At 46.0% G+C, this 57,671-nt stretch carries 46 protein-coding genes and 1 other RNA gene (2 of these 47 running past the window's edge); 11 read left to right on the top strand and 36 right to left on the bottom strand.

Features of this window, described 5'->3' with window-relative positions:
- The 8 genes from M2277_RS09260 to M2277_RS09225 form a co-directional block, all read right to left on the bottom strand.
- On the bottom strand, nt 1–1,436 hold the 5' portion of the coding sequence (locus M2277_RS09260) for a hypothetical protein (RefSeq protein WP_280754645.1). Its footprint begins 742 nt before the window's first position; the window shows 1,436 of its 2,178 coding nt (coding positions 1–1,436); its start codon is at nt 1,434–1,436; its stop codon lies beyond the left edge, outside the window.
- Between the two features lie 400 nt (nt 1,437–1,836).
- On the bottom strand, nt 1,837–2,949 hold the full coding sequence (locus M2277_RS09255) for a site-specific integrase (RefSeq protein ID WP_280754644.1): 1,113 nt from the start codon (nt 2,947–2,949) through the stop codon (nt 1,837–1,839).
- 65 nt (nt 2,950–3,014) lie between these two features.
- Nucleotides 3,015–3,218, bottom strand: a complete 204-nt coding sequence (locus M2277_RS09250) for a helix-turn-helix domain-containing protein (RefSeq protein WP_280754643.1) — start codon at nt 3,216–3,218, stop codon at nt 3,015–3,017.
- Nucleotides 3,219–3,386: 168 nt separating this feature from the next.
- Nucleotides 3,387–5,141: a DNA primase family protein gene (locus M2277_RS09245; protein WP_280754642.1), complete on the bottom strand. Its 1,755-nt coding sequence runs from the start codon at nt 5,139–5,141 to the stop codon at nt 3,387–3,389.
- Entirely contained in the window at nt 5,138–5,680 is a 543-nt protein-coding gene (locus M2277_RS09240; protein ID WP_280754641.1) for a hypothetical protein, read from the bottom strand. Before M2277_RS09240 ends, M2277_RS09245 begins: the two co-directional genes overlap by 4 nt.
- A 171-nt stretch (nt 5,681–5,851) precedes the next feature.
- Nucleotides 5,852–7,138, bottom strand: coding sequence for a hypothetical protein (locus M2277_RS09235; protein ID WP_280754640.1), 1,287 nt, complete (start codon nt 7,136–7,138; stop codon nt 5,852–5,854).
- 162 nt (nt 7,139–7,300) lie between these two features.
- Nucleotides 7,301–7,753: a hypothetical protein gene (locus tag M2277_RS09230; protein ID WP_280754639.1), complete on the bottom strand. Its 453-nt coding sequence runs from the start codon at nt 7,751–7,753 to the stop codon at nt 7,301–7,303.
- A 16-nt stretch (nt 7,754–7,769) separates the two neighbouring features.
- Nucleotides 7,770–8,771: a stalk domain-containing protein gene (locus M2277_RS09225; RefSeq protein ID WP_280754638.1), complete on the bottom strand. Its 1,002-nt coding sequence runs from the start codon at nt 8,769–8,771 to the stop codon at nt 7,770–7,772.
- A gap of 194 nt (nt 8,772–8,965) precedes the next feature.
- On the opposite strand from M2277_RS09225, the gene M2277_RS09220 reads away from it, so the two are divergent.
- Nucleotides 8,966–9,316 (top strand): helix-turn-helix domain-containing protein, encoded by a 351-nt coding sequence (locus M2277_RS09220; protein WP_280754637.1) that lies wholly within the window; start codon nt 8,966–8,968, stop codon nt 9,314–9,316.
- 190 nt (nt 9,317–9,506) lie between these two features.
- On the opposite strand, the gene M2277_RS09215 is transcribed toward M2277_RS09220, so the two are convergent.
- The 19 genes from M2277_RS09215 to M2277_RS09125 form a co-directional block, all read right to left on the bottom strand.
- Entirely contained in the window at nt 9,507–9,689 is a 183-nt protein-coding gene (locus M2277_RS09215) for a hypothetical protein (protein WP_280754636.1), read from the bottom strand.
- A gap of 34 nt (nt 9,690–9,723) precedes the next feature.
- Entirely contained in the window at nt 9,724–10,320 is a 597-nt protein-coding gene (radC, locus tag M2277_RS09210; RefSeq protein WP_280754635.1) for a RadC family protein, read from the bottom strand.
- A gap of 201 nt (nt 10,321–10,521) precedes the next feature.
- Nucleotides 10,522–11,289 carry a DUF6615 family protein gene (locus tag M2277_RS09205; protein WP_280754634.1) on the bottom strand — a complete coding sequence of 256 codons (768 nt, stop codon included), beginning with the start codon at nt 11,287–11,289 and terminating at the stop codon, nt 10,522–10,524.
- 187 nt (nt 11,290–11,476) lie between these two features.
- Nucleotides 11,477–12,793, bottom strand: coding sequence for a hypothetical protein (locus M2277_RS09200; protein ID WP_280754633.1), 1,317 nt, complete (start codon nt 12,791–12,793; stop codon nt 11,477–11,479).
- A gap of 401 nt (nt 12,794–13,194) precedes the next feature.
- Nucleotides 13,195–18,030, bottom strand: a complete 4,836-nt coding sequence (locus tag M2277_RS09195; RefSeq protein ID WP_280754632.1) for a DEAD/DEAH box helicase — start codon at nt 18,028–18,030, stop codon at nt 13,195–13,197.
- A 1,167-nt stretch (nt 18,031–19,197) separates the two neighbouring features.
- Nucleotides 19,198–20,364 carry a DUF6575 domain-containing protein gene (locus M2277_RS09190; RefSeq protein ID WP_280754631.1) on the bottom strand — a complete coding sequence of 389 codons (1,167 nt, stop codon included), beginning with the start codon at nt 20,362–20,364 and terminating at the stop codon, nt 19,198–19,200.
- 16 nt (nt 20,365–20,380) lie between these two features.
- Nucleotides 20,381–20,773 carry a hypothetical protein gene (locus tag M2277_RS09185; RefSeq protein WP_280754630.1) on the bottom strand — a complete coding sequence of 131 codons (393 nt, stop codon included), beginning with the start codon at nt 20,771–20,773 and terminating at the stop codon, nt 20,381–20,383.
- Between the two features lie 763 nt (nt 20,774–21,536).
- Nucleotides 21,537–22,319, bottom strand: a complete 783-nt coding sequence (locus M2277_RS09180; RefSeq protein WP_280754629.1) for a hypothetical protein — start codon at nt 22,317–22,319, stop codon at nt 21,537–21,539.
- 945 nt (nt 22,320–23,264) lie between these two features.
- Nucleotides 23,265–23,629, bottom strand: a transfer-messenger RNA (tmRNA) gene (gene ssrA / locus M2277_RS09175).
- A 310-nt stretch (nt 23,630–23,939) separates the two neighbouring features.
- The gene (gene smpB / locus M2277_RS09170; RefSeq protein ID WP_009593386.1) at nt 23,940–24,419 is read right to left on the bottom strand and encodes an SsrA-binding protein SmpB; all 480 of its coding nucleotides are present in this window, start codon (nt 24,417–24,419) and stop codon (nt 23,940–23,942) included.
- 152 nt (nt 24,420–24,571) lie between these two features.
- On the bottom strand, nt 24,572–27,247 hold the full coding sequence (gene rnr / locus M2277_RS09165; protein WP_280754628.1) for a ribonuclease R: 2,676 nt from the start codon (nt 27,245–27,247) through the stop codon (nt 24,572–24,574).
- Between the two features lie 194 nt (nt 27,248–27,441).
- Nucleotides 27,442–27,672, bottom strand: coding sequence for a preprotein translocase subunit SecG (secG, locus tag M2277_RS09160; protein WP_006207643.1), 231 nt, complete (start codon nt 27,670–27,672; stop codon nt 27,442–27,444).
- A 318-nt stretch (nt 27,673–27,990) separates the two neighbouring features.
- Nucleotides 27,991–28,440 carry a PaaI family thioesterase gene (locus tag M2277_RS09155; RefSeq protein WP_006207642.1) on the bottom strand — a complete coding sequence of 150 codons (450 nt, stop codon included), beginning with the start codon at nt 28,438–28,440 and terminating at the stop codon, nt 27,991–27,993.
- Nucleotides 28,441–28,460: 20 nt separating this feature from the next.
- Entirely contained in the window at nt 28,461–28,646 is a 186-nt protein-coding gene (locus M2277_RS09150) for a hypothetical protein (RefSeq protein ID WP_006207641.1), read from the bottom strand.
- A gap of 3 nt (nt 28,647–28,649) precedes the next feature.
- Entirely contained in the window at nt 28,650–30,329 is a 1,680-nt protein-coding gene (locus tag M2277_RS09145) for a long-chain-fatty-acid--CoA ligase (protein WP_036644357.1), read from the bottom strand.
- Nucleotides 30,330–30,405: 76 nt separating this feature from the next.
- Nucleotides 30,406–32,196 (bottom strand): acyl-CoA dehydrogenase family protein, encoded by a 1,791-nt coding sequence (locus M2277_RS09140; RefSeq protein WP_148248445.1) that lies wholly within the window; start codon nt 32,194–32,196, stop codon nt 30,406–30,408.
- Nucleotides 32,197–32,911: 715 nt separating this feature from the next.
- The gene (locus tag M2277_RS09135) at nt 32,912–34,102 is read right to left on the bottom strand and encodes an acetyl-CoA C-acyltransferase (RefSeq protein ID WP_006207639.1); all 1,191 of its coding nucleotides are present in this window, start codon (nt 34,100–34,102) and stop codon (nt 32,912–32,914) included.
- Nucleotides 34,103–34,348: 246 nt separating this feature from the next.
- Nucleotides 34,349–36,790, bottom strand: a complete 2,442-nt coding sequence (locus tag M2277_RS09130) for a 3-hydroxyacyl-CoA dehydrogenase/enoyl-CoA hydratase family protein (RefSeq protein WP_280754627.1) — start codon at nt 36,788–36,790, stop codon at nt 34,349–34,351.
- Nucleotides 36,787–38,967 (bottom strand): (Fe-S)-binding protein, encoded by a 2,181-nt coding sequence (locus M2277_RS09125; protein WP_280754626.1) that lies wholly within the window; start codon nt 38,965–38,967, stop codon nt 36,787–36,789. The genes M2277_RS09130 and M2277_RS09125 overlap by 4 nt, the downstream gene beginning before the upstream one ends.
- A gap of 452 nt (nt 38,968–39,419) precedes the next feature.
- Between M2277_RS09125 and M2277_RS09120 the strand changes: the two genes are divergently transcribed.
- The 3 genes from M2277_RS09120 (at nt 39,420) to M2277_RS09110 (ending at nt 42,065) form a co-directional block, all read left to right on the top strand.
- Nucleotides 39,420–40,010 (top strand): TetR/AcrR family transcriptional regulator, encoded by a 591-nt coding sequence (locus M2277_RS09120; protein WP_036644349.1) that lies wholly within the window; start codon nt 39,420–39,422, stop codon nt 40,008–40,010.
- A gap of 38 nt (nt 40,011–40,048) precedes the next feature.
- Entirely contained in the window at nt 40,049–40,816 is a 768-nt protein-coding gene (locus M2277_RS09115; RefSeq protein WP_063478309.1) for an electron transfer flavoprotein subunit beta/FixA family protein, read from the top strand.
- Between the two features lie 271 nt (nt 40,817–41,087).
- The gene (locus M2277_RS09110; protein ID WP_063478308.1) at nt 41,088–42,065 is read left to right on the top strand and encodes an electron transfer flavoprotein subunit alpha/FixB family protein; all 978 of its coding nucleotides are present in this window, start codon (nt 41,088–41,090) and stop codon (nt 42,063–42,065) included.
- 184 nt (nt 42,066–42,249) lie between these two features.
- Here the strand turns inward: M2277_RS09110 and M2277_RS09105 are convergent, their stop codons facing one another.
- Entirely contained in the window at nt 42,250–42,567 is a 318-nt protein-coding gene (locus M2277_RS09105; RefSeq protein WP_006207632.1) for a MazG nucleotide pyrophosphohydrolase domain-containing protein, read from the bottom strand.
- 224 nt (nt 42,568–42,791) lie between these two features.
- Between M2277_RS09105 and M2277_RS09100 the strand changes: the two genes are divergently transcribed.
- Complete coding sequence (locus tag M2277_RS09100) at nt 42,792–43,370, top strand: LOG family protein (RefSeq protein ID WP_006207631.1); 579 nt, start codon at nt 42,792–42,794, stop codon at nt 43,368–43,370.
- A 173-nt stretch (nt 43,371–43,543) separates the two neighbouring features.
- Here the strand turns inward: M2277_RS09100 and M2277_RS09095 are convergent, their stop codons facing one another.
- Both M2277_RS09095 and M2277_RS09090 read right to left on the bottom strand, forming a co-directional pair.
- Nucleotides 43,544–44,287: an SDR family oxidoreductase gene (locus tag M2277_RS09095; protein WP_280754625.1), complete on the bottom strand. Its 744-nt coding sequence runs from the start codon at nt 44,285–44,287 to the stop codon at nt 43,544–43,546.
- 318 nt (nt 44,288–44,605) lie between these two features.
- Nucleotides 44,606–45,250 (bottom strand): TetR/AcrR family transcriptional regulator, encoded by a 645-nt coding sequence (locus M2277_RS09090; RefSeq protein WP_006207630.1) that lies wholly within the window; start codon nt 45,248–45,250, stop codon nt 44,606–44,608.
- A gap of 178 nt (nt 45,251–45,428) precedes the next feature.
- Here M2277_RS09090 and M2277_RS09085 point away from each other — a divergent pair, with 178 nt between their 5' ends.
- Both M2277_RS09085 and M2277_RS09080 read left to right on the top strand, forming a co-directional pair.
- Nucleotides 45,429–46,400: a helix-turn-helix transcriptional regulator gene (locus M2277_RS09085; protein ID WP_280754624.1), complete on the top strand. Its 972-nt coding sequence runs from the start codon at nt 45,429–45,431 to the stop codon at nt 46,398–46,400.
- An 86-nt stretch (nt 46,401–46,486) separates the two neighbouring features.
- Nucleotides 46,487–47,104, top strand: a complete 618-nt coding sequence (locus tag M2277_RS09080; RefSeq protein WP_280754623.1) for a GyrI-like domain-containing protein — start codon at nt 46,487–46,489, stop codon at nt 47,102–47,104.
- Nucleotides 47,105–47,199: 95 nt separating this feature from the next.
- On the opposite strand, the gene M2277_RS09075 is transcribed toward M2277_RS09080, so the two are convergent.
- On the bottom strand, nt 47,200–47,913 hold the full coding sequence (locus M2277_RS09075) for a methyltransferase domain-containing protein (protein ID WP_280754622.1): 714 nt from the start codon (nt 47,911–47,913) through the stop codon (nt 47,200–47,202).
- A 196-nt stretch (nt 47,914–48,109) separates the two neighbouring features.
- On the opposite strand from M2277_RS09075, the gene M2277_RS09070 reads away from it, so the two are divergent.
- On the top strand, nt 48,110–48,871 hold the full coding sequence (locus M2277_RS09070) for a kanamycin nucleotidyltransferase C-terminal domain-containing protein (protein ID WP_006207626.1): 762 nt from the start codon (nt 48,110–48,112) through the stop codon (nt 48,869–48,871).
- 59 nt (nt 48,872–48,930) lie between these two features.
- Nucleotides 48,931–50,679, top strand: coding sequence for a M28 family peptidase (locus M2277_RS09065; RefSeq protein ID WP_006207625.1), 1,749 nt, complete (start codon nt 48,931–48,933; stop codon nt 50,677–50,679).
- 137 nt (nt 50,680–50,816) lie between these two features.
- Here M2277_RS09065 and M2277_RS09060 read toward each other — a convergent pair whose 3' ends face one another.
- Nucleotides 50,817–51,260 carry a DUF3888 domain-containing protein gene (locus tag M2277_RS09060; protein ID WP_280754621.1) on the bottom strand — a complete coding sequence of 148 codons (444 nt, stop codon included), beginning with the start codon at nt 51,258–51,260 and terminating at the stop codon, nt 50,817–50,819.
- Between the two features lie 224 nt (nt 51,261–51,484).
- On the opposite strand from M2277_RS09060, the gene M2277_RS09055 reads away from it, so the two are divergent.
- Complete coding sequence (locus tag M2277_RS09055) at nt 51,485–52,432, top strand: alpha/beta hydrolase (protein WP_063478299.1); 948 nt, start codon at nt 51,485–51,487, stop codon at nt 52,430–52,432.
- A gap of 60 nt (nt 52,433–52,492) precedes the next feature.
- On the opposite strand, the gene M2277_RS09050 is transcribed toward M2277_RS09055, so the two are convergent.
- Nucleotides 52,493–53,941: a serine hydrolase gene (locus M2277_RS09050; protein ID WP_063478298.1), complete on the bottom strand. Its 1,449-nt coding sequence runs from the start codon at nt 53,939–53,941 to the stop codon at nt 52,493–52,495.
- A 241-nt stretch (nt 53,942–54,182) separates the two neighbouring features.
- Here M2277_RS09050 and M2277_RS09045 point away from each other — a divergent pair, with 241 nt between their 5' ends.
- A complete protein-coding gene (locus tag M2277_RS09045; RefSeq protein ID WP_280754620.1) occupies nt 54,183–54,851 on the top strand; it encodes a DUF2306 domain-containing protein in 669 nt (222 codons plus the stop codon).
- 67 nt (nt 54,852–54,918) lie between these two features.
- On the opposite strand, the gene phnX is transcribed toward M2277_RS09045, so the two are convergent.
- The 3 genes in view from phnX to M2277_RS09030 are tightly spaced (at most 21 nt apart) and all read right to left on the bottom strand, a layout consistent with a single transcriptional unit that may run on beyond the window.
- Nucleotides 54,919–55,737, bottom strand: a complete 819-nt coding sequence (phnX, locus tag M2277_RS09040; RefSeq protein WP_280754619.1) for a phosphonoacetaldehyde hydrolase — start codon at nt 55,735–55,737, stop codon at nt 54,919–54,921.
- A complete protein-coding gene (phnW, locus tag M2277_RS09035) occupies nt 55,734–56,828 on the bottom strand; it encodes a 2-aminoethylphosphonate--pyruvate transaminase (protein WP_036644332.1) in 1,095 nt (364 codons plus the stop codon). Before phnW ends, phnX begins: the two co-directional genes overlap by 4 nt.
- Before the next feature lie 21 nt (nt 56,829–56,849).
- Nucleotides 56,850–57,671, bottom strand: the 3' portion of a protein-coding gene (locus M2277_RS09030; RefSeq protein ID WP_036644328.1) for an extracellular solute-binding protein. Its footprint extends 174 nt past the window's final position; 822 of the gene's 996 nt are visible here — the last part of the coding sequence; its start codon lies beyond the right edge, outside the window; the stop codon is at nt 56,850–56,852.

Below are 57,671 nucleotides of genomic sequence, written 5' to 3'. Positions count from 1 at the left end.
AACGGTGAGTCCATTCCAGCAGGTAATATGTTGGTTTGAATATCATTTACTAGTTCATTAATAAATTGGTACATTCCTTCTGGTTGAAAAAGTTTTTTTGCGTCATTGTTATCTCTTAACGCAATTTGTATGGGATCCAAATCTTCATCACGATATCTCAAGGAAATCCACTTCGATGTGCACTCAGGGATGTTTCCAGAAATATTCCGAACTAAATCATCTACTTCTTTTATTGCAGAAAAGATCTGTTTGTTATAATCTTTTTGAGTTAGCTTCAATCCTTCTTTATTTAGATCGATCTTCGTTTCAATTAATTTATCTGCCTTTGTAAACAGAACGTGAACTGGCATCTGGAGTTTCCCGTTCTTCTCCATTTTTTCAGCAATTAAATTACAACTACTCATAAGTACATCATTACGTTCTTCCAGACTAAACAATATCAAGAGGCTGTCTGCTCGATAATTCAAGCCTATTTCTAATGCAGATCTAATGGACTCATCATCAGTACCAGTTTGGGTCAGCCCAACAGTATCGCGTATACAAAACCTAAAGGGCCGATCTTCTGGATAGAGTCGGACCAGTTCTTCTCGTGGCCTACACGCAATCGTCATTTCTTTAACAATCAAACTAAAAGGTGACAAGGGATCGTACAGTTTACTCAGAACATTCTTGTTACTTTCATCATCGAGATCAGCATTGTCTATTAACAATACATCCTTACTCATAGTTTCACTACAATGAAATAGTTCTGTCAGTTTAAACACTAAAAGCTGTCCTACCTTCTCGAGCCACTGATCTAGAAGTTCTCTTGTACCCTTATCTTGATTATCCCACAGGTCCTCAAATAAATCTGCACGTACATCTTTTATTTTTCTTCCCTGTGCAGAAGGATCCTTTTTTCTTTCTTTAACAATCTCAGCGAATGACTTTCCATCTACTTCTTCAATATTTTTGATGATCTGTAAGACCGCCTGCCTTAATATTTCTAAATTCAACTCTGCTTGCAGTGATCCAAGATGATATGATGCATCTTTGGGCTCCAACACACTTTGAAACCATTCATCATCCATAGCTTCAACTGTGTCATCCGCGTCATTACCATAAATACTAAAAGTGTCAAAAAGCTTTTCCCGTAATACAATCAGAACCTGTTTTGCCTCAAAGGGCTTAATGACCAATTTCAGTGCGAACTGCTTATCAGAAGATACTCGAGAATCCAACACATAATTGGTAGAAATCAAAGTCGTCTGGTTTTTCTCACCAACACCCATTAAAGTTAGTTTTGCCATAATTGCATTCATAAGAGCGTTTGTTAATGCAGATTTACCAGATCCTGATGGTCCAAACACGGCAGCTGATGGGTATTGATTTGAACGTTTTAGCGCATCTGTAGCTGTAATTGGGGCAAATGATCGGGGTATTGCTGGGATTACCATAAAGATTCCTCCTTGATATTGTCATAGATATGAGGCAAAATACAAGGAAAAATCAAAAACCGCACTGTATAAATATACAGTACGGCACAAATTCTAAATCCGCGCGTGCCCTACTGTTGTTCACAGATTTTATGAACAATATAACGGCTTGGCTTTACTCAATGCTTTCGTAGTGCATCTCTTGTAAGGCCTCATATCTAACTCTGATTATAGGGAAAAAATTGGCAGTGTCAAGCTTTATTTTCATGTAACAATGGGGGGGGCGAGTAGTGGCTATTATCAATCATAATTCTTAAAATATAAAAATAATTATACAAAACCGTGACAGGCCTTCACGTATAACGACAAAAACATCCATTTATTTATCTACTTTTTCGTCTAAAGAGCATTACTCTCTCAATTATTTATTAATAACTTTACTAATAACACTTACTGTATTCTTATGAGTCTTATCGAATGAATGTGTATATATTTTGCTAGTCGTTCCTATATCCGAATGTCCCATTGCTTCCGATATAGCTTTTAAAGAAACACCTTCATTATAAAGAATACTACACCATGTGTGGCGAAGATCATGTAACCTTATTATGTCAAATTTATTTTTTTTCAGAAAACAATTAAACTGCTCAGTAATTGAATTTACTCGATATGGTTTTCCGTTCTCCTTAGTATATACATATCCTGTGTCCTCATATTTATCACCAAGTTTGTGTTTCCAGTTCTGTTGTAATGACTGGTGAGCAAGAAGTAGTTCGAAAAGATCATCATCTACATATAAAGACCTTCTACTTTTTTCTGTCTTGGGCGCTTTAACGATAGTTTCTTTTCCTGCGCTGGTCCTAACCTCCTGTATTCGTATCTCTCTCTTTTCTAAATCTACATATTTCCACTTTAATCCGACGATCTCTTCTCTTCTCAAGCCTAATAATCCAGCTAAATAAATAGGTACTTCCAATTTCGAACCTTTAGCTGCCACTAATAGGGCTCTAAGCTGTTCTTTAGTGTATGATTGACCTTCAAACTTTACTTTTCTAGGTAAAATCACTGCATCAGCTATATTTCTATACACATACTGCTGCTTTAAAGCATAATCAAGTGCTTTTCGTATAATCGCATGGTGCTTGTGTACAGTGTTAGGCGAAAGCTCTTTGTCATCCATAAGATGTTTATAATATTGCTGAATGTGATCTGGACGAAGCTTTTCTAATTCAACTTTCCCCATATATAGAACAATATGCTTTATAATATTACGATATCCGTATTGGGTTGTAACCTCACAATTATATTTTACATAGTTATTCATCCAATGCTCGAGGAATTGCTCCATAGATATTTTCGGCGTGTGAACCAACAGATTACGTTGTTGATTGTAATTAAAATCGTTAAGTACTTTTTTTGCCTCCTTTTCAGTTGTAACAGTTTGATACTTTCTCATTCTCTTCCCGTTAGCATCAAATCCAAGCTCTAAAGTTACTCTATACTTCTTACCAACCTTTTGTATACTCCCAGCCATTAACATACCAACTCCCTTAGCAAGATGAACAAGTTCTCTTCTCTTGTTCATCTTGTTTAATAAATTTATTCAAGAATAATAGGCCTCTCTAAGTTCTCTTCTATAAATGACCAAAACTTTGCAGCGGGAACAATAATACGTCTACCAACAACAACTTTCGGGAAGTCTTCTTTATTGACCAACTTATATACCCCATTTCTCCCAATTGGTAAGATGTTACACAGATCCGATACCGTATAAAATGACTTCTCTTCATATGTTGCGCTCATATCTTTTCCCCCATTACTTAGATAATATATATTTATAAATTGTCGGTTGACGAAGATGAAAGTAGTCACACGTAGAATTTGATAATCTACGTTCTCACTACTCAGATCCCCCTAATAACGGCACGTTCAGCAAATGTAGCCAACGTAGCCAAAATATAAAGCTTATTTTTATTTGAGTTTAATTCCTCTAAATCCTTGAAGGGGAGTTGAACCATTAATTCTTAACTTAGTTGATTCCACACCAAGCTTTGTGAGTTCAGCAAAAAATTCTTTACTTTTTAAAATACGACACTGATTTTCCCTGGCATGTCTTAAGTAAGCTGAATAAATGTCTTTTCTATGAACCTTGTATTCTTGATTTCTCAGATTAAGTAGACACTCATCGTTAATAAAGTCAGTTATGCTCATGTCGGAAATATACTTGGCCTTAAACCTTAATGCATCATCACTCTCTGTAAAAATAAAGTTCTGCTCCTTTAGCCTGTGAAGACCTTCTATTGCCCAGGTAACAATTGATTCAGTTTCTAATAGCAGCTTGTTCAACAGATCTTTATCTCTTTTTTCTTCTGGAATCGACTGATTAAACAGCAAGAACATCATTCTATCTGTTAAGGCAGACATTGAATCAGGTTTATCCAATTCCGGCATGTGGTTACCTGCTGAAACTAGTTTAGTTTTCCCGTAGAAAAAGAACGGGTCCTTCCCCTTTTTTTCTGCTGATATCAGATCACCGCCGGTTAATGCTTTAATAACATCGATCCCTTTTAAACTTCCTTCTTCATTCATTTCAGGAGAAATATTCAGTCTGGAATTTGATAACTCAGCGGTCATAAATCTGTTGGTCCCCAGTTGCTTTAGCGTTATTGCGGTAGTGTGTTTAGCTCCTATTAACGATCTCCAAAGACCTAACCACAAGGATTTGCCTGTGTGAGCATGACCAATGAGAATGAAGAACTTTTTTGCATTGCAATAATTGCTGATGATATATCCTGTTAACTCTTGAAGAGACTTTATTTTCTTTAAATCTCCTTGCGTAGAGTCTTGGAGAAATTGATTAAATACTCCTCTTGTTCGGCTCACTCCACCTTTAGGGGGGATGACCTTTAGTCCTTGAGGATTGGGATTGTAGTCAGCATCTACATAGTGAGTAAATAAATACTTTGCTTTGTGCTCCAATATTTCTCTAGAATCAGTGTCATACACACAGTTCCTAAAATTAATGAGTCTATTGTGTCTGTTAAAATCTCCAAATTTAATCTGTAGATGGGGATCACTTTCAATTCTGTACGCTATTTCGAGCATCTTATTCTTATTTAACTTTCTATCCATTGAATCTGAGACATTACTACGAATAAAGACGTTCATATCCGATTCCGACAGTTCATTGTATGTCCCACTATGATGATCATAGAGAAATACCCTTTTGTTAGCGCATCTGATGATGTATCTATTTGAGATGTATTTTGAAATGTCATACTCAATATTCATTCTTCTTGATTCTCTTTCTTGTGCTGAAACTTGATTTGTGTCCATACAATCATTTAAACTTCTACAAATATTGGCTGTACTATCTACACGATCTGATAATAATTGCTCATTCTCAATAAATTCGGTCTGATCAATTACTACGCTGTTTTCAGTAAGATAAGTATTATCAGCTTGATCTGAGGCAAATTGATATGACTGATCGAGTCCGATGCAATTTTCCTCAACATAACTTTGGTCATTTGCGAACTCTTGCTCCTCAAAGCTACAAGTCTGATCAAGCTCAATCCTATTATTATCTAGATAAGTCTCTTCGACTTCATTAGATACACCTTTGCTTTCAAAGACATCCAATTGTACTGACTGTTTAGAACCATAAAGTTCATTAAAACCTTGCATATAATCGTCAAAAGAATGATTATTCCCATTCTCGATCATCTGAAGTCCTCCGTTTTGAGAGGCTCACTAATCTTCTGATAGAAACCCTTAAAATTTCTTTCTATGATGCTAAATGCTATTGATCTCATTAAATTTCTACTCTTCTCATCAATGACTAGTGCACAACATATCTTTTGATCTAATTTTCCATCGTAAAGTAAGAATTGAATGAAACCCTGAGTCTCCAAGAATAATATGAAGAGGCACCCATCGTCGCTACTATTAGACAGTTCTAAACATTCTCTTTCGCCTACAGTAACAAGTACCTTTATATCTTCTTTCTTTCTCATATCACACGTAACTCGCATAGAGTCTTCACTTCCGAATGACAAGTTGTGATCCAAGTGATCGACTTTAAGCTCATGTACATCTTCATTTGTTATTCCAATAAAAAGGTTCTTTTTCTGAATAAATCTACTATTAACAAATGCAATTGAGTTATTATTATCTAGCTTGTGGAATTGCAGATCATTAAGATCGATTTTTTTGTTGTTCATTAGTTCAAGTTCCTTTTCGCTCAGGATATTATTGTTAAACATTTTCATACACTCCTTTGAGATTTATTAGCTTACAAAATGAAGTGTAATGCATGTTTTTGTAGTGTATGATCTTAGTCGTCGATAAATAATACAGTAGATCCCTTATAAATAAAGGGACGCTTTACTTAACTAATTAGTTAAAGTAAAGTGTCCCTTTAATAATTTTTTTATTTAATCTAGATTAATCGAAGACAAGTATTTACTTGCGCCGTCTAAAACTAGCAGTTGAACTATATCTTTATCATTATAAGTGACCTTTTCGAAAGGAGACTCAAAGTCTGTTTCTGAAGCTTTTAACGATTTCTTTATCTTCTCTATACTACGTGTCACCTTTAGGAAATTATCACTATTCTCTATCTTTCTTCCTTCTAAAAATACTTTGTCTGCTACAGATAAAATCTTCTCATTTGTGGATCGATCCTCCAGCCCAAAGTATAATCTCCCGATTTTCTTTATTCTTTCGATTTTAATCTCAGTACTGTCCGCAGCTAGTTCACCTTCAGTAGAGTATCTTTTGTTATCGAGTTCAAAATTCATTTTAAGAAACTCAACTAAACAAGGTACGATAATGTATTTCCACTTAAAAAGAGTACTGATTGAAGACAATGAATGATCGAAGTACCAATCAAAATTCTCGATAAGATAAAATTTTAGTCCTAAATCGTCTAGTAACGAAAATGTAGAGATTGCTTTAAAAATCCTCTTTTCATTTTTACAATTTGCTTTATCAAGAAAAGACGCTGCCTGAAAGGTGAAAATCAAATTCGTCCTTTTCTCAAATTGAATACTATCTTGTACGATGTTCATCTCATCTTTAACTTTTCCTAATATATCAAAAAAAATCTCAGCGGTATTTAATAGAGGGAAGTAATCAGAATTATTCCTTCTTGATGAGATCTTAGTGGTAGGAATCTTGTATCTTTGAGTAATGATAAAAAATAATAGTGAGATAGATCCTTCCTTTTTCAAATACCCTGATTTTGATTCTTTATTAAATAGTTGAACAATATCTTTATCTATGCTTACATCTCTTTTGAAACTATCAGTAATTCTATCACCATATAACTGATTAAAGTCTTCTGCATTGGTTATGAATAAATCGTCAAGGAGATCTCCAAAAGTAAGTTCATCATCTGCATCTATGTATTCATCCTGATACCCTTGCAAAATATCAATATAATCCGACTGTAAAATTTCATTAATTATTTCTTGTCTCCATTGGTGAAGCGCTTGTTCTTTTAGTGCCTGGCTAACTTTTTTATCGTCTATCGGTATAGTTTCGGATTCCTGTTGTACTGCCTCATCAATATTAATAGCATTCAATAAAGACCCAAAATCCGGGCTGTTCTTTGTGTTCCAGTTTAGTTCAAAGCCCAATACATCATTTAACTTGGCCTTAAGTTGTTGAGATAAGTGCATCTGATTACCTACTTCTATTATTATTGTATAGTCAGTCAATAATGGGTTTGCCTAATGGCTAATTCTTCATTACCCTTTAAAGAGTATATCGGAAGGTCTTTGAGTATTAATAAACATGTATGTAAAAAAAACGTAATAGACCTTTGGTCCATTACGCTTCTTCAATTACTTGCTCAATTCTGATTTTGATTCCCACGTGTCTTACTCCGATGATTCGTAACTCTCAAATATCTCTGCTATCAATGAATTCGTCATCAAGATATTTTGAGGAACATCATTAAAAGAGAGTGCACCAACTTCAAAATAATCGTCCTCACTTAAAAGGAACTGCAATCTGGCTTTAACTGTTGCATTTTCATACATCATATATCCTGTAAATTCCACCACATTTTCACCTGTATCAGCCTTGAAATTCTTCCATGTAGGATCTCTAAAAAATTCTGTGAAAGCATCCCCGATAGTAGAATTAGGGTAATCTTGCAGTTCCCCCCCTTTAACAGCCAGAACATTTACATTGTCTTGGTCTCTTTTGTTGTTTAACTGGTCTTGTACACTTGTCGATATATCTTTCACTGCTTGCTCAGATTCAATACTACATGCAGTTAATAATAAGATTAGCATCAATAAAGTTAAATTCTTTCTAACCATCTTCATACCTCGTTCCCTCTCTCTATCCCACTGCAGAATCTAGATTGAATGTAGCTAAAAACAGTTCTATGAATGCTTCAATATCCTGGGTCTCTTTCGGAGAAATTTGTGAATCTATGGAAATTTCAAAGATTCCCACTTGGTCTTCCTTGAAAGTCACAATATAAAGGATGGCATTGACATCATCAATATTTGTAATAAGATATGCTGCGTCAGCAGACGGTATTGAAAGTTCACTTAATTCGGAGTTGCTTTTAATGATATCCTTTCTTTCCAAGAACCCTTCATAACTCTCATCTAGTATCATCCCGTACTCCTCATCATGTATGGATTGCATAAAATCAGAATAAGATGATATTCTAGCACTTTTCGATTCATAAAATACAGTTTCTATAGTGTTCTTCTTTTGAATGACGAGGGGAGTACCCCATTCTAAAAAGTAATTTACTGTATAACCAATGGTTTGATCTGTATACACTCCATATTCTGGTGATATTTTTTCAACATGATTCCCTTCATACCATCTATCCTCACCACCATGATACAAAGTAATTTCTTTATTAACTTGATCCCAATTTAGTTTTAGTTTCATGTTTTCTGACACAACACGTAGTGGGATCAATATTCTTCCTTTTTCATTTATAGGTGCAGCGTTAATTTTATTTGACACCCCATTAATTATGGCAATTCTACTTCCAACAGTGAGCTCTATAATTTCATTATCCAGTTTAATAATTGTTTTCTTCGTCTTAGAATTATATGCGATTGTCCCACCTAACTCCTTTATCAGAGATTTCAACGGTAAGTAAGTGATTCCATTCTTGCTAACAGGTGCAGTATTCGTTTCACTATCAACTTGTTTACGTTCACCGTTTACAAGCATGTACGGATTCCCTATCTGTAAAATTATTTGTTTACCACTGGGCGTATAAAGCTCACCATCCGCTAATACGATCCCACCACTTAACGAAAACAAATTAACACTTAGAAGTATCGCCGCTAAAGATTTTTTGACTCTTCTCATAAGTACACCTCTTCTATTATTATCATCAAGCATTATAGGTAGCATAACCTATATCTCATTCCAATTATAGGTAATAAGTAGTAAATTATCAATGCCTATAGTAATTACTTTTATTAGTGTCTATAGAATGTTGAGTGTGGCTATATAACCTAATATGTTTTTCTTACAGTTGAACTAAGAAAATAGGTGAGTGTATGAGTCACATTTCCATCATAGTTGGAGAAAACATTCGTGGAATAAGACAGAGTAGAGGATTAAGTCAGGAGAGGCTTGCTCTTCGGGCCGGTATTAATCCCTCATTTTTAGGGCAAATCGAACGTGCTGAGAAAAGTCCTACTATTGTCAGTCTTGAAAAGTTAGCTATTGCTCTTGGAGTGAAGGTAGAAGAGTTATTTCATTCCAATACAGATGAAATACAAAAAACCAATGCAACTTTCTTAGATAAGATCATTTTTGAGTTAAGTGAACGAACTAATGAAGAACAGGAGGACATTTATAAGATCATCATTCAACTTTTAGTTTTTAAAGACAAAAAAGAGAAGTGAGGATCTTGTTAAACATCCTTACTTCTCTGCAATATAATTCTTATTGTTCACTTTTCTTAGGATGACCATATTTCTTAGATAGTTCACAGGCTGTTTTATAGATATCAAATTTGTTTTCAATTGTTTTAATTATTGCATCTTTCATCGCGTTTTTCGCTATTTCCGTTTTATTACTATTCATGGGTCACCGTTACCTATCATTGAATTTTTGACTAGCAATTACCCCAATTCCAACTCCCATTAAGTATCCAATTACCGTACCCGGTCCAGGAAAGATTAAACTTCCTATTCCTGCACCTAGCCCACCTCCTCCAAGCATTCCGCATGCAGTAATGATAGTTGCATCAGTAACTTTATTATTCTCTTGATTCATTCTGTCTCACCTCCTTTCTCAAGTTTCAAGAACGTTAGATATACCCATGTTCTTTTAAACTGTAAAATTGGTTGTCACCGATAATAACGTGATCTAGAACCTCAATGCCTATAATCTCTCCAGCAGAAACTAGCCGCTTAGTAATATTTATGTCCTCACTCGATGGTGTTGCATCGCCACTTGGATGATTATGAGAGCAAATTATGGACGCACTACAATGCCTGATAGCTTCTTTGAACACTTCTCTGGGATGCACTATGGCTGAGTTCAGCGAGCCAATAGAGATCGTCTCTTTAAAGATGAGGCGATTTTTACTATTCAGAAAGAGGCATATGAAATGTTCTTTCGTTTGATATCTTAGTTCAGGTTGTAGATAATCATAAACATCTTTAGGCTTTTGAATTGTATTTAGATCTACCGCTGGGGCTGCCATTATCTTTGAAAACTTCAATAAGGCTAAAAGTTGACGAGCTTTTCCAATACCAATTCCTTTTATGTTGCGTAACTGCTGCTCGGAAACATTCACTAGCTGAGTTTTAGTTGGGAATTGGCGGAAAAGCTCTTGAATCACATAACTATCCTGCTTTTCCCTTAGTGTCTCACTAACTAGCTCTTTTAGTTCTGAATCCATAATAAGTCTCCTTTAATATCAAATAAGGGTAAGGAGGTGGTTTTTAGACCAACTCCTTACCCTTATTAATAATATATAACTATTTAATTAGACCTTACTAGGAACTTATTTTGCTCAGATTATCTTTAATGGTCCCAATGCTGTTAATTAGCGTAAAAGGTTAGTCATTAGCATGGAAGCCGGTTTGAGTATTAATTTTGGTTATTCACCATCAGTTCGAATAATAAGTATTCTCTTCGGTAATATTTCAATTTTATGATTATAGAATTCAGAATCAAGTATAGTTTCACTGGTCATATTTGATAAATTAATTTTATATGGTCTTACTTCCTTGTATCCCGCTGATGCCAATGGATGGCATGAATTTTGAGAAGAATGAACCGAATAAAGAGGGCATTTCACAAGGCATCTCCATGGAACTGATCGTTTATCCTTATGTAATGAAGTAAAACTTTTATCTGATCGAATTTGAAACGCCTGCCTTACAACATCGATTGGAACTACTGTACATCCCAATTGTTCCTTCTCAAAGGCTAAGTTACAATGCCAGTTTTTATGTAATGTATTACTATCAGTGTAATTATAAAAGGTGTATAGCGGAATACAGTTATTCGCTGTTGCATACTTTTCTAAAATATCAATTTGATATTCTGTACCTACTTTATGTCTTAATTTATGATACTTCCTTTCCTTTGAAAGTTTTTTTGCCTGAACGGCATATCTCCACCAACCAGTTGAATTAGAACCTATCCACCACTCCCAGTCAATACCTGTTACTCCTTCTTGTGATTTATCAGATTTTGAAACAAGAATATCCTGCAGTCCTGCTCGTTTTATTTCTAATAAATTTATGTCTGTTATTGTTTCCTCAGACTGACTACAATTAAGCACCTCACCGTACTTTAATCTTTCCCATGTATCGTAAGCTAGCTTTTCAAATAATATAGAAGATTTAGAATTACTCAGCATATTCTCTACCCCTTATTATCTAGTTATATTGAACAAGGCTTATTTCTACTCCTCTGATTTCAAAACTACTCATGTATCTACTTAGATTCAAACCAATCCCTCACTTATAGCACGGTTTTCAATCCTGCCAGGCAAATCGGCTAAAAATAAGAGCGCCTATACAGGTGCTCTGTAACTCGATGAAGAATCATCTTTTTCTTAATAATTTTCTTCCAATTCCATAGAGACCACCTAATACTGCTCCTACGGCAACAACAGGGGCAGCCGCTACTGCTGCGGCCGCCACTGCTGCGCCTGTAGCTACCACTGCTCCAGTTGCCGCTGTCCCTGCCGCTACCACTGCTCCTCCTACAGCGGTGCCAGCAATAGCCGTCCCTGCTGTTGCTACTGCTCCGCCTACTGCCGTACTAGCTATTGCCGAGCTGACAGCCGCCCCTGCCGTTACTACTGCTCCCCCAGCTGCTGTCCCGGCAGCAATAGCCGTAGTGGCTACAGTAGTTCCTATCCCACCAATGGTTCCAACAGCAGCCGTTCCCGCTGCAATTGTAGCTCCCCCAACTGCAGTACCAGCAATTGCTGAAGTAGCGGTTCCCACTGCTCCTGCAACTGTCGAACCTAAGGCAGTTTGCCCGATTACAGTGGCTGCGGCTCCCGATGCATATCCAATACCTGTTGATACTGCCGTATCTACCGCAACACCTTTAGCCGCATCCCTAATCTTTTTTTCACCGCTAAGCACATCTACTATATTGGAGCCAAGGCTAAATCCCCCACCAAATTGTGCACCAGTTTTTGCTGACTGTACACCTACTCTATGAGACTCTTTTGCGATATTTATTGCAGTATGAGCTTTAGGGACTACTACTGAATTTGGTCGTCGTGTAACCTTGGACTCCAACTGCATTTGTTTAGCTAGTCTTGCTGCTTCTTTTGATGAAATATCCGACTCAACTACTTCTAACCCAGCTTCTTTTGCCTTTTTAATTAAATATGTATTACCTTTATCGACCACGATAGTTTGATCTTTATACGCAGTAAAATCAATCTTACCCGTACCATATCCAACCTTGGCTTGGGCATATGTGATGGTTCCATCTGCATTAATTACTGCAAAGTCTGCGATCCCATTGTTATTTATCACATTAGTAACTCTTCCATTAATCGTTGCATTAGTGGCATGTAATTCTTCAAATATAAAACCCTTAAACCCATTCGTGCCACCCCTCATAGTATTTAAGTTACTCAAGTTATTCGAGAGTTTTTCGTATAATTCAGCATTCCTAATACCCTTTTCAATAACTTCTGTTGAATATAAAGAGCTTGTTCCGGCAATATAACTATTTAACCTACCTATAGCTCCTTTTATACTCCAACCTGTCTTAGTAAGAAGTTGTTCACACTCTTTTTTGTCAAACCCTGTTAGTATAGCTAATTGCTCCATTTGTTGCTGTTGTTCTTCTTCTTTCTGTTTTCTCTTCTGTTCGTCATTTAACCAATTATACATTTCGGTATCAACCTCACTCAGTAGTTTATCTGTAAGACTAGGCATATATAACCACTTATTTTAAACACATAAATTGTCAAGGCCTAATATATCATATCATACGTCGCCCAATATTTGGTATGCAGGCTAATTGCATATGCCTTTGTCTATAGAAACTACCATCTCTTTTGTGCATACATATTACTACCAGAATAGATATGATATGTTTCATCCAATACCTTCCAAAAGCACCTAAAATTTAGATCAAATGTTATTATATTCAATGAGATCTTGTTGATAACACTAATAAAGATTAAGTGCTTCCTATGTATCCATTCTTAAATAGTAATAATGAGCCCCCGTGTGACAATCTTAGAAATCCAGAATGGGCCCCTACTGGGGCCCATTCTCCTTCTAATAAATTAAATTGTTGGAATGTTTTCCGAAGTCCTCGTTGGGAATTTCGGCATTATTGGAAGCTGGTTAATTAAATTTATACTATCTATGCTTATCCTTACTATTCGCTTAATTAAGTCGACGATATAACGAGGATCCGATGACCAGTTGTTTGGATCATTTCTTATACCACTATCCTTATCTATACGTATTGTATAACGCTCCATTATCCACTCAATCGCCGACTTTCCATTTACGATATAATCATAAGCCTCAAGTGGAATATCGTGCAGCGCTAAGTCTTGATTAAACACAATCGTTCTTTTATCCGTTTTCCCACTAGTCTTTCCAAAAGCCATTTTCGTTACCCGATAACTAACTTCATCCATCAAAAGAGCTGTTTGTTCTGTTAGGGGATATGGTTCAACTGTTTCATAGTTTAAGTGTAATTCCCCTAATAAATATCCAACTCTACTATACTCCCAGAACTCAGTAACAAATGGAATTCGTGAAATCATTTTCGCTAGATCAGCTTCATAACGCTGACGGTATACTTGAGAGTGAAGTATGCCATACACATACCAAAAAATGTTTTCTTTAGTTATAGACTCATCTTTGTAGTACTGTTGAAACTCAGTAAGAGTACTATCAGGAATAGCCTCATGTCGAATATATCCCTTATAAACATTTGAGTTCTGTCCGTCGTCAAACCATTCCACCTGGACAAGATCCTCTTCTTTAGTATTTTGTATTTTCTCGTACCAGTACAGGGGGAAGCATTGACCAGTATCATGCATATGAAGATTTGGAATACAGTCTGTTACAAGTGCAGAGAATGCCTTATTAGCTCCTATTCCGGTAATTGAGATTACAATATTTTTATGTTCCGGTGTAGGAAAGAGGCGAGGCATTTGATAAACCATATCGTTAAAACGACGATTGAAATATAGCCATTGCTTTGAAAATGGACGATACATACTCTGTACTATTGATTCCTCTTCAAATTCATACTTTCTTCCTTTTTCGGCGTCAGACTTTAATCCTCTAGACCAGCTTATATTTTTGGGATCAGTATCAATAATCGAATCAATCGGCGGCAATTGATCTCTGTTCTTTCCTAAACACTTTTGTTTATATCTGTCTGTTTCGAAATTATAATTCGCAATCATTTGTCGCATATTCGATTGAACAGTTTCTTTAGAATAATTATATGCCCAAGCATCACGATTTGTCTTTACACCTGAAGAATAATGGCTGAAAACAGTAGTTGTACTATCATCCTGCTTGTTCCCTAAGGCCATGAATGTTTCAAACTCAGGATTTCTCTGGTTTATCCAGTCGCCATTTGCGTTAGGCTCTATTTTCTTCCAAGGTAAATTTTTTATGCTCTGAAATTCTTCTATTATAGACAGTTTTTCTTCACGATCTAAGTAATCCCCAATATCATGATAAAACAACTCACTGATACCAACATAGCTCGGGTCTTTTATTAAAACAGTAATAGCAACCGGCGTTCTAGAACCTGATCCGAAAATCTTCCCCCCTTCCTTCCGTGAAAGCTCTCCCGATGTCCGTTGGTTCCCTCTCAAGTTAAACACATACAGACTACTATATTCTTCAGTCAAACATTTTCGCAGACCATCAGCTGCATTCCCGTCAATAAAGGAACCATTTGTTACAAAAGCTACAATTCCTTTATCTTGAATTCGATCAGACGCCCATCGAATAGCGCGTATATAAGAATCATATAAGCTGTTTTTATTAGTAGCACTTGATTGAGCTGCATACGTATTTCGAATTCTCGTATCAAGTGTTGGATAATTTATATTTTGATTATTGTCATTAGCACTTGTTTGCCCAGCTGAATAAGGTGGGTTACCTATAATAACGCGAATATCCTGTAGTTTTTGACGATTAACACGTTCACTATTTTCCGGCAACGTTTGCTCATCAACCCAATCACGATTTTCAGCCATCTGAAAAGTATCAGTAAGAACCATACCATCGAAAGGTTTACTGTCACCCTTTAAGGAACGGTAAGTACTTTCAATGTTTATTGCTGCAATGTAATAAGCCAATAATACTAATTCATTGGCGTGAAGCTCTTGGTGATACTTATGAGTAATATCTTCTGGTGTTAAAAGTCCAGATTGAAGCAAGCGTACAATGAATGTTCCCGTACCTGTAAAGGGATCAAGTATTTGAACACCCCTTTCAGTCAACCTTGTGTTGAAGTGTTTACGCAATGCGAACTCAACACTGTGGATAATAAAATCAACTACTTCCACTGGAGTATAAACAATTCCCAGACGCTCTGCCATTCTAGGAAATGCATTATTGAAAAAGGTGTCGTAAAGATTCTTAATTAATTCTTGTCGTGACTTTTCACTCTTTGCAAGTTGAACTCGTTGACGCACATTGTCATAGAATCTCTCTAAGCTTTCAATTTCACTATCCATTGCATGGTCATCCATGATTGTAATTACTGTTTGCATCGACCTCGAAACAGGATTACTTTCTGTAAATGAATACCCTTCAAACAATGCCTCAAATACAGGCCGGGTTATGACATGTTGAGCAAGCATCTCAACAGCCTCTATATCACTTACAGCAGGATTTAAATTATCTCGGAGCCCCTTCAGAAAATCATCGAAAGCTTTTCTTGCTTTGGGGAGTTTTAGCATCTCATCAATCCGTACGATTATACGCTCAGCAATCTGTGCTACATTTTTCGCCCAATCATTCCAGTATTCCAAATCTCCTAGCTTCTTTGGAATAGCTGCATAAACAGCTTCAGAAATAGCTTCTATAGGGAGTTCTGGGAAATCAAGAGCCCCTTGGATTTCTCCACCTGACTCGCCGTCATCTTTACCCCCAGTCGGATCAACAATGACTTGGATCTTTTTCCTAAACTCGGCTTCATCAACTAGAGATTCATCATGCGCTCTTAACGCCTTAATAACTTTCCAAATGCTTTTAAATTGCCTATCATTCTCAATATAGCTGTTATAATCTTTGATCTTCGATGATGGAATTCCAACAGGTAGAATAATATAACCATATTGCTTATTTCCATCCCTTGATTTTCTCATGACTCGGCCAACCGATTGAACTATATCAACAATCGATTCACGGGTATCGAAAAAGACAACCGCGTCAAGAGAAGGGATATCTATGCCCTCAGATAAGCAACGTGCATTAGATAGAATCCTGCATTGTCCCTCACCAGGATCTTGTTTTAACCATTCAAGAGCACTTTGGCGTTTTAATGCATTCATTCCCCCATCGACATGGTCCAATGAACAATGAACCATGCCTTCGCTACCATTACGCTCTCCTCGACTATATAAATTAACCAGCTCAGTAAAAGTTTCAGACATAGCTTTAGAATCTTTAATAGAGCGAGAAAATGCCACTGCTCTATGCATAGGGTTTGTATCTTCTATTACCGCTTCGGTCCCTTCATCAGAAACATTCATGAGACCTTGCTTGGATAGACCCTTCCAGCTCCCAATAATTTTAGTAGCAAAACGATGATCTATTGCTTTCTTGCTGTCTATTTTGTACGCGTTAAAATCGTTTGCTAATGACGCCATTCGCTCTTCATCAACTGCTACGATTAACACTTTATATTCTGCGAGCAAATCTTTTTGAACAGCCTTACCAAATCCAAGACGATAAAACTCCGGTCCAAACGTCGACTCATCGTCCATTGAATACAATATAGCGTGTTTTTCCCCAGCCTTTTCCCTTGACTTTTCATTATAAATTCTAGGAGTTGCCGTCATATACAGGCGTTTCTTGCCACTAATAATGGCTTGTTGATGTACTTTTACAAAATCAGAAACGTCGTCATTTTCCAAAGTAATTCCAGTTGTCCGATGTGCTTCGTCGCAAATAATTAGATCAAACTCACCAAGACCCTGTCTCTGAGCATCCGCAACAACTTGAATCGATTGATAAGTCGAAAAGATTACAGTTCGTCTATCGTTACTAGCTCTCTGTACAGCTTGAGCCAATTTATAGGAATCTGTTGTAGCTGGGTATGCTAGATCATGTGCACGAATATCTTCATTCTCTTTACCAACTTTACTGTCAGAACATACCGCATAAGAATGGATCGGCTCAATAGATTCAGCTGTCCATTCACGTAAGGTTTGAGACACAAGTGTGATTGAAGGAGCAAGAAATAATACCTTTCCGTTTTTACTGGTTATCTCTTCAGCAATTCGAAGTGAGGTGAATGTTTTACCCGTACCACACGCCATAATGAGTTTCCCACGATCATTAGTACTATACCCTCGTTTGGCTTCCTCAAGAGCTTCTTCTTGATGAGGAAGGGGCCTTTTGCGACTACGTAATCGAATATCTGTGATGTTCGATAAACTAAACTTATCCCAATCAATTGGACTAGCAGCCAGATCTTGTACTCTCAAGCGAAACACAGGTATTATTTGATTCTCCAAAGCTAATTCAGCTTGTTTGCCCCACTTATCAGTTGTTGAGACAATAAGACGATTCGTAAAGGATTGTTCGCCTTCATCAGTAATAAAGCGTTTCCCTGAGGCTGTAAAAAACGAATCAATATCCGATTTTTGTATAGTATAATTTCCATCGAAAAACTTACATTGAATTGCCCAATAATCACCTGTATCACGTTCTCTAGCAACTATATCGATTCCATCATCCCCACCCCAACGATACTGCCAATCTGACCAAAGCCATACGTCACTTAGTCGATCTGCATATTGAGGATCAGTCATTAAGTAATTTACAATTAGACGCTCAAAGAGATCTCCTTTGTCCCTATTGCTACGAGCTGCAACTGCAAACTCATTGAGTAATTTATATAGAGTGTCCATCTCAAAACCCCTATCTATACGATTCATATATTATAAATTCTATTATTTTGTCGAATTACCTGCCTTAGTCACAACTACATCACTATGTGACCAGCTTCACGTACTAGACTCTTATTTCAGGGACACTCCCAGACCAGTTTCTAAATAATTTGTATACCTGCTTTTTATGTTTTGTTTCTGTTTTATGTATCTTTTATGGCTTATAGTCTCAAATACTGTTTTATTATGCCTATGTGCAAAAGCATTTGAATACACTTCTCCATTAAACACCAAACGAACTACTAAAAAAATTATATTCTCGCTCTTCCGTAAACCACCTCATTGTTTCCCTCCTAATCTCACATCTCACACAAACATGGATGACATATCATCAGGATCTAATCAAAATCTCTACACTCTGAGAGTACGAAAAAGCATTAATTAAAGATATTATAGATATATTTTAAAGATGGAGTTGATTACATGGCCGTAGGCAAACAAAAAAAGCTTTCAACATTGTCGAAGGGCCATTCTTCGATAAGATGCTCGATGATGGAGAAAGTCCAAATAAATATGCAACTTGATGTATTGGAAACACTTCCAATATCTCGGTGACCACGAAGTATAATTATGCGAAGATGCGTAGAGCTACGATTAATGGTGATATTCAGGCGAAAAAACTACGCTCTGGAGGGATGCAAAAGGATAGCTCTGCACTAACTATCTCACAAAGGAAGAACGCTAGACCCACTCACATAGCCGCGGATAAGGTGAAGCACAATCTGAACCGCGATTGCCGCCGATTCTAGTGAAGAATATGTTCAGATGGTGCCTATAACGGTTATACCTTCTTGAATCTATACTAGAAGAGAAGCACGCTGAAGTGTTAGAGCTGACTGAACCTGGTGACTCGGATATTTTAAGAGTCGATTGGCTGGGGCGAGGCATACGCACAATTGAAAGAACGAAAGTATGAATAAGAATAAACTAGGAAACACGCCTATTATCCCTTAAAAACAGCAAAAGAGAACGCAATAATGGCCGTTCTCCTTCAAGTTTATGCTTTTGGAGGAATCAGATAGAGTACGAGTGAGTTGCCAGGGATGTGATGGGTATGCATTACACAATTTATTAGGCTCTATATAGCCACTTTCCTGAACTGTAGAGTATCTTTGATTTATCGTTTGGCTATTGAAATGAAATTAGGGTATATGTTGACTTCTCCTCCTCAGTAAATATATGAATTTCCGTTTTTTGTTCAACGACTGCTTTGACTTTTACGGGTACAACAAACTGCTGATCTCTCAAATTCTTACCAATTAACCCACTTATGTGCTCATCATTATCCGTGTGAAGATAAAACTTATTAGAATCTGTGATAACTCCAACCAACGTTCCCTTAACTTCCAACTGTTTCAACTCAGTTTTTGTCTCTTTTATAAGAATATCTATAGCTTTTTTGATATTTCCCGAATCAAGTGAAGCCTCCTTGTATTTTTTATTTGGGGATGCCCACTCAACTTTAATTCTTGTATCCTCATTGTTCAGTTTATTTAATAAAGTATAATATGTCTTTATAGCTCGAATATTTAGCCCTTTTATAACTGCTCTAAACTTTTCAACTTCAGATGTTGCTTCGAAAAGCTCCATTAGTTTTTCCAATGTGCCTGATGCATCTGTATCACCGAAGATTCCTTGTTGTGTATCAGACTTCAATCTAACCCCGAAGGAAGCAGCAAAAAATCCGGTAGCCTTCAGTTTGTTTATGTTCATAACATTTCTCGAAACAGGCCCTCGATTATTTATTGCATTTGATCCCATGTAGTATGCTAAGTTCTGAGTGGCAACTAGCACTTCCCCCAATAGTTCTGCATCAATTTCATTACTATGCCGATCACTTACATTTAGGGATAGATCTAAAACATCTCTTCCAGTACGAATAGCGTTAAGAACCGTTGCTTCTTCTTTCGGTGGGAGCGATGATTTTTGCTGCTCAAATTCCAAGAATGAATCGGGATCAGGTAACTCGTCCTCTATAATACTTCCCACTTCTCGGAATTTGATTTCTACACTGTCACACTCTCCCTTTGAGGTACAAACCTCCAATACCATATTGTTTTCTGATTGGACAATACAATCACGTAAAGACACCTCCCCATTTAGTATAAGAAGGTACCTTGTTCCACTTACAGCCACATAAAACCATGTGTCATTTGTGGTTGTTGTATCGATCCAATTGACAATGTATTTTTGCCCCGTCAAGCTTTCACAAGCGAACACTTTGGGACCATCATAGTACTCAAAAACTTTAATGATTTGAACAGCCCCAATAGGGAACGGAAGAGTATAATTCATAGAAACCATCCCTAACTCAGGAATTATCCCCAAAATATTTTTTTGCGTCAACGCCGGTATAAACCCACCAGTTTATATGTGATTTATGATCTGGTTCTGAGGCTACCCCAGTTTCTCTGGCTATCTGACCTTCGACTATGTGTCCTCTTCTCTTAAAAACGACAATATTTTTCTTTGCTTTCTGTATTTGCTTAATATCAGTAAATACAGAAATCGCACAAGCTTCGCATTCTTTAATAGGTGGATAGGGCAGATTTGCTTCTTTATGGCTGTAGAAATCCTCATCCAGCGGCGGATTATGTAGAGCTAATCTATAAACTGGATTTATGTCTCTTGCTTTTGCACTGCTAGGAGGGCAAGACACCGGATAGTGGTCTCCCCATTTACCATTATTACCACTGACAGACATAGTATCCTCTCCCATTTATACTTAACCAATAGAAACAATATGACTTAGATAAAATAATTTCCACCCTATCTTAACCCAACCTCACTTAATTCGTAAATATAATAATTAGTCGGCAACGTGTCGACAACCAACATTCTAAGGTTCCACGATTTCTAACATAGTTGTTAACTTACAATACCTCGTTTCTCTACAGAGATAATTATTTTTCTCACCGTCACTTCAACTTAACGTCCATAACCGCGAATAAACCAATGAAGTTCTAAGAATCTTTCTTTATTGATTAAACTTCAGTATGCTTATACCATATTAATGTAAGCTTCACATTCTAAGTGATAATTCACAACCATATTGGCTGCATATTATTAATCAGTCACTGACTTTCTCCGTAAGTTACATATTTCAATTGATATCAATACGAAACACCAATCCCTAATCTAAACCGCATACTTATGCTTTATTTTCACTAGAATGTGTGCAAATGCTTGACGCAACGGTAAGCACTTGTTTTTAAAATGACAACGAAACTAAGAATTTATGGTTTCCTAGCTACATAAAAAAACCCGCTCAACTGAGCGAGTATTTTTATGGAGGCGAGGGAGCCGAACAGCTTTCTTTTATGCTTGATATATACCTGGCTATGTCACTAAGCCTAAAAGGCAGTTAAGCAACAAGCTTTATTGAACTTTATAATTTCACCTTGTGTACCTAAACTTATTTGCTTTTATTTGTTTTGTCTACAAAGTTCCTAATAAACCAAGTCATCTTAATTTTCTTTTCTAAACCTATGTTCATGATTTTTTTGTAGCTTCACCTCCATATAGGTTGCGACCCACCAAGAAAGAAATCCAATTAGAATCCATAAAGCAAGCCCATAAATCTTGAAATCTGTTTTGATAAGAAAGTAAGCAAACAGCATTTCCGATAGTAAAATTCCAAAAGCATTACCATGTTCTCTTAAATGTCTGTAAGATTCAACATATTCGTTAACCCAACGTTCTTTTTTACTCGGCTCTTTGCTATTATCTTCTTTATTATTTTTATTGGTTTCTTCTTTTATAGACTGTTTACCAACCGCCCTAACTCGGCTCAATATTAAATAAAACACATATAGGCGTGATTTTCTCCCCCCCTTTATTAAGCCAAAAATTATAAACCTAAATGTATGAAGGAAGAGTACAAACATACTTGAAATATACATGTATAAAAAACCAGCCACTAATAAGATCACCATCGATAAAACTGTCACTTCATTTACTGTAATTTCGGCCACTCGGGCCAAAGAACTATTTTCTTTTGAAGTTTCAACGACAACCTCTCTATTATCTAATCTAACCTTATCTGGAGATACTCCCTCAAATTCAAAGGTAGTATTAAATAACAGGCTATACACCTCCTGATGTATTTCTTCCCCATCCTTACTCTTAAATTGGAACGAGTTTCCTATATAATCGTGATAGTTATAAAACAAATAGAAAAGAATTATAACACCAAAAATCGTTCCAGCAAGATAGCGTATCAAATAATATTCCCAAAATCGATTTTTCAATTTTACCCTGACCCTCTCCATTAGAGATATTGCTCACCTTACAACTGGGATTCATTATTTTTCATTAGATAACGAATTCAAAATAATTTCTTTGTGAGTATACCGGCAATTAACCATTTCAACCAGTCTTGTCACCTTTTCATAGCCTGATTCTATCTTTTTAAAATAGCATCTAACTCTCTCAGCATTCTGCACTCCTATCCTTTTAACAATTCAATTCAAACCTATTACTTTTTACCTAGGTATATTTTTTCTACACAAATTTCTATCTTCCTCTAAATTGGAATTATAAACCGACCTTTAACTAATTAAGAACAGTGATGCATTCATTGTGTCTTTATATGTTTGAAACTAAAGATGCGTGTATTAGTTCCTATTTCTGAAAACCCATTACTTAGGTGGCTATTCACTTACTGCCTTTTCCTTAGTCAATGCGGTATCTCTTCGAAAGTTGAAAGGTAGCCTCCCCACCTTCCATAACTTTGAAAATCCCTTTTTTATTTCTAGTTCTTCTATGGCATCACAGTGGACTTTCTCAGTATTTATGAAAACCATCAGAACAGCAGACTATGTTTTGTTATTAATCTGTGGAAATTACTTAAACTCAGTGAATTAATGTATGAATTGGATTACTTAAAGAAGAGAACTTAAAGAAAAATCTTACCTTTAATTGATAATAGGATACCTTCAATTTAAGATAGTTCCATAAATAAGATACACTTGAAGAATAAATAAAACACATACTCCATTTTAAATAATTGAAACTGAAAAAAAATAACCAAATCGGGGGCTACATATATTGGGATTTACCCAAAATATATTTCTAATACTAACATATACATCTACATTTCCTATCTTGAGCTATTGCAGTTATCCTTTTGTCTACAAATTGTCTATAAATCTGCTCTAAAATAAGCAAAAACCCGCTCAATGAGCGGGTTATATGTATGGAGGCGAGGGGAGTCGAACCCCTGTCCGAAGATAACGACAACACAAGCTTCTACGGGTGTAGTGACAGATTTGATGTCACCCTAGGAACTCCCTGTCACCGGATTCCCTTCAGGTCAGCCTGATTGTCTTCTTCAGCTAGCCCCAGGCGGAGACTAGACAGCGTATCCCACTAAAGTTGAGCCCTCATCCCGGTACATGGGCGATACAGAGCGAGAGCACGCTCACAGGTTATTAAGCTGCGAAAGCGTAGTTGTTTTGTTGTTTGCCGTTTAATTGGCTTTAGCGTTGATGAAGTGGACGCGTCCCCACTACCCGCTACTCATGCCCGAACTATCCCCGTCGAATCCAAAAACGCCCCCTTAAGTTGGAGAAATGCCGGTGCTTTGCACCTTGGCGTTCCTGCCAAAAAGGGCTATCGGATTAAATCAAAGAATATTCAGCCATAGCAGTCGATCTATGCCGCAGACTCTTTCCCTCCAAGAAAGAAGAATGCGCCAACTGTATGCTGATTGTCAAAGATCTTATTGATCTCACTTACATCACTTAGTATATCACATTTGACATCAAATTGATATATACATTGCAGGTAACACAGCTAAAAGCTGCCATCCCACAACGTTCATTAAACATGATGCCGATTTCTTAAACGCAAGCCACGGATAACCGTAATTACCTTGCGATCTTCTGCTTCTCGCGCAACGCACGCTGGATATCGCGTTGTGCATCTTTCTTGGCGGCATCGGCGCGCTTATCGTACTGTCGCTTACCTTTACCGAGGCCCAGCAGTAACTTCGCATAGCCGTTACGGATGTAGATCTTCAGCGGTACGATTGCGTAGCCATCCTGCTTAGACAGGCCCAGCAGCTTGCGGATCTGCTCCTTGTGCAGCAGCAGCTTCCGTGTCCGCGTAGGGTCCGTTGGGTTGTTGCGGTTCCCCTGCTCGAACGGGCTGATATGCATGTTATGGATATGAATCTCGCCATTCCGAATGGTTGCGAACGCATCTCCAATATTGGCACGGCCGTTCCGTATGGATTTGATCTCCGTTCCGGTCAACACCATCCCGGCTTCATACGTATCCTCGATGAAATAATCATGGGAAGCTTTTTTGTTCTGGGCCAGAACCTTCCCGTCACTTTTCTTACCCATGGTCTCACCCCTTGTCGTCAACAATGTTTATGAAAAAAGGACTTCCGGCAGACCGCCAATATGCAATCTCACCAGAAGTCCATTGTATCAAACGTCTGCCTCCAAAAGCAAGGCGGGGCAAGCTTCTCCAGCGTCAGATGGGAAGTGGAACCTTACTTTTTCTTCTTGCGGACAAAAGCAGCTGTACTGTTCCCGCCCTTGTTCTTCCGCTTGCGGCCACCGCCGCCTCCAGCAGAGCCATTGCCGCCGGAGTTGCCTCCACCGCTGGCACCGCCCGGCGTTGCTCCGGCTCCGATGAAGATGCCGCTGCCCGACGTCTTCTTGCGCCGGTTCTTGCCACCGGCGCCGCCTGAGCTGCGGGCATTGCGGTCAAAGCCGAGGGCGCCGCCGCCCGCGGAGGTGTAACCGCCTTTGCCAGAGCCAAAGGCGAAGTTCGACGCCTGCGACGGCTGCTCGCCCGTCTCGGCAGCAGCTTCACCGCCGCCGCGCTTGCCGCGCCCGGCGGATGCGCCATCGCCGCGGCCGCCCTGGCCGCCGGCGCTGTCACTGCGGCGTCCGCCTGGCGCGCCGCCTTCACCCGGGCTGCGCTTGCCGCCGCGGCCCTTACCCCCGCGGGCTGCGCCGTCGCGGGCACCAAACCCGCGGCCGCCGTTGCCGCCGCGGTCGCCTTCGCCGCGCCCTTGACGGCGCGGCTTCATATCCACCATCTCAAAATCGATGGTGTGGTCGTCCATGTTCACCTTCGCCACGCGAACCTTCACATCATCACCGATGCGGTATACCTTCGAGGTCCGCTCCCCGATGAGCGCCATATGACCCTCATCGAAATGATAATAATCGTCGGTCATCGCACTGAGACGAATCAAGCCTTCAACCGTATTCTCCAGCTCAATGAACATGCCGAAGCTGGTCACGCTGCTGATAATGCCTTCGAATTCTTCACCGACCTTATCCAGCATGAACTCCGCTTTCTTGAGGGCTTCCGTATCCCGCTCGGCATCCACCGCCACACGTTCCCGTTCCGAGGATTGCTGCGCAATGTCAGCCATCCGGCCGGACAGATGCTCGTGGCGCTTCTCATTGAGCGCGCCGCCGCTCTCCAGCACTTCCCGGATGACCCGATGAATGACCAGATCGGGATAACGCCGGATCGGAGACGTAAAGTGGGAATAATACTCTGCCGCAAGGCCGAAGTGGCCCGTGCTCTCCGCATCGTATTTCGCCTGCTTCATCGAACGGAGCATCATCGTGCTGAGCACGGTCTGCTCCTTCGTGCCTTGAATATCCTCCAGCAGGTTTTGCAGGGCGCGCGGATGGATCGAGTTGCCCCGTCCCTTCACCTGATGCCCGAAATTGGCCGCGAACGCCATAAAGTTCTGCAGCTTCTCCTGATCCGGGTCCTCATGGATCCGGTAGATGAACGGCACCTTGAGCCAGTGGAAATGCTCAGCCACGGTTTCGTTGGCGGCCAGCATGAATTCTTCAATGATCTGCTCCGCGATGGAGCGTTCTCTTTTGACGATATCCACGGCTTTGCCGTTCTCATCCACGATAACCTTGGATTCCACAAAATCAAAATCCACCGCGCCACGGCGCATCCGGCGATTCCGCAGCTTCAGCGCCAGCTCACGCATCAAGCGGAAATCATCGACGAGGTCACTGTAGCGCTCGATCAGCTCGGGATCCTCATCCACCAGAATTTTGCGCACATTATTGTACGTCATTCGTTCCTTCGTACGAATTACGCTGGTGAAAATGTCGTGCTTCACGACCTTCATCTGATCGTTAAATTCCATTTCGCAGGACATCGTCAGACGGTCCACCTGCGGATTCAAACTGCAAATCCCGTTGGACAGACGGTGTGGAAGCATCGGAATCACCCGATCCACCAGATAGACGCTGCATCCGCGGTTGTAGGCTTCCTTATCCAGCTCAGAGCGCTCACGCACGTAATAGCTGACGTCGGCAATATGAACGCCCAGACGGAAGTTCCCGTTCGGCAAACGTTCTACATTCACTGCGTCATCGAGATCCTTGGCATCTTCGCCGTCAATCGTCACAATGTTCAGCCCGCGCAGATCGCGGCGGCCCTGCTGTACAATCTCATCTTCCGTAATGGAATCCGGCGCTGCATCCGCCTCGGCCAGCACTTCCTCCGGAAAACCCTCCGGCAGCTGGTGCTTGCGGATAATGGACAGAATATCGATGCCCGGATCATCCTTGTGACCCAGAATCTCCACAACTTCGCCCTCAGCCGCAGCTCTTCCTTCCGGATAGCTGACCAGCTTCACCACAACCTTCACGCCATCAACAGCACCGTTTATGGCATGCTTCGGAATAAAAATATCCCGGTTGATCCGTTTGTCATCCGGCAGCACAAAGCCATAGGCTTCATGGTTCTGGAACACGCCGACCACTTGCGTCACAGCGCGCGTCAAGATACGGACAACTTCGCCTTCCATTTTGCCGCCGTCGTTATGTTTGGAACTAATCTTGATTAAGACGATATCTCCGTTCATGGCACTCTTGAGATCATTGGCATGAATGTACACATCCGGGTGCTCCCGGTCGTCTGGAATCAGAAAAGCAAAGCCCTTCGCATGGGCCTGCAGACGTCCGCGCAGCAAAGACATCCGTTCCGGCACGCCATAGCGCTGGGTGCTCGTCAGGATGATTTTTCCGGATTGCTCAAGCTCATTCAGCAGCTTCAGAAACTCCCTGAATTCATGGGCGTCTTCAATCGCAAAATGTTGTTCCAATTCCTGGTACGTCATCGGTTTGTATGCAGTTTCCCGCATAAAGTCCAGTAAAATTTGTTCAGTTATCATGATTATCACCTCGGGGAACCTGCAATTTCATCGTTCCTCTATCCATTCTTTACCTTCATATACACATACCCTAGTATACACGAAATTAATCTGCGGTATCCTTCGGACCATACGAAAGATATAATTTTACATTTTTTAGGCAAATAAAAAACCCCCGCTCTTCCAAGAGTGAAAAAGCGAGGGTAACATTCTTGTTATTTCAACATAGCAACAACGATGGCCAAAATCATAAATCCAGCTGCAAGACCTACCGTTGTGCGCTGCAGTACGAGATCCATACCGCGAGCCTTCGTTTTACCAAAAAGATGTTCCGCACCGCCGGAGATGGCACCGGCAAGACCTGCGCTTTTCCCTTTTTGGAGAAGAACGACAGTAATCAACCCGATGGAAAAAATAACAAGCAACACTTCAAAAAATATAACCATGACTTCCACCTCCTACGTATGTAAACATCTGAATTTATTATCTTAAGAGACATTCTAGATTCTACATGAAAAACAGCATTTTCATTGTACCACAGCTTTATCGCCTTGACAAGAATAACAGGGATTAACAAGGACCGGAACATTCTGTTCCCTGCTTGACCGGTTTCTTCCCCTATCAGAGCTTCCTAGTGAGATTTAAACGTCTATCATGCTTCAATGCATGTCCCTAAAAAATAATCCGCTTAAAAAACGGCCTGCCTCCTTCTCCTTCAAAGGATAAGGATGACAGACCATCGGTTCCATAGCAGCCGCGCTGCTTTATTTCACCCGGAACGACCCCGTGCTGATCGCGACAAGATCGCCCTTCTCATTCGTAATCTTGCAGTCCGTTGTCACCGAACGGTGGGTCTGGTGCACAATGCTTGCCGTTACGGTTAGCATTCCTGCCCTGGCGGGCATGACAAAATGCACGTTAAGATTGCTAGTTACCGTGGACTCGCCGGGACGCTCCAGCATGACCGCAATGCCCATGGCATTATCCATCAATGAGGAGAGCACGCCTCCATGCACAATCCCCATCATATTCATATGATGAGGCTGTGCATCCAGGGTTACAACAACCGCCTCCGAATTGGCAGACGCAAGCTTGCAGCCGAGATATCCCCAGAAGGTGGGCTCTGCCGCTTTGGTCATGGCCTCCATGTATGCCTCACGGTCGAATTCCGGCTGTCCGGCCTTCGTGTCCGGGTTGGTATTGGTATGATTCATCAGGCCGCCTCCTTTTTTTCTTATGACATTATTACATACGGTCTCCATTCCTGCCGCATACCATTTATGGAGTAATGATGTGAAATTCCGATCGCTCCCATCCCGATCGAGGCTTGCACGGCAAACGGTCTGCGTCCGGGATAATTCCGACCGATTTCTCCATTAAATCCGCCCGTCTCGACAGCATCCAACATGACCCATTCCATGCATCAGCCTGTCGGTCTGCCTTCCTCTTCCTCCTCCAGGAGCTTGCGGCGCAGCACCTTGCCTACCATCGTCTTCGGCAGCGAGTCGCGGAACACATACTGACGCGGCACCTTGTACGCAGCCAGTTGACTGCGGCAAAACTTCTCAAGGCCCGAAGGGTCCGGGGAAGCCCCGTCCTTCAGAACGATATACGCTTTTACCGTTTCTCCGCGATATTCGTCCTTGGTTCCAACGACTACCGCTTCCTTCACGGAAGGGTGCTCATACAGCACCTCCTCGATTTCCCGAGGATAAATATTGAAACCGCTTGCAATAATCATATCCTTCTTGCGGTCGATGATCGTAAAATACCCCTCTTCGTCCATCGTTGCCATATCGCCCGTGAACAGCCAGCCGTTGCGAAGCGTCTCAAAGGTCTCATCCGGCCGATTCCAATAACCCATCATCACCTGCGGCCCTTTCACGATCAGCTCGCCGGGTTCGCCGATCGGCATTTCATCGCCCGTATCCGGGTCGACCACCTTGGCATCGGTATCCGGAACCGGAACGCCGATCGAGCCGATTTTTCGTCTTCCCCAGATCGGATTCACATGGGTAACTGGCGAGGCTTCAGTCAAGCCATACCCTTCGATCAGCCGGCCCTTCGTCAGCTCCTCGAATTTATCCTGCACCTCAACCGGAAGCCCGGCAGAGCCGCTGACGCAGGCATTGATCGAAGACAGATCATATTCCTTGATCCGCGGATGATTGATCAGGGCAATGTACATGGTCGGCGCGCCCGGGAAGAGTGTCGGCTTCATTTTTTTAATGAGGTCCAGGATCATGGTCACTTCAAATTTCGGTACCAGAATCAGCAAGCCTGCCCGAAAGATCGCTTGATTCAGCAGTACCGTCAGCCCGAACACGTGAAAACAGGGGAGTGCCGCCAGATACCGCTCTTTCCCATCCTCGACCTGGAAGCACCAGTTCGCCGACTGTACGGTATTGGCGATCAGATTCATATGCGTCAGCATCACGCCTTTCGGGACACCGGTCGTGCCGCCGGTGTACTGCAGCAGGGCCAAATCCTTCTCGGCGTTCACGGATTCGCAGATCGGTTCATTCGAAGAGGCGGCTAGCAGCTTTTTGAAGGCATGAACACGGTCGCTGTAATGGACAACAGGAAGAGGACCATCCTTCTTTGCCTTGATCGGATACAGGAGGTTCTTGGGGAACGGCAGATAGTCCGCCACGGATGTGACGATGAGATGCTGCAGCTCCGTCTCCTCAATCACGTTCTCGACCCGGGACACAAACATATCCATGGTGATGATGATTTTGGTACCGGAATCCTTCATCTGATGCGCGATTTCCCGCTCCATGTAGAGCGGGTTTGTCATCACGGCCACGCCTCCGGCAAGGAGCACGCCATAATACGAAATGACCACCTGCGGGCAGTTGGGCAGCATAATCGCTACCCGGTCACCCTTCTTGATCCCTTTGCTGCGGAGCGCGTTCGCCATACGGTAGGACGACTCCAGCAGACTTTTGTAATTGATCGTTTTGCCCATAAAATACATCGCCGGTCGATCCGGAAACTTTTGCGCCGACGTCACGAGAAATGAAGCCAAATTCTGTTTCGGATAATCAAAAGCGGGGGCTACTTCCGGTGGATAAAACGGCAGCCAAGGCTTTGCATCCATACAAAACCAACCCTTTCCTAAGGAATGCTCCTTCTTTCCTACTCCAAGAAAAATCTCTCTCTGTTGAGGTAGCGGTTTATACCGTGTACCGTTCGTTCTTGACTACGCGTGCTGCGATGCTGCGCTTGAGCGCCACCGTATCAACCGGATTGCTGCGTGTCAGTTTCTTGAGCACCGACAGCTGCATGCGCAGCATATCGCCGGTTTCAACCGAGGCAAGCGTCTCTTTTGCGAGTGCTTCCATGCGCTGGAACGCCTCATATGCGTACACCTGCGTCATCTCGATCATGCTGGCTGCTTTTTCCTCCGACGTGCGGGCAATCTGCTTGCGGGTACGGAGCAGTGCACTCTCGAGGGCATAAATATCAATCATCATATCCGCCAGATTGGACAAGGCCTCCTGTTCTTTCTCCAGCTTCGTTCCAAACTTCTGAACCGCCAGACCGCCAGCGAGGAGGAAAATCTTCTTGCTCATGTCCAGGAAGTGCGCTTCCTGCTCCAGTGTGCCCTCAAAGGTTTGACCTGGCACCAGCTGCAGCAGCTCGCCTTGGAGGCTTTGCGCTTTCTGCAGAAGCGCGATTTCGCCTTTCATGGCCTTCTTCACAAGTGTACCCGGAATCAGGAGCCGGTTGATCTCGTTCGTGCCTTCGAAGATGCGGTTGATGCGGGAGTCGCGATAGATGCGTTCCACTTTATATTCTTGTATATACCCGTAGCCCCCATGAATCTGAACCCCTTCATCTGCCACAAAATCGAGTCCTTCCGAACAGAACACCTTGTTGATCGAGCATTCAATCGCATAATCGGAGATCGCTGCAGCCGAGTGGATTCCCGCATCCTCTCCGTTGTAATCGATGTCCTGCATCGCTTCGTCAAGTAGTCCTGCGGTACGGTACACCATGCTCTCCATCACAAAGGCGGTGATGTTCATCTCAGCCAGCTTTTTGCGCATGAGCGGGAACTGCGAGATTGGCGTATCGAACTGTTTGCGTGTATTAGCATATTTCGCGCTCAGCTCAATGGATTCCTTTGCTGCACCAACGGTTCCGGCTGCCAATTTGTACCGTCCGATGTTCAGGATGTTAAAGGCAATCCGGTGTCCTTTTCCAATCTCGCCCAGCAGATTCTCCTTCGGTACCTTAACGTCTTCAAAAAAGAGCGGACGCGTCGAGGAGCCCTTGATGCCCATTTTCTTCTCTTCCGGCCCCAGCGTGAAGCCTTCCATCTCCTTCTCGACAATGAACGCGGTGAAGTGCTCTCCGTCAATCTTGGCGTATACGATAAAGATATCCGCAAATCCGGCGTTAGTTATATATAGCTTCGATCCGTTCAAAATATAATACTCTCCGTCATCGGACAGGCGTGCCGTGGTTTTGGCACCCAGCGCATCTGAGCCGGAGGTCGGCTCCGTTAAACAGTAAGCTGCGATTTTGGTACCGGTTGAGAGATCCGGCAGGTACTTCTGTTTCTGCTCGGTCGTGCCGAAGAACACGATCGGCAGCGTGCCGATTCCGACATGAGCACCGAACGAAAGGGCAAAGGACGAGCCTTTGGCCAGGTTCTCGTTAATAATCGTGGAGCTGACTTTATCCAACCCGATGCCGCCGAACGGCTCCGGCACATCCGCCCCCAGCAGACCCAGCTCACCGGCTTTGCGAAGCAGGTCTACCGTCATCTCATAATTCAGCTTCTCCAGCTCTTCATCATGCGGCACCACTTCGCCCTCGATAAAGTCACGTACCGTCTCACCGATCATGCGGTGCTCCTCCGTGAAATCCTCTGGTGTCAGAATGCGCTGCACATCGGGATTGTCGATGACAAAGCTGCCGCCTTTGATTTTCGGTTCTTTGGTTTGGTTATCGCTCATGATTGGTTTCCCCTTTCGGAATGTGGAATTAGGCGAAAAACAAGGATTGCCTTGGTGGTGCTGGGATGCTATTTAAATGCATGGCTGTGAAAAAATACTGGTTGCTGCGTGCGCGGATTGTACTGGTATGTGACCATTCGATCGATCAAGTACATCCGGTGATAGTACCGGTCGCTGCGCGTGCGGATTGTCCTTCCGATCGCTGTTGATTTTGGATTTCCGGAATGGGTCTATTAATAGTAGAAATCCAAAATCAAAGGCGACCACTTCGTTTCTCCAGTACAACTCCGCCCTCTCCGCTGGGCTGACGCTCTGCAGGAAGCCCCCAACTTGCGGCTATCATTGCATTCGCCTGTGGTTTGGAGTAAGTGGTGCGATGCCCGGTCCGTGTACGGAGCGGATATCGCACAAAGACAGATAAGTGACGTGACAGAAATTGATAGATTGAAAATCTGGAATTTCTACTTTAAGGGATCAACTACTGTTGAGGTATAGAGGTGTTGATCCCTATTTCAGGTGATCTCACCGATACTAGACTGTGGCTATCCCTCCCTGCCTTCAGCACCTTGGTCAGGAGGTATAAGTCCCTTTTGTGGACTTATTTCGGGGATTGGCCCCGGTTGAGCGCCTCCAAGTCCCTTTTAGGGACTTGTTCCGGGAATTCACCCCGGCTGAGACGCTCCAAGTCCCTCTTCCCTCTATCACTACCTCCTCCTTACGCTCCGGCGGCGTGCACCTCGAACACTCCGGCGGCACCCATACCGCCGCCGATGCACATGCTCACGACGCCGTAGCCGCCACCGCGGCGGGCGAGCTCGGAGACGAGGCTGACGGTCAGCTTGGCGCCGGTGCAGCCGAGCGGGTGACCGAGCGCAATGGCACCGCCATTGACGTTGACCTTGCTCTCGTCAATGCCCAAGGCACGGATGATGTGCAGACATTGCGAAGCGAACGCTTCGTTAATCTCGAACACATCCACTTGATCCAGCTCGATCCCTGCCATGCGCAGCGCTTTCGGGATCGCTTCAACGGGTCCTACCCCCATAATCTCTGGCTCAACGCCCGCCAGGGCGAATGATCTGAAGGTAGCCAGCGGCGTGAGACCCAGCTCCTCCGCTTTCTCGCGGCTCATGACGGCTACGGCTGCTGCACCGTCGCTCGTCTGGGACGCGTTGCCTGCGGTAACGGAACCTCCGAGGGCAAAGGCCGGCTTGAGCCTTGCCAATACCTCCGGGGAGGTATCCGGCCGCACCCCTTCATCCGTATCCACGGCGAAGTTGCTGCTGCGGACCTTGCCCTGCTCATCCGCGGCAGCCAGCGATACGTTCACGGGCACGATCTCGTCCCGGAACTTCCCTTCAGCGATGGCAGCCGCTGCCTTAGCGTGGCTGCTGGCCGCGAAGGCATCCTGCGCTTCGCGGGTAATGCCAAAGCGGCGGGCCACCTCCTCTGCGGTGTGTCCCATGCCGATGTATACCTCAGACATCTCCTCCACAATTGTCGGATGCGGTGCTGGCTTGAAGCCGGTCATCGGCACATGGCTCATGCTCTCGACGCCGCCTGCCACGATGACTTCCGCATGGCCAAGCATAATGCGCTCTGCCGCAAAGGCGATCGCTTGCAGTCCCGAGGAGCAGAAGCGATTGACGGTCAGGGCAGGGACCGTCACCGGATATCCTGCATACAGCGAGATGATCCGCGCTACGTTGAGACCCTGCTCACCCTCCGGCATTGCACAGCCGAGAATGATGTCCTCGACATCCTCTTTTTTTAGACCCGGCGCGCGCTCAATGACGGCTTCCAATACCGCCTTGCCAAGATCCTCTACGCGCGTCTGGGCGAAACTTCCTTTCTTTGCTTTCCCTACCGGAGTACGGGCAAGGGATACTATGACTGCTTCTCTCATGCCATTCACCTCATCAACTTGAAATGGTTGAATCCAATTCGGATATGATTGCTGGACACTAATCGGCCATGATATGAATTTGTAACGGGTGGAGCTAATTCAAGAGCCTCCATGATCTAACTTCAACAGCACGGATAACTGCCACCCACGCACTGTATGCACGGTTGATTTATCGAATCGCACTTGACGAATAATAGCTAATCTTTAACTGTAAAGAAGCTCTCTCCAAAACAGCTCTCATCACTCCTAATTACGCAGCGGCTTGCCCTTAGCCAGCATATGCTGCATGCGCTGCTGGGTTTTGGCCTCGCCGAGCAGGCTGAGGAACGCTTCGCGTTCCAGGTCGAGCAGGTGCTGCTCGCTTACTACAGTTCCGGCCGGAACGTCGCCGCCTGTCAGGATATGAGCCAGCTTCCTCGCGATCAGCAGATCATGATCGCTGATGTAGCCGCTTCGCTTCATATCGATGGCGCCCAGTTGAAGCACGGCACGGCCGTCGCGGCCGACAACGCGGGCTTTGCCCGGCTGTGGCGGCACATAGCCTGCCCGGTCCATCGCAAGGACCGCCTGCTTCGCTTCATAGATCCGGTAATCCTGATTCATGACCACCGTATCTCCGCTGCGTCCGTAACCCATGCGGATCGCTTCATGTCCGCTGGTCGATGCCTTCGCCATCGCCACCATCTCGAAGATCCTGTTGATCTCCGGCTGGAGATCATGGTCCGCATCCGGATGCCGGTTGCTGGTCATGAGCGCCAGCTCCTTGCAGCCGCCGCCTGCCGGAATGAGACCCACCCCTGTCTCCACGAGACCGAAATACGTCTCCGCCGAGAAGATGATTCGGTCGGCCGGCAGGCACGCTTCCACGCCGCCGCCGAGTGTCATCCGGTGAGGCGCAGCCACAACCGGCTTCTCCAGCCCCTTCAGCTTCATCATGCTGCCCTGGAACAGACGGATGATGTCATCCACCTCATCCCAGTCACCGCTCTGCGCTTCCATCAGCATGAGCATCAGGTTCGCGCCAACGCAGAAGTTGCGGCCTTCGTTTGCGACCACGAGCCCGCGGTAATTCGCCCGAATCTCTTCGACACTCTGCTGAATCATGACCAGAATATCGGCACCAATCGCATTATTCGGAGAGGTGAATTCAAGACACGCTACACCATCCCCAAGATCAATCAGGTTCGCGCCCGTGTTTGAGCGAATAATCCGGTTTTGCGACTTTAAAGTCTGCAGCGAGATCAGCTCCGGCTGAACTTCCACCCCTTTGTACTCGCCTTTGAAATAATGGAACGCCTCGCCGTCCTTCTGCTGATAGAAGGTCTTATTCCCGGCGGCAATCCAATCCTTCACCCAAGCTGGGACGGTCAGTCCTTCTGCTTCCATGCGCTGCACCGATTCCGGCAGTCCGATCAGATCCCAGGTCTCGAATGGACCGAGCTCCCAGTTGAAGCCCCATTTCATCGCGTTGTCGATGTCCTGAATGGAATCCGCGATCTCACCAAGCTTATCGGCAGCATATACAAGCACCTGCTTCAATACATTCCAGGCCAACTCCGAGTAGCGATCCTGCGTACTTAGGAATGCTTTGATCTTCCGTTTGGCTCCCTTCACCGCTTTCGCAGCTTCGATGGAAGCGGAGCTTATTTTGGCGCTCGGGTGGTACTCCATCGTTGACAGGTTGAGCGATAAGATCTGACTGCCTTTATCGCCCTTCACTTTTTTATAGAAACCCTGGCCGCCCTTCTCTCCGATCCAGCCGCGGGTGACAAGCTCATTCATCACATCAGGTACCGTGAACACGTCTTTCTCGGCGCCATCCGGCACTGAGTCGTAAACATTTCTCGCCACATGGACAAACGTATCGATGCCCACAAGATCCAGCGTACGGAAGGTTGCACTCTTCGGGCGTCCCAGAATCGGACCCGTGGCCGCATCCACTTCCTCCACCGTATAGCTGTTCTTCACCATCTCCTGTAGCGTAACGAGGAGTCCGTAGGTGCCAATCCGGTTCGAGATGAAATTCGGCGTATCCTTTGCCAGAACAACCCCTTTGCCAAGGCGCTTCGTACAGAATTCAACCATGAACTTCGTAATATCCGGATCGGTGTCAAAGCCCGGGATAATCTCCAGAAGCTTCATATGACGCGGCGGATTGAAGAAATGGGTCCCCAGGAAATGACTTCGGAATTCCTCGCTGCAATCCTCGACCATGGCATTAACGGAAATACCGGAGGTGTTCGTGCTGACGATGGCCCCTTCTTTACGCACACCTTCGATCTGCTTGAAGATGCTTTTCTTGATTTCCAGACGCTCCGTGACCACTTCAATGATCCAGTCCGCATCCTTCAACTGGCTTAGATGATCCTCCGTGTTCCCCGGCGTGATCCGGCTCACAAAGTCGGCGCTGTACAGCGGGGCCGTGCTGGATTTAGACAGTGCCGCAACGGCCTTGGCTGCAAGCCTGCTTCGAACCTTGGGATGATCCAGCGTCAAGCCGGCTTTCTCCTCCTCGGCGGTCAAGGAATTCGGAACGATGTCGAGCAGCAGACAGGGAATTCCTGCATTGGCTAGATGGGCGGCAATACCCGACCCCATGACACCAGAGCCGATTACGGCTGCTTTGGTTATGTTTCGACCTGCGACACCGGAACCGCTGACGACTTCTTTGGTAATGGTATTACTCATTGCACAACGACCTCCTGTTCATGGATTTCAGATAGACCGAATACGGATAATTCCAAGATTTCCGCGATATCTCGCGTTTTGACGCTTTCTTCCACTTCCTTCAGCTTCGTGCCATCCTCCAGCATCGTCAGGCAGAACGGACAAGCCGAACTGATCATGGTCGGCGACACGGACAGCGCCTGCTCGGTACGCGCCAGATTCACGCGCTTGCCAGCGTCCTCTTCCATCCACATCTGACCGCCGCCGGCGCCGCAGCACATCCCGTTCTCCCGGCTGCGCTCCATCTCCAGCAGCTCGACGCCCGGAATGGCGCGCAGCACATCGCGCGGCTGATCATACACGTCGTTATAACGCCCAAGGTAGCAGGAGTCATGATACGTGATTTTCTCCTGAACCTGATACTGTGGCTTAAGACGTCCTTCCTTCACCAGCTGATCCAGCAGCTCCGTATGGTGAATCACTTCGGCCGTGAGACCAAATTCCGGATATTCGTTCTTGAAAATATTGAATGTATGCGGACAAGCTGTGACAATCCGTTTCACATCGTACTTCTGGAACGTCTCGATGTTCTCCATGCACAGCTGCTGGAACAGAAATTCATTGCCCATGCGGCGCGGCGTGTCGCCCGAATTCTTCTCCTCGTTGCCAAGAATGGCGAAGTTGATGCCTGCTTCGTTCATCAATCGGACGAAGGCCCGGGTAATCTTGCGGCTGCGGTTGTCATACGAGCCCATAGACCCGACAAAGAACAGCACATCAAAATCCGGATTCTCCTTCACGGTAGGAATCTTCAGCTCCAGAGTTCCTTCGGGATCAACCTCCTTCACCCACTTGCTGCGATCCGCACGGCTGATCCCCCAAGGGTTGCCCTGACGCTCGATGTTCTGCATCGCGCGCTGTCCTTCCTGCGGCACGCTGCCCTCCATCAGAACGAGATGGCGCCGGAGATCCACGATTTTGTCGACATGCTCGTTAGCTACCGGACATTGATCCTCACAGTTGCGGCAGGTGGTGCATGCCCAGATCTCTTCCTCCGTCATGACGCCGCCGATCAATTGAACGTCCTTCGGGTCTACCCCCTCGACTTGATGCCAGGAGCTCTTCTGCACGTCCATCGTCGGACCGATATCAGTAATCCCCTCGCCCTTCCAGCCGACAAGAGCCAGATCCGTAGCAGCCATGGAGTGAACACCAGGCGATCCAAACACCGACGCCGGCATCCACGCCGATTTGGAGGTGAGTGCGGCTCCTTTTTCCGTCAGATGATCCCTGAGCTTGACAATCATGTGCATCGGCGATAGCAGCTTGCCTGTATTCGATGCCGGACATACGTTAGTGCATCTTCCGCACTCCACGCAGGCGTAGAAATCGAGCATCTGCTTCTGCGTAAAGTCCTCAATCTTGCCCACCCCGAATTCCTCGGCCTCTTCATCCTCCAGATCGAGCTTGCTGAGCTTGCCTGGAGGATCCGTGCGGCGTACCAGGATGTTGATCGGTGCCGTAATGAGGTGAAAATGCTTCGATTGCGGTACATAGAGGAGGAACGACAGCAGAATAAGCAGATGGAGCCACCAGAACACGAAATAACCAACCGTGACCGCCACCGGCGGCATCCAGGTGAAAACAGCCGCAATGCTGGATGAGATGGGCGCCATCGCCGACCACGCCAGTCCTTCCCGAAGCCGTTCAAAAGCCATCGTCAGCAGTACCGAGGCCATCAGCGCCGTGATGAAAAACACGACAATGCTTGGCTTCCACCCTCGCTTCAGCCGCTTCAGCTTCTCGCCGTAACGCCGGTAAGCCGCATAACCGATTGCCAGCAGGATCAGTGTCACCGTTATCTCCTGCATGAGGATGAAGCCGCCATGCCCCGGAATCGGCAAGCTGTGCCCTGACAGCCCCTTCCATATAATGTCGAGCGCACCGAACTGCAAAATGATAAAACCATAAAAAACGATAAAGTGCATGATACCGCTCTTGCGGTCCTTGAACAGCTTGCTCTGTCCGAACACCTGAATGGCGAATTGGCTCAGGCGTTCCTTCATATCCTTCTTCAAATTCGCTGGCTTGCCCAGACGGATATACAGGTACCGTCGATACACCACCGTAGCGAACATGTACACTGCCCAGCCGGTGATCCCGACAAAGAGAAGCGCGTTGATTAGTTGTAGAATCATCTCTCTTCAGCCCCTTGCGTTAGAATCATCTGCCCTGGTTCTTCTAATAGTGCAGTCTTAATTTCGAAGACTCGTTCACTCCTTCCACAATCCGGATCGTCATGGTGTCCATGTCGGGACAAATATATGAAGCGCTTTCATTGGAGCTGCAAAAATAGACCTCCACATCGTGCCTTGCCGACCACTCTAAACCGAACATGAATTCTTAGCTGCATCACTTCATCTGTACTAGCCTAACGGATACCCAGCTGCTTCGTTTCTTCCGGTTGAACTGCTGTCGATTGCTCTGATATGAACGCCTTAATTGCTGCCCTTCTACGCCTGCTTCATCAAATTCCCGGGTCTTCGCAACCCATCGTTGACAACGACATGAACGTATTTTATGATGGATACAAGAAATGAATGAGTATTCATTCATAATTTTAACTGTATTCTAACATCGGGGTGAGCATATGACAAGTAAAAAAAATGATAAATATTACCTTATTCTCCAGGGCGCCCTGCAAGTATTCGCCGAAAACGGCTATCACCGGTCCCAGGTATCCAAGATTGCCAAGGCTGCCGGCGTAGCTGACGGCACCATCTATTTGTATTTTAAGAGGAAAGAGGATATCCTCATTTGCCTGTTCCAGGAGAAGCTCGGCGAGCTGGTCGGCAAATTCCACGAAAGTGTGGAAGGTACCGCGGACGCGGTGGAAGCGCTGCGTACGGTGTGCAGCATTCATTTTTCCGAGCTGGAGAGCAATCCCGAATTCGCTTATGTCACACAGATTGAGCTGCGGCAGAGCGATTTGGAGCTGCGGAAGGAAATTGGCAACGCGCTTAAGCCATATATTGTGCTGATCGAGAATATCCTGGAACAGGGCATTAAAGAACAGAAATTCCGCTCCGACCTGAACATCAAGCTGGTGCGCAACCTGATATTTGGCGCCATGGACGAAGCGGTAACCTCTTGGCTGATCTCCGGCCGCAAATATTCTCTGTCCGATCAGGCGGAGGAGACGCTCAGCTTTTTTCTGAACGGTGTTTCCAGCGGACAATAAGTCCTGCTGATATTCATATTGAAGGGAGAGTTTAACCGATGAAGATTGTAGTACTGCTTAAACAGACCTTTGACACAGAGGAAAAAATCACGATTGAAAACGGATCGATTGCCGAGGATGGGGTGAAATTTGTAATCAATCCGTATGATGAATATGCTGTGGAAGAAGCCGTGAAGCTTCGGGATGACCATGGCGGCAGCGTAACACTCCTGTCCGTCGGACCGGATCGTACCGCAGAGGCCCTTCGGACCGCGCTCGCGATGGGTGCTGATGATGCCGTACTGATCTCCGATGAGCGGATTCCAGACGATGAGTATGCGGTATCGAAGGTGCTGCATGCGTATTTGTCGAAGGAAAGCCCGGATCTGATCCTCGGCGGCAATTTCTCGGTGGACCGCGGTTCAGGTCAAGTGGCGATTCGCCTTGCCCGTCTCCTCGGTATTTCCCATACCGGCTCCATCACCAAACTTACGCTGAACGGTACCACGGCTGAAGTACACCGGGACGCCGAAGGCGATCTCGAAGTGCTGGAGGTTCAGCTGCCTGCTATCTTCACGGCACAGCAGGGGTTGAATGAACCTCGCTATCCATCGCTGCCAGGTATCATGAAGGCCAAGAAGAAGCCTTTTCAGACGCTGTCGCTGGATGATCTCGGATTATCGGAAGGCGACATTCAGCCAGCAACGAAGCAAAGCGAATTGTCATTGCCGCCGGAACGCAGTGCAGGAGTCATTCTCAAGGGTGAGCCTGCCGAAGTGGCACATGAGCTGGTATCCTTGCTGCGCACCCAGTCGAAGGTGATCTGAGTATTAGGGAATGAACGTATGAATCCCTTTGAATCTCACTTCTGAATGCGGTTACATGACATCAACAGTGCACCCTGCCCTCATTCCTTATGTATTCTGATTGTATGGTTTACAGGCTGTCCGTCATGCACGCTTTTCGCCTGATTGCTTTAGTGAATCTTGGCCAACAGCGATTTTGAAGTATCATCCGCATTCGCTTGGTTGTTAAGACAAGTCGGAATCGTAAAACTCTTTTCACTTCAATCTCAATTGGAACTTAGGAGGTTATGATATGAGCAAAACGATATTAGTATATGCCGAGAATCGGGATGGACGGCTGCGGCAGGTTGCCCTTGAGACCTTGGGCGCTGCCCGTTTAATTGCAGCTGATGATGACAGCATCCGCATTCTGGTTGCAGGAGCCAACATAACGGAAGCCGTATCGGCCCTGAACGGATATGGTGCTGATACGATCTATACTGTCGAGCATGATGATCTGGAAAGTTATAATCCTGAGGCTTATATGGCGGCCATTGAGGCCGTTATTCATCAGGCGCAGCCAGATGCGGTGCTCTTCGGGCATACGGCCATTGGCCGTGATTTGGCCCCGCTGGTAGCCGCGTCCCTGAATGCCGGACAGATTTCCGACGTGACGGCAATCGAGAACGAAGCTGGAGAAGCGGTGTTCACTCGCCCGCTCTATGCGGGCAAAGCTTTTGAGAAACGTGTGTTCCAGAACGGGCCATGGGTCGTAACGGTGCGTCCGAACAATATTCCTGCCGCGGAAGCCGTAGAAGGTGCAAGCACGAGCATTGAGGACATCGCTTACCCGGCCCCCTCCCTCCGCTCCGTGGTAAAGGACGTCGTTCGCAAGACCACGGGAAAAATCGACCTCTCGGAAGCTAAAATCGTCATTTCCGGCGGTCGCGGCGTCAAGAGCGCGGAAGGCTTCCAGCCGCTGGAGGAGCTGGCGGACCTGCTCGGGGGCGCCGTCGGCGCATCGCGCGGTGCGTGCGATGCCGGCTACTGCGATTACGCGCTCCAGATCGGGCAGACGGGCAAAGTGGTCACACCCGAAATTTATATTGCCTGCGGCATTAGCGGAGCCATCCAGCATTTGGCCGGCATGAGCCAATCCCGGGTCATTATTGCCATCAACAAAGACCCCGAGGCTCCTATCTTCAAAGTGGCGGATTACGGCATCGTCGGCGACCTGTTCGATATCGTTCCCTTGCTAACGCAGGAGTTCCGCAAAGTGCTGGTGTCATAACATTTTGTCATAACGACTTCATGTGATCATACAACGTCAATAGGCTGCACCCCATCGTCCAAGGGACCTTGGGGGCAGCCTTCTTTGCTGCGTCATTCTGTGGTAGGCACGCCTTTGGAATTAAGAGTTTTCCAGGGACTTCCTTACCACCTGCTTGCGAAACAGACGCTATCCCATATCTCCATTAAGAGCCAAACCGCTTCAGCAGCTTGTGCTGATGGGCCGTGAATGCTTCTTCCAGCGTGATATCATAGAGATCGGCCAGCAGCGAAATGTTACCGAGCACGTCGCCGATCTCCTCCACCAAATCCTGCTTGAGCCGTTCCCTGGACTGGGCCTCCTCATCGGGCCGATCCCTGCCAATCTCATAAGCGCGGACGGCACGTGCCGTTTCCCCTGTCTCCTCCATCAAGAATCCGACCCGAATAAAGGGGCCGTACCCGGACCAGCCTCGCTCCCCGTAAAACTTTTTAATCCATTGCTGCGCTTCATTCATATCCATAGCTTGTGCTACCTCCGCGATTCCTTGGGATGAACCAACCCATCCCCTAATTTTTTACATAATTCGAGATCAAACTCAAGATCATGTTAACACGTATGTCATAAGCTAAGAGAGGCAAACCTAACATTGAAGCGATATGTATCCCTGCGTTCCATGACATAGATCACTATATATAGTATAATTACTTCATTATAATATCAACATCTGGTTAAGGAGTGTGCGAATTGAAATCTATATGCGTATTTGCAGGATCCAACATGGGTGAACATCCCGATTATAAAGCGAAGGCTGCCGAGCTTGGCAGGCATATTGCCCACAACCAATACAAGCTTGTGTACGGCGGCTCCAGAATCGGATTGATGGGCGAAGTGGCTGATGCCGTATTGCAAAATGGCGGCGAGGTCATCGGAGTCATGCCCAGGGGGCTGTTCAAAGGCGAGATTGTACATACCGAGCTGACCCAGCTCATTGAAGTCGCTGACATGCATGAACGCAAAGCAACGATGTCGAGACTGTCCGACGGTTTTATTGCCATGCCGGGCGGTTTTGGAACCTATGAGGAATTGTTCGAGGTATTGTGCTGGTCCCAAATCGGGATTCACCAGAAGCCGATCGGACTGCTGAGCATCCGGGATTATTTCGAACCGTTCATGAAGCTGATTCAGTACAGCATCACAGAGGGCTTCTCCAATGCCTCCCACTTAAACCTGATCAATATATCCAATGACCCGCTCAAGCTGCTGGAACTCATGGACAGCTACACGCCACCGACGCTGGACATGAAGTGGAAAGACCTTGAGTAGAAACCATTTGCCGAATATGACCACCGGACTCCCTCGGTCAGGATACATCCTTGAATGCGCAGGCTCATAAGGAAATCCAACAACAGCCATCACTGTCATTGGGTACACAAAAAGCACCGGGAATCCCGGTGCTTTTCTCTTATCCTCGCACATCCTGATTAACGTCGCGGATTTTACACGAATCCCCCGTTCACGCGGAGTGTTTGACCCGTGATCCATTTTGACTCCTCGCCAGCCAGAAACAATACCACTCCTGCGACATCATCCGGTTCACCCAGACGTCCGAAGGCATTCATGTTCACGATGCCCGCAATCTGTTCCTCCGACTTGCCTTCCATGAACAGTTCCGTATGGATCGGCCCGGGAGCCACCGCGTTAATCGTGATGCCTTTGGGACCGAATTCTTTGGCCAACTGACGCGTAAACTGCTCCACAGCGCCCTTCGTGCCTGCATATACGCTGTAAGACGGGAACATCTGTCCAGCCACCGACGTCGAGAAATTGATAATGCGGCCGCCCGAATTCATATGCTGAAAGGCCTGCTGAATCGCAAAATAAGTTCCCTTCACGTTAATCGCGAACTGCTTATCGAAATCCTCTTCCGTCATGGACGCAATCGGCTTGGTTGTCATGACCCCCGCATTGTTCACCAGGATATCCATTCCACCATAAACCTCCAAGGTTTGACGGAACAGCATCTCGATCTCCGCCACTTGGCTGATATCGGCTTGAATCGCCACTGCTTCGCCACCGCGCAACTTAATGCTGCTCACAACTTCCTCTGCTTTGGCCGGGCTGTTCGCATAGTTTATAACGACCTTGGCCCCGTTCTCCGCAAGCACTATTGCAATTTCGCGTCCTATGCCTCTTGATGCGCCGGTTACGATGGCTACTTTGCCAATCAAGCTGTTTTTCATGATAAAAGCCCCCCGCATGCGAATTTGTATATTATATCTGTAAATGCTGGTGCGTGAATATGTCATCAGGATGGATCAAGGACCTATAGGTATCTTATTCGCCATTGATTATATGCCGAGTCCTAACAAATAACAAGTGACAATTTTATATATTTGTCATTCACTCACTTGATAAATGCATACAAAAAAGATGCTCTTCCATGCGAGTATCGCCAGGATCAGCATCTTTTTACATAGGGAACGATCTTACCACGCTTCTCCAAGGGCAGCATGAACCTTTAGGATGACCGTCGAACAGGCCTTATTCCATTTTTCGCATTATTCAGACCCGTTAACGGTTGATTTCATGATTCCCGACAGCAATAACGCCCATACCGAGTCAAAATCTGCTTCAGTCTCGCTGGAGCTCCACTGATAGGCATGCGCCGGATGATGGAACTGGGACGTTGCCATGAACAAGGCCTTGGCCACCGGCTCCGGCTCACCCGACTTAAATTCACCGGCACGCATTCCTTGCTTGATGATCTGGGCAATCTGCCCGGTCAATAACTTCACATGCGTATCAATCATCATGACGGCATCCAGCGTCACGGTGGTGTACATGGCAAACATCTCGGGGTCTTCCAGAACGTAATTCCGCTTGGTCCGGATGAGAGTATCCATCCATAACCGCAATCGATCAGCAGCGCTGCCATCCGTTCCGTCTGCAATTTCTTGCAACGGATCCGCAATCCGCTGCAGCCAGCGCTCGGTAACGGCTTCCCTGAGGGCCGCTTTGCTGGGAAAATGCCGATACAGGGAGCCATGGCTGACCTGAAGCGCTTTGGCAACGTCGACAACCGATGTTTTCTCAGGACCATAACGCCGCAGCGTCTGTTCGGCCGCATCTAATATGGCTTCTTTCGTTAAAGGCTGATCATGTGACATATATTTCAATGAGCGATGGTGAATGATAGACATCATCCCTCAACCCCATTCTCACGCCCCCTCTCTCTGCTGAACACATTATAACAAACAAGCCTTCGATATCCATATGGATCTTCTTCATCTTCTTGGTCACTCCCATGCATGGATTGGTATAATATGATCATTCATCCGGAAGCCACAACCTAAAATAACGTTAAGAAAGCGAGTGTGGACCATGGCTAAACTGGACTATCTGCTCTCCATTCTGTGGTTACTTCGATCCCATGAAAAAATGACAGCTGAACAATTGGCCGAGAGACTTGAGTTAAGTGTCCGAACGGTCTATCGATATATCGACACACTGGGTGTGAGCGGAGTCCCCATTATATCCGAATCCGGGCATGGGGGGGGCTTTAGGTTGCCTGATACTTTTTTGAGCGTGCCTTTGTTCTTCGAATTAACCGAGCTTAAGGCCATGGAACACAGTGCGCTCCTAGCCCGGCATGCGGACTACCCTTTTACGGATGCTCTTGAAAAAGCACTTTCCAAGATTGAGCACCGGCTTCAGGAATCCCAATTGGAGGACTTGAGGCGTCATGTCGGCAGTATTAATGTCCTTTCCCCTTCACAGGGTGCCCTGCTTCAGCCCCTATTGCGTGAGTTAGAGCAAGCTGTCGCTACACGGGAAACCCTGATCCTTCACTATGCGAAGTCATCCAGCAGTTCCGCTCAAGAACGCCACATCGATCCCTATGGTCTCATCTACCGTCTCGGCAAGTGGTATTTGACTGCTTACTGCCATACACGGAAAGCCCTCCGCGTGTTCCGAGTGGACCGGATGAAGAGCCTGTCGTTAACAGGTCGCACATTTGAAATGCCGGAGCATTTCTCGGTCCAAGACTACCTGAGCAATGTTCATGAACATCAGGATCAGGTAACCATGGATACGCCGTCTGTGACCGTGCGCCTTCAGGGTCATACCGAAGCGCTGGACGCGATATGCAACCAGTGGTTTCTGCAGCCTTATCTTGTCGTCAGAAGAACTGACGATGAAGCCGAGTTCCATATACAGCCTGACCGGATGATGAAATACATGCCGTATCTCCTGCTTTCTTTTGGCAGATCAATCAACGTGCTTGAACCGAAGGAGCTGCGCAGCGCTCTCTTCGAAACGGCAAGGGATCTTGCGAATTATTACGATGAATAATCTTTTAACAACTTCACTGACTCTCATGCAGTCAGTGAAGTTATTTTATGATAGGCATAATTCATGAGCAAAAAGGAGAGATTCGTATGCTGCTTCCTAAACTCGATCTGACCAAAAGCGATAAAACCTATTACACAGCCGGAAACACGCCTGAGCTTGTGCAATATGATCCCCTGCCCTATCTGTCATTAGCAGGCCAAGGCGCACCCGAAAGCTCCATGTTCGAGGATGCTACCGAGGCGCTGTATACGGTCGCTTATGGAGTTAAGGGATATTGCAAGACGGAAATTCAGGATTTTACGGTTCCTAAACTTGAGGGACAATGGTGGGTGGACTCGGATCAGTATGGTTTGGAGGTTCCGAAAGAGGAATGGTATTGGAAACTGCTCATTCGGATGCCGGCGTTTGTCACCCCGGAGATCGTGGACTTCGCTCGGGACAAAGCCTTCTCCAAGAAAAATCATCTGGAACCCATTCAGCGAGTGGTATTGGAGACGATCCATGAGGGGCTATGTGTCGAAATCATGCATATCGGCCCCTACAGCACAGAGCCGGATACGCTGGCGAAAATGTATGCATTCATGAAACAGCATGCTTACGTCCCGAACGGACTGCACCATGAGATTTATTTATCCGACCCCCGAAAAGCCGCCTCCTCCTCCATGAAAACCATTCTTCGTGCTCCTGTAAGACAGGAGCAATAGATGGGTTCAGTGAATACGGTACAATCTGTTGTGCTGACGACAGCCACCATCCCCAACCAAAAGAGGAAGCCGGTACATAACCGGCTCCCCCATATCTATAACTTGCGGATGCTCAGCAGCGTGCTGCCGTTTCGCATAAACTCGTAAGGCACCTTGTTCTCTGTCACCACCAGGCCTTCTGCCTGCAGCTCGTGAATCAAGCGATCCAGATGGTCGTAACGGGATCCCGTTAAATCGGTTAACGGAAAGATGCGGACCTCCTCCGAGGCTACCCGCAGCAGCTCCTGTATCGTCTGCTTGTGAAAGTCATAATCCAAGCGGTCGCTGTACATAAACAGAAAATGGGCGGACAACACCAGATCAAACTCTTCGTCTTTGAAAGGCAGCTCCGGCAGAACCGCAGCGACGTAGCGCTCCGGAAGCTCCCTCATATGCTGCACGCAATCCTGGAGTGCTTGGTGGCGATGTCGGCTAAGCCCCTCCACATCTCCATAGTAATCCCAGACATAATTGCTCTTCGCCCGTTCTATCGTTTCCATGGCATGCCGGATATCCTGCAATCCCTTGCGCTCCAGATCATCAGGCTTGTGATCATAGGTTATATCGCTTGCGGTAATATCGAGTCCAAGCCTCGAACCGTGCGCGGTGAACGAACACGCTCCCCCGGGACAATCCAGAATCCTTTTTCCGACAAGCTCCTCCATGCGCAAATCAAACATGTTGTTATACTCTTCAAACGTGCGGCCAATGAACACAACCCGATCCAGTTCCTGCTTGGTCTTGCCTGCACTCTGCTCATCTCTGCTCATCTCTTCTCACCTCAGCTATATGATTTGACTGCGGACGCTACAGTTTCCTGTTTACCCACAAGTATATACTACCATAACATGGAAAATCCGAATAACAATTTCATCATTTCACAGAATCCTGAATTTCACGACGGGTTCAGCGGTCGTATTTATACTATAATGTAGATAATTAACTTTCTTCGAAGGAGATTGTCCTATGTTACCTTATCCAGCCGCTACGACCAGAGAAGAGAAAATGAACATCATTCATCAAATGAAAGACCGACTGCTTCAACTGCATGGCGATGATATTCTGGCCATTGGCTTGTACGGCTCGATCGCGCAGGGAATAGATGGCCCATACTCGGATATTGAACTTCGAGTTGTCACGAAGGACGGGGTATCCCTGCCTGGCCACGAATTCATATACGATCCCTTCAAAATCGAAATTGGCATGGTACAAAAAGGTGAAATATTCAAAGCAGCATCGTCTGTGGATGATTCCTGGGCTATTACAGCCGGCGCTTACGTACATTTACAGGAACTCTACGACCCAACCAATCTGTTGGAGGAAATCCGAGAATTGCCCCTTCAGGTTTCAGACGAAGCCATTAGAGAAACGATGAGGGAGTTCATGATCTGGGAGCCCTACGAAACGATGGGCAAAATACGGAACAATGTCCAAGCCGGGAACCTCTGTTACCTGCCACTGGGCGCAAAGGATCTGACCTGGCAGACGGCCAAGCTGATTGGACTCGCCAACCGAACATTTTATAATACAAGAGCCAAAACGCTGGAGGAATCGCTGTCCCTGGAATCCAGACCTTCGGGGTATGATGAGTTGGCGCAATTGGTGATGCGCGGCCAGCTTCTCCAGATCGATCATCTCTATGAGCTGTGTGAACGGCTCTGGACCGGACTTAACACGTGGTATGAAAAAATGAATATTGAATATAAATCAAAAGAGCTTCCATTCTAATGGGAGCTTTTGCTTTGCAGCATTGGCCTGAATGATCCCATAAGGAAGTGAGTATTAACATGCAAATTCAATTGAGCAGACCACCGGACCGCAAGCCGCCTTATTGGCTGCCGCTTACGACCATCCTCGCCGTCATACTCGTGATCTCCCTCATGCTGTGGTTCGAGAAACCGCCGCAAGCCAGAAGCACCGATACCCCCGCAACCGAATTCTCTGCTGAACGCGCAATGGTCCATGTCGAGCAAATCGCCCAGCAGCCCCATCCGCTGGGATCTTCCGCCCATGCAGAGGTGAGGGCCTATTTAGTGGAACAGATGGAGCAGCTAGGCTTGAACCCGGACGTACAAGAATTTAATGGCCGCCTGACAACGAAATACATCGACCAGAGCGTTCAGCTTACGAACATCTTGGGTGTCATTAAAGGCACAGGATCCGGTAAACCGCTCCTGCTCATGTCCCACTACGACTCCGTTCCGGCCGGACCCGGGGCCAATGATGCTTCGGTCAGCGTTGCCTCATTGCTGGAAACGGCACGAGCGACTCAAGCTGGTCCCCCGCCGCAGAACGACATATGGATCCTGCTTACAGACGGGGAAGAGAAAGGGCTGTTGGGTGCTGAAGTGTTCTTCCGGGATCCTCAGCACCGCGAGATCGGCATGATTGCGAATTTTGAAGCCCGGGGATCGAAGGGCTCGTCCTTCATGTTCCAGACGAGTGATGGCAACGGGCGAATCATCGAAGAATATGCCCGGGCTGTATCCAACCCGGTCAGCAACTCCCTCTTGGTGGCCCTGTACAAACAGCTTCCGAATGATACCGATCTGACGGTGGCGCTGGAGCACGGTCTTCCGGGGCTGAACTTTGCCTATGGTGATGGGTGGGTAGCTTATCATACTCCTATGGACAACACGGACAACGTCTCCCTTGAGACCATGCAGCATCAAGGCGAGAACGCACTCGCCATGGCTAAACATTTCGGCAATCTCGACTTGTCTGACCTGTCTTCGGAAGGCGACCGCGTCTATTTCAATCTGTTCGGACTGCTGCTTCACTACCCTGCAAAATGGGTGGTTGCCATCACCCTTGTGCTCGCGGCGATATGGCTGGGTTTGGTGTTCATGTTTGCCCGCATCTCATCTCTCAGCATAAAGGGGAGCCTGATCGGCCTGCTGATCCCGATTCTGGCAGCTGTTCTATCCACCGCGCTAAGCTATGGCTTATGGAAGCTGATTGATGCGCTGTGGGCCGGTAAAATGACGCAGCCCTCAGGCGCAACCTACGACTCACTTCTGTACAGTGTCAGCTTCATACTGGTAACACTCATCGTTCATGTTGCCCTTACCCGATGGATCCTACGGAAAGCGAATGAACTGGAAATGCTGCTGGGGGGAGCATTCTTATTCCTGCTGCTGCTTGTCGGCTCATCCTGGCTCCTGCCGGGAGCAAGTTATCTGTTTGCGATTCCGCTGCTGGTCCATTTCATCGCTTTAGCGTGGGCGGCATTTACCCGGGATCCGCTGCAATCCTTGCATCATCCAGCTGTGGTACTCACCACCACGCTCGTTCCTATCCTGTTGTTCGCCTCCATCTTTCATATTGTGTTCCTTTTGCTGCCGCCTGGGATTCACCTGTTCAGCGTTGTCCTGGTTGGGTTCATCCTTGCCTTGATGTCACCGGCCGTACGAATGCTCGCGCAAGCCTGGAAATGGGCCGTACCGGCTGCCTTCATCGCCATAATCGTTCTGCTCGGCATCGGCTGGACTCAGGCCGAGCCCGGACCGGATCGGCCCGTGTACGAGAGAAGGTAGCCTACGTCTAGTCTCGCACCTACCGAGCTCCTTCCATGCACGAGGGTGCACACCCGGTATGGGTACCATGAAATGCCAAACAAGCAAACGCAAATCACGTTTGCTTGTTTTTTTACAACTATCAAGCTAAACCCATGCTACTTCACCATATCCTGCCAATGCGGGGGCACCTCATGCGTCTCCAGATGCTGAAATTCCACCAGTTTGACCATACCGTCGGGAAGCGTCGGGGCTACCTCGAAGACAAGCCGGTCCTTCCCGACCGTAATATGCGGACCGACCGTTGGGTGGGCCTCGAGTGTAAGGATGAAATGAAAGCCGCGAAAGCCGTTCACCCTCTTCACTTCGGTCACATCCACATAATATGGGTAGACAATGAGCTGCTCTTTAAGCGATTTGGAGTAATGCTCACGAACCGCAGCCTCAATATGAGGAAGAAGAACGATCATCAGCATGTCTTGATATTGCAGCTCGGTGCTGTCCCTCTTCGGTGAAGGAGAGGTATTCTCTGCATGGGATGTCAGCGGTAAACCAGTAGTCATAACGACAACAAGGATCAGCGCCATGAAGCGTTTGTTCATGATTCTACAATCACCTCCTGCCGGAGCTCTTTGGTTTTAGGTTCCCCCAACCGATAGAATTGATGTAACACAAGGGCCGAAGCGTGATCTGCCATATAGATTAATCAGATTACGTACGATATTATAGGTGGAAGGAACTGCTACTTCGCATCGGCCCATTTTCCTTCGTAACCACCATCATATGACGCATACGAGCGGCTGCGAGGGGGAGGATATCCATCATTATGAAAAAAAGGATTATGATCATGTCTGCAACTATCATTGCACTTTTAGTCATCATTATTGTCTCAGCAAGCTTCTACTTCTATAACGTTGCCATTGCACGTGCCGACAAAACCTTCCTGGACGGCAACCCGGATCTGGAAGCCAACTCCAACATCGACAATCCGTTTGCGGACAGCAAGGATTGGTGGGCCAGGCAAAGCCTGCAGGAATGGAGTCTCACATCGGACGACGGTCTCAAGCTGCATGCGTACTATTTGCCCGCCGCCGCACCCACGGACAAAACCGTCATTATCGCACACGGATATTCCGGGCATTCAGAGCTGATGAGCGGGTTCGCCCAAATGTACCATGAGGACTTGGGTTATAACGTGCTGCTGCCCGATGCCCGTGGTCACGGAAGAAGCGAAGGTGATTATATCGGATTCGGATGGCCCGAACGCAAGGACTATCTGAAATGGATCGATTTAGTCATCGAGCGTACGGGTAAGGAGACGCAAATCGTTCTTCATGGCGTATCCATGGGCGGTGCCACGGTGATGATGACCAGTGGCGAGGAGCTTCCTCCCCAGGTAAAGGCCATTGTGGAAGACTGCGGATATACCTCGGTTACGGATGAGCTGACCTATCAGCTGAAGCGCATGTATAAGCTGCCTTCTTTCCCGCTTGTTCAGTCCACGAGCCTGCTGACCAAGATTCGGGCCGGATACTCATTCGGCGAAGCCTCGGCACTGGAGCAGGTTAAGAAGTCCAAGACGCCGATGCTGTTTATTCACGGCGGCGGGGATTTATTCGTTCCTACCGAGATGGTGTATGAACTGTACGAGAATGGTCCGGAGCAGAAGAGGTTGTTCGTCGTTCCTGACGCAGGCCATGGCATGGCGCGTCAATTCGATCCCGAGGGGTATGACCGGGAAGTAACGGAGTTTATCGGCACATACGTGCAATAGAGAAGGAGCAGTCCATGCGGACTGCTCTTCTGTGTTGAGAGGACGGTTTGGACACATGACTTAATTGGACTGAAGCAGCTCATTCACCATACGAATTCCTTCAGCATGCTCGGGGTCCAGCTCAACCGATTTCTCATAATGCATTAGCGCCAGCGCGCGTTCACCCGCAAGCAGATACATCTCGCCAAGACTATCATGAAGGTTCGAGGATCCCGGGAAAATCTGTACGGACAGTTCGAGCAGCCGGATTCCCTCTTGAAGCCATCCTCCCGCCATCAGCGTATATGCACCCGCATTGAACTCGCCTTCAATCACCAGGAAGCGTTCCGGACACGACTGTTGAATCTCCTCGTACTCCCTAAACGCCGCATCTACCCCGGAAGTGATCGTAAGCTGCGATAAGTGATGAGCAAGCGATTGTTGTACATAGGGAACATCCTCCCCCAGCAACACATCCAGAATGGCTGAACCGAGTATTTTGCCTCCGACGTAATCGGCATTCATCATGAACACGACGCCCATTCCTTCATCCGGCAGCAGCATAAAGCCGCTGCGAAACCCCGTATCCCGTCCCATATGGGACAAGACACGGCGTCCACGGTATAAACCCATAAACCACCCGAGGCCCATGTCCTCGAGAATATCGCCGTAATCGGTCGAAGCTGCTCTACGCCACATTTCACTATAGCTGTTAGCTTCAAGAAGGAGTTTTCCGTCTCCCCGGGGCGTGCTGCTCCCACTTAAATGTGCCAATGCATAATGGCACATATCCACTGCATTTGCGTAAAGAGTGGAGCTTGGCGCATGGGCACGATGGTATGGGAATATGCTGCTGGGTTCAGCTCCATACCCTCCCTGAAGCCCAAGCACATGGGGTACAGCCAGAGGGTAATCTGTTTCTGCTGCCTCTTCCTTCAGAAACGTACTGTTTAACATGGAAGCTGGCTCCAGCAGCTTCTGTTTCATATAAAGTTCAAACGAAAGGCCTGTGACCTTCGCTATCACGTCGCCTAATATTTCGTAGCCGATATTGCTGTAAGCAAAAGCCTGACCCGGCTCTCTTTGCAGCTTGCAATCCTTCATGCTCCTTACGTACCGCTCCAGGCTTCCCTCATCATATTCAGGGCGGTCCCACGCAAAGTCATCCTCATCCGGCAAACCCGACGTATGGCTTAACAGCTGGCGTATCGTCAAATTCCGGGATCGGTCATCCGCCATTTCAAAATAAGGCAAGTAATCGGACACCACCCCGTCCAGGTCGATGACGCCCTCCTCCGCAAGCTGCATCATGCCGGTGGCAACCAATGTTTTGGAAACCGAGGCCATGTGAAACAAGGTATGCTCCGTCACGGCTTCGCCGCTCTGTATATCGGATACCCCGAATCCTTTGGCATAGATCATTCGGTGATCATATACCACGCCAACAGCCAGGCCGGGCAGCGGTTCATCTTGAATAAACTGAGGCAGTATTCGATCTAAATGTTCTACAATCCGCTGTATCTCGCTCATTGTATCCCCCCATGGGTATGTTATGAAATGATCAAACAGTATGAACATACGATACAACGCGTTATACCAACGGTTTCACGTCCTTTCAGAAACATCTGATTCCATCTTACTTGATTTCTCTCCGCATAAGCCGGTAATAATTAACTATAGCTGAACACTACCCGTCTGCTAAGATTAAGAAGAGTTGGGCGCTAACCTAGCAATCTCTGGCTCTCTATCAAGGTCAAGGCGGTTATACAACATGAATCCTAGAAAAACTTCCCGGCGTCTCTACAGTTCCATGCTGATGGTGATGGCTGGATTTGTCCTGTACATCCTGTATGCCAACTTCATCCACGACCCGCAGGCCGGTGAATTTCTAAGCCACAAGGAAAGCCCGAAGCGCACGGTGCCTGTGTCAGCCTGGCTGCACGTGATGTATGTACATGTGATTTTTGCATGTATTGCCATGGTTGGCGGCGCGTTGAACTTCTCGAACACGGTGCTGCAAAAGTACCGGCGATTTCACCGGGCGAACGGTTATGTCTACGTCGCTTCCGTCATGGTGGTTGTGCTGACCTCCGGGTATATGGCTCCTTACGCCACCGGCGGCAAGTTAACGAGTGTCCCGTTCAATCTGCTGAACATCATCTGGCCCGCGATAACGGTCATCGCCATTCTAAAAATCAAAAAGAAACAGATCCATCAACATCGCCAATGGATGGCAAGAAGTTATGCCTTCTGCTTCACGAACCTGTTCATTCATCTGTTTGCGGCTGTGTTCCACAGCGGATTCGGACTCGCCTATAAAACGAGTTATGTCATCGGGGTGTACAGTGCCATTCTGTCCCTGTTTCTGCTGGCTGAGATTGTGGTGCGAACCGTGTTTCGGGAACCGCTGCCCCAGTTGGGGGATGTAAAATCACGGTAGAAGACCCTATACCCGCCACACAGCAGAAAAAGCCGCGTGAGAACGCGGCCCTTTTACTATCATTCCTTTATGGTTGCATTCCCGGTCTTTTTCCCTCGGACAACATTCCATTTATGTTCTCGATGAGTTGTGGGAGCTCGGACATCGTATGAATTGTAAAGTCCGCCCCGTTCCGGATAAACGTCTGCTCGGCCTTCGCGATCGCAGCTTCCCGCTCCGATTCCGACAAGGCCTGGAATTCCTCCAGGCTCAGGCCCATTTCCGAGCTGCCGATGACGACTCCAACCGACCATACGCCTGCGTTCACGCCCTCTTTTACATCCGAGACGGTGTCGCCCACCTTAACGACTTTCCATGAAGCCGACAATTGGAGAAACTCCATATTCCGATAGATCATGTAAGGGTAAGGTCTTCCCTTCGAGTGTGTGTCATCCGGGGTGAAATAGACATCCGGACTGTAACCCTTCTGCCGGGCATTCGAGACAACAACCTCCATCATATTGCTTGTATAGCCTGTTGTGGAGCCAATCTTCAGCCCTTGTGACTTCAACGCTTCCACCGTCTCGATGACACCCGGAATCGGGTCCGTATACTCGGATAAGGAAGCCATTAAGGCCGGCTCAAACTCCGCATACAGCCGCTGCACATCCTGCTCTTGATAATCTTCTCCATACTTCGCTTCCCATAGAGCCGATACTCTCGGCATCGACAGCATGGCACGGATATGATCGATCTTCAGCATGCCCATCGGTGCTCTCGCTTCGTCCATTGTCACTTCAATACCCGCATTCTTGAAAATATCGACAAACACATTCACAGGTGCAAAACATCCGAAATCAACGGCCGTTCCGGCCCAGTCCAATATAACGCCTTCGATTCTGTTCATTGTGCCATCACTCCCCTATATTCTTCGATAATGCGGCATAACTCCTCGATGTCCTGTTCATAGATTTCCCCGATATTCCCGATGCGGAAGGTATCCACGTCGGTCAGTTTGCCCGGGTATATGACATAGCCTCTTTCTTTGATATAAGCGTAAAATTGCCCAAAGCTAAACCCTTCACCAGGGAACAGAAACGTTGTGATAATTGGTGATTGCTTGTCTTCGGTTATATAGGCATGAATGCCGATCCGGGCCAATTTCTCCCGCAGCAGGCGATTGTTATTCCGGTAGCGTCTGAATCTGGCGGATACGCCGCCTTCTGCATCCAGCTCATCCAGCGCTTTGGAGAATGCCGCCACCACATGCGTCGGTGAGGTATAGCGCCATTTGCCATCCTTGTCCATGCCCTTCCACTGATCGTACAGATCCAGCGACAGGCTGCGTGCAATCCCCTCGCATAACGCAAGCTTCTCCAGCTTGGCGATGACGAATCCAAATCCCGGGACGCCTTGAATGCATTTATTCGCACTGCTGATCAGGTAATCGATGCCAAGACCCTGAACGTCAATCTCCATTCCGCCAAAGCTGCTCATGGCATCGATAATAAGGGTTTTCCCATACTCCTTGGACAGCCTGGATACCATCTCCAGCGGGTTCAGTATCCCCGTTGTTGTCTCGCAATGCACCATCGCAATATGCGTAATTCGCAGATCCTTTTGAAGTCTCGACCGCAGCTCATTCTCGCTTGGTTGTTCATTGTAATTCAACTTGTATTCCGTGTAATGCAGTCCGATGTACTCCGCCATCTTCACGAGTCGCTCGCCATAGGCGCCATTGGTCACGATCAGCACCTTATCTTCCTTCGATATGGTTGACGTCATCACGGATTCGACGGCAAACGTTCCGCTTCCCTGCATCAGAACAGCTGTGTATTGTGCCGCATCCGCCCCGGCTAATGCCAGGAGCTGTGATCTGATTTTTTGCGTAATGGATTTATATTCGTCATCCCATGTACAGCGGTCAAGGAGCATCTCCTCCTTCACCGAGCTGGTTGTCGTCAAAGGGCCGGGTGTCAAAAGTTTATATTTATTCATATCGTATCGCTCCTAAGGTGCCTATTCTTTAGATCCGTTGAAAAATTGCTGGTGCTCTTCCAACAGCTCTACCGTCAATGGTTTCTCGAACTTCATGGCGTACGCTGGTTTGTTGACCTCATCCACAGTCTCCCCCTCATACAGGGCTACCGGATAGTTCACAATCAGATCTTTTCTGGCGTCCTTGATCAGGGTTTCCGCCATTTTCATCGCCAAATCTGTTGTGGCATTCTCCTTGTCCACCACCGCAACCGACTCGGTCAGGGAGAAGTTGCCTTCAACCGGATCCACGTAATCAATCGGTGCACCGGCAGCTTTGGCCGCTACAGCCTGATGGCGGAGTCCAAACCCGGCTGCCACTTCGCCGGCCTGCACCTTCTTGATCGGACCCGAGCCCGAGCTTTCCAGATGCGGTCCGACATTGGCAATCAGATCATGGAGCACCTGCCGGCCTGCGTCTTCACCGTATTGGCTGATAATGGCCTGAACCAGCAGCCAGCCGGTGGAGGAATCCATGATGTTCGGAATCGATACGAGTCCGCTGAATTCCGGTTTGGTCAGGTCGGTGATGGAGGTTGGCATCGGCAAGCCTTTTTCCTTCAACACCTCCGTATTGACGAAGATGGACCCGGTATTCGCCAGAATCGGCGTGTAATAGGCCGGATAGGAGTCAACGGCGCCTGTATCAAAAGCCAGGTCCTTGAACATGGAATGCTCGCTCTGCGAGCTCTCGATAAAGTACGAGCTCATCGTGATCAAGTCGGCCTCGATTTTGTTCCCTTCGGCCATGAGCTTGCCTCCCAGCTCTGAAGTGCCTAGTGATTGCACGAGATATTGTCCGTC

This window comes from Paenibacillus sp. LBL (assembly GCF_029893715.1).
Lineage (GTDB): Bacteria > Bacillota > Bacilli > Paenibacillales > Paenibacillaceae > Paenibacillus_AQ > Paenibacillus_AQ glucanolyticus.
The sequence above is the reverse complement of the archived record's forward strand: the minus strand, read 5'-3'. Positions and strand labels throughout refer to the sequence as shown.

Coding starts and splice junctions, on each gene's coding strand:
- phnW (WP_036644332.1), bottom strand. CDS start 56,828: ATGAATAAATATAAACTTTTGACACCCGGCCCTTTGACGACAACCAGC.
- M2277_RS09090 (WP_006207630.1), bottom strand. CDS start 45,250: ATGATGTCTATCATTCACCATCGCTCATTGAAATATATGTCACATGAT.
- M2277_RS09120 (WP_036644349.1), top strand. CDS start 39,420: ATGACAAGTAAAAAAAATGATAAATATTACCTTATTCTCCAGGGCGCC.
- phnX (WP_280754619.1), bottom strand. CDS start 55,737: ATGAACAGAATCGAAGGCGTTATATTGGACTGGGCCGGAACGGCCGTT.
- M2277_RS09145 (WP_036644357.1), bottom strand. CDS start 30,329: ATGGATGCAAAGCCTTGGCTGCCGTTTTATCCACCGGAAGTAGCCCCC.
- M2277_RS09225 (WP_280754638.1), bottom strand. CDS start 8,771: ATGAGAAGAGTCAAAAAATCTTTAGCGGCGATACTTCTAAGTGTTAAT.
- M2277_RS09195 (WP_280754632.1), bottom strand. CDS start 18,030: ATGGACACTCTATATAAATTACTCAATGAGTTTGCAGTTGCAGCTCGT.
- smpB (WP_009593386.1), bottom strand. CDS start 24,419: ATGGGTAAGAAAAGTGACGGGAAGGTTCTGGCCCAGAACAAAAAAGCT.
- M2277_RS09125 (WP_280754626.1), bottom strand. CDS start 38,967: ATGATTCTACAACTAATCAACGCGCTTCTCTTTGTCGGGATCACCGGC.
- M2277_RS09150 (WP_006207641.1), bottom strand. CDS start 28,646: ATGGAATGGGTCATGTTGGATGCTGTCGAGACGGGCGGATTTAATGGA.
- M2277_RS09075 (WP_280754622.1), bottom strand. CDS start 47,913: ATGAGCAGAGATGAGCAGAGTGCAGGCAAGACCAAGCAGGAACTGGAT.
- M2277_RS09155 (WP_006207642.1), bottom strand. CDS start 28,440: ATGAATCATACCAATACCAACCCGGACACGAAGGCCGGACAGCCGGAA.
- M2277_RS09135 (WP_006207639.1), bottom strand. CDS start 34,102: ATGAGAGAAGCAGTCATAGTATCCCTTGCCCGTACTCCGGTAGGGAAA.
- secG (WP_006207643.1), bottom strand. CDS start 27,672: ATGGTTATATTTTTTGAAGTGTTGCTTGTTATTTTTTCCATCGGGTTG.
- M2277_RS09230 (WP_280754639.1), bottom strand. CDS start 7,753: ATGAAGATGGTTAGAAAGAATTTAACTTTATTGATGCTAATCTTATTA.
- M2277_RS09205 (WP_280754634.1), bottom strand. CDS start 11,289: ATGCTGAGTAATTCTAAATCTTCTATATTATTTGAAAAGCTAGCTTAC.
- M2277_RS09045 (WP_280754620.1), top strand. CDS start 54,183: ATGAATCCTAGAAAAACTTCCCGGCGTCTCTACAGTTCCATGCTGATG.
- M2277_RS09095 (WP_280754625.1), bottom strand. CDS start 44,287: ATGAAAAACAGCTTGATTGGCAAAGTAGCCATCGTAACCGGCGCATCA.
- M2277_RS09080 (WP_280754623.1), top strand. CDS start 46,487: ATGCTGCTTCCTAAACTCGATCTGACCAAAAGCGATAAAACCTATTAC.
- M2277_RS09085 (WP_280754624.1), top strand. CDS start 45,429: ATGGCTAAACTGGACTATCTGCTCTCCATTCTGTGGTTACTTCGATCC.
- M2277_RS09215 (WP_280754636.1), bottom strand. CDS start 9,689: ATGAATCAAGAGAATAATAAAGTTACTGATGCAACTATCATTACTGCA.
- M2277_RS09185 (WP_280754630.1), bottom strand. CDS start 20,773: ATGTCTGTCAGTGGTAATAATGGTAAATGGGGAGACCACTATCCGGTG.
- M2277_RS09200 (WP_280754633.1), bottom strand. CDS start 12,793: ATGTATAATTGGTTAAATGACGAACAGAAGAGAAAACAGAAAGAAGAA.
- M2277_RS09065 (WP_006207625.1), top strand. CDS start 48,931: ATGCAAATTCAATTGAGCAGACCACCGGACCGCAAGCCGCCTTATTGG.
- M2277_RS09220 (WP_280754637.1), top strand. CDS start 8,966: ATGAGTCACATTTCCATCATAGTTGGAGAAAACATTCGTGGAATAAGA.
- M2277_RS09115 (WP_063478309.1), top strand. CDS start 40,049: ATGAAGATTGTAGTACTGCTTAAACAGACCTTTGACACAGAGGAAAAA.
- M2277_RS09245 (WP_280754642.1), bottom strand. CDS start 5,141: ATGATCGAGAATGGGAATAATCATTCTTTTGACGATTATATGCAAGGT.
- M2277_RS09070 (WP_006207626.1), top strand. CDS start 48,110: ATGTTACCTTATCCAGCCGCTACGACCAGAGAAGAGAAAATGAACATC.
- radC (WP_280754635.1), bottom strand. CDS start 10,320: ATGGATTCAGAACTAAAAGAGCTAGTTAGTGAGACACTAAGGGAAAAG.
- M2277_RS09105 (WP_006207632.1), bottom strand. CDS start 42,567: ATGGATATGAATGAAGCGCAGCAATGGATTAAAAAGTTTTACGGGGAG.
- M2277_RS09250 (WP_280754643.1), bottom strand. CDS start 3,218: ATGAGCGCAACATATGAAGAGAAGTCATTTTATACGGTATCGGATCTG.
- M2277_RS09140 (WP_148248445.1), bottom strand. CDS start 32,196: ATGAGCGATAACCAAACCAAAGAACCGAAAATCAAAGGCGGCAGCTTT.
- M2277_RS09190 (WP_280754631.1), bottom strand. CDS start 20,364: ATGAATTATACTCTTCCGTTCCCTATTGGGGCTGTTCAAATCATTAAA.
- M2277_RS09240 (WP_280754641.1), bottom strand. CDS start 5,680: ATGTTTAACAATAATATCCTGAGCGAAAAGGAACTTGAACTAATGAAC.
- M2277_RS09130 (WP_280754627.1), bottom strand. CDS start 36,790: ATGAGTAATACCATTACCAAAGAAGTCGTCAGCGGTTCCGGTGTCGCA.
- rnr (WP_280754628.1), bottom strand. CDS start 27,247: ATGATAACTGAACAAATTTTACTGGACTTTATGCGGGAAACTGCATAC.
- M2277_RS09050 (WP_063478298.1), bottom strand. CDS start 53,941: ATGAGCGAGATACAGCGGATTGTAGAACATTTAGATCGAATACTGCCT.
- M2277_RS09055 (WP_063478299.1), top strand. CDS start 51,485: ATGAAAAAAAGGATTATGATCATGTCTGCAACTATCATTGCACTTTTA.
- M2277_RS09255 (WP_280754644.1), bottom strand. CDS start 2,949: ATGGCTGGGAGTATACAAAAGGTTGGTAAGAAGTATAGAGTAACTTTA.
- M2277_RS09060 (WP_280754621.1), bottom strand. CDS start 51,260: ATGAACAAACGCTTCATGGCGCTGATCCTTGTTGTCGTTATGACTACT.
- M2277_RS09110 (WP_063478308.1), top strand. CDS start 41,088: ATGAGCAAAACGATATTAGTATATGCCGAGAATCGGGATGGACGGCTG.